Genomic DNA, 57,150 nt, shown 5'->3' with positions numbered 1-57,150 from the left:
CGGCCGACGACCTGGTCGGCGGGCAGAGCACGTTCATGGTCGAGATGAAGGACATCCAGGTCATGACCGAGCAGGCGACCGCCCGCAGCCTCGTCATCATCGACGAGCTGGGACGCGGGACGTCGACGGACGAAGGGATGGCGATCGCCCAGGCGGTCATCGAATACGTGCACGACGCCATCGGCTGCAAGGCGCTCGTCTCGACGCACTTCCACGAGCTGGCCCATCTGGAGCAATCGCTGGCCAAGCTTCGCAACGGCTGCATGGCGGTGAAGGAGAGCGCGGACGGCGTCACGTTCCTCCGCAAGCTCGTCGCGGGCGCCGCGGATTCGAGCTACGGCATCTACTGCGCGCAGCTGGCCGGGTTGCCGGAATCGATCGTCTCCCGGGCGTACGGCTTGCTGGAGTCGACGGCCGCGGCGACGCGCGAGGCGGCGGCATCCGCCGATTCCGGGGGAGGCGGCCTGACGGTCCGGGAACGGCCGTCGGCCTATGACGCCGCCGAGCCGGCTTCGGGCGCTGCCGCTCCGGCCGCTCAAGCCGGACCGGCGCCAGCGGAGCAAGCCGCCCCGGGGGGCGTCGTCCAGCTCGCCATGTTCGCCGAGCCGGTCGCTTCCTCGCATCCGGAGAAGGGCCGCAAGCCCGCCTCCGCCCAGGCGGACCGGCTCGCGGACAAGCTGCGGAAGCTCGACGTCATGCGGATGACGCCGCTGCAGGCGCTGGAATGGCTGAACGACGCCCGCAATCAATTGATGGAGAGCGGTGATCCCCTGTGATCCGATATCGGACGCTGCGGCGGCTTCTCGCTTCGCTGCTTCTGGCGTCCTCGCTGATGGGCGCGGCTCCGGCCGCGTTCGCGGCGAACGCCGAGCAGACCGAAGACGTGAAGAAGCTGCTGGAGCAGTACCACTTAAGCAAGCCGTCGGACGACAGCCTGAACGAAGGAGCCATTCAAGGAATGGTCCAATCGCTCGGCGATCCGTATACGGAATACTTCTCGGACGACCAGTGGAAGCAGTTCCAGAATTACCTGGAACAGACGTACGTCGGGGTCGGCATCGTCTCCGTCCGGGACGAGGGCCGGCTGTACGTGCAGGACGTCGTCCCGAACGGACCGGCGGCGAAGGCCGGCATCCTCCCCGGCGACGCGATCGCATCGGTCGACGGCCAGGACGTCCGGACCGCGACGCTCGACAAGCTGAACGGATTGATCTCCGGCAAGGAGGGGACGACGGTCCGAATCGTCGTCGTGCGGGGAGGCAAGACCCATGCGTTCGCGCTGACCCGCCATTCCGTGCAGCTGCCCGCGGCTTCGTCGAGGCTGCTGCGCGGAGGAGTCGGCTACCTGTCCTTGACCGCCTTCCGCTCGGATGCCGCGGACAAGTTCAAGGCCGAGCTCGACAAGCTGGACGCGAAGGGGATTCGGTCCCTCATCGTCGATCTGCGGGACAACGGAGGCGGCTACGTCGAGCAGGCGCGCCTCATCGCGGAGAACTTCGTCTCGGACGGCGTTCTCGCCCATATGACCGACCGCGACGGCAAGGACAACCCGATCGAGCTCCGCGGGACGACGAAGCCGTATCCGGTCTACCTGCTCGTGAACGGCAATACCGCCAGCGCTTCGGAGCTGCTGTCCGGCGCCCTTCAGGATTACGGGGTCGCGAAGCTGATCGGCGCTCCGACCTACGGCAAGGGAGTCGTGCAGCAGATCGTCGAGGTGCCGTCGGGAGGCGTCCTCAAAGTGACGATCGAGGAGTATTACACCCCGAGCGGGCACAAGGTCGATCACAAGGGACTGATGCCCGACTATCCCGTGGAGGGCGAGGCGATGCAACTGCTCGCGGCGATCCGCCAAGCGGGCGGCAAGCCGGCCGCGATGACCGCGGGCAAGGGCTCCGTCGTCATCGACGGCATCCGGACGGCCTCGGCGTCGTCCTTCGTCGTCCGCAACGGCGTTCCGTTCGTCGATCTGAAGCTGGCCGCCGCGTTCGCCGGCGGTTCCGTCCGGTACGAAGCGGCGACGAAGACGATCGCGGTCGACGTCGGCGGCAGGACGAACCGGATTCCGGCCTCGGACGCCGGCCTGTACGTCAGGAACGGCGTCAGCGCCGTCGACGTCCGGCTGCTGGCCAAGTGGACGCCGGGACTGACCTGGTCGACGTCGGACGGTCTGCTGAGGCTGAACGCGGCCTGATCTATCTAGTAGCATTTAATGGAAGGGGGAGAGGAGCATGGGCGTCATCCGATTGCTGGACGAGCATCTGGCGAACCAGATCGCCGCGGGCGAAGTCGTGGAGCGGCCGGCTTCCGTCCTGAAGGAGCTGATCGAGAACGCGGTCGACGCGGGAGCCACGACGATCGACGTCACGGCGGAGGACGGCGGCCTCTCGTCGCTGCGCATCGTCGACAACGGCTCCGGCATCCAGCCGGACGACCTTCGGACCGCGTTCCAACGCCACGCGACGAGCAAGATCGCGACCGGCAAGGACCTGTTCCAGATCGTCACGCTCGGCTTCCGCGGCGAAGCGCTGCCCAGCATCGCGGCCGTCGCCAAGGTTCGCTGCATAAGCGCCTCGGATACCGGCGGCCTCGGAAGGCTGATCGAGATCGAAGGCGGCCAGATCAAGCGCGAGGAAGACGCGGGAGCTCCGCGGGGGACGGACATGACCGTCAAGGAGCTGTTCTACAACACGCCCGCCCGTCTCAAATACATGAGAACGGTGCAGACGGAACTCGGCCACCTGTCCGACGTCGTCTACCGCCAAGCGCTGTCGCGGCCCGACATCGCCTTCACGTTCGCCCACAACGGCACGACGCTGCTGAGGACGCAAGGCAACGGCGACTTGCGGCAGGTGGTGGCGGCCATCTACGGAACGGCGGCCGCGAAGGCGATGATCGAGGTGTCGGCCGAGCATCCCGACTACGCGATCGAAGGGCTCACGGCGCTGCCCGTCGAGACGCGCTCGAACCGCAACGCGGTCACCGTGCTCGTCAACGGCCGGTACGTCCGCAGCCCCGCCGTCGTGCAGCCGCTGCTTCAGGCGTACCATACGCTGCTGCCGATCAACCGCTATCCGCTGTCGGTGCTGAGCCTCCGCATGCACCCGTCGCTCGTCGACGTCAACGTGCATCCGGCGAAGCTGGAGGTGCGCTTCAGCAAGGAGACGGAGCTTCGCGCGTTCGTCGAAGGAGCGGTGCGCAAGGCGCTCGGCGGACAGGCGTACATCCCGTCCGGTTCGGCCGTCCGCGCCCCGAAGGCGCAGTCCTGGGTGCAGGAGCAAATCCGCTTCCAGATGCCGCCGGTCTCCGCAGCCGAACCTGCGCCCGGATCGGCGTCCGAGCCGGGAACGTCGGCCAAGACGGCCGCGGCGGCATCTTCCGGCTCGATAGCGGCGGAAGGGGGCGTACCCCGCGTGCGTCCGCAAGACGGCGCGCCGGCAGCGGAGACCGTCCGCGCGCCCGGAGCGGTCCCGCAGGAAGCGCCGTCCTTCGATGAAGCCGCCGCCGCTTACGAAGCGGCCGCCTTCGACAGCTTGATCCGGGAGAGCGCGGGAGCGGGCTACCGGACGGACGAAGGAAGCGGACGTCCGCGGACGGAAGGGGAAGACCCGTTCGCCGGCGCAAGCTCCGGTAGCGGCCTCGGCGAGAGGGCCGGCTACGGCCGGTCCGGCCCGCAAGCGGAATCCGGCGCCGGCGCTTATTCGCGCCCGGCGCGTTCCGGGCCGTCCGCCGGCGGCGGCTCCTATCCGGCGGGCAAATCTTCGGCGAGCCCCGGCGCAGCCGGCTCGTCCTCGTCCGCCGCGGGCCGCGACTGGCCGCCGCAGCGTCCCGTCCCGCCGGGAGCCCGGATCCCGGAGAAGGTGTGGCAGGCGGCCTACGCGGCCCCGGAGAACGCGGCCGAGCCGGCGGGGTTCCCCGAGCTGCATTGGATCGGCCAGCTGCACGGCACCTATCTCGTCGCCCAGAACGAGACGGGACTGTTCCTGATCGACCAGCACGCCGCCCACGAGCGCATCCATTACGAATATTACTTCGACAAGTTCGGCCGGCCCGAGGAAGCGAGCCAGGAGCTGCTGCTCCCGGTTACCCTTAGCTTCTCTCCGGACGAATGCGTCGCCCTAAGGGACCGATTGCCGTTATTCGAGCAGGTCGGCGTATATCTGGAGGATTTCGGTGGCAATACCTTTATCGTACGGGCAGTGCCCCACTGGCTTCCGAAGGGGGAAGAAGCGGACATCGTGCGGGAGATGGCCGAATGGGTGCTCGCCGAGAAGGGGGTCGACCTTCGCAAGGTTCGCGAGAAGGCTTCCATCCTCTGCTCATGCAAGGCTTCCATCAAGGCGAACCAGTCGCTGACGCGGGAGGCGGGAGAGACTCTTCTCCGAAGGCTCTCTCAATGCCGCCAGCCCTACACGTGTCCGCACGGCCGGCCGATCGTCGTCAGCTTCACCACGTACGAGCTGGAGAAAATGTTCAAGCGGGTGATGAATTGATCGTCACGACGATTGAGAAGCCGGGGGCGGACGCGATCGAGCGGGCGCGGCGGATCGCGGAGGAGCTCGATTGCGCCTGCGTGCGGCGGGAGCGCCACACGCTTAGGGGACTCGCCCGCCGCAGGAAGGACGCGGCGGACGGCGTGCTCGTCGTCGGTCCGGATTCGCTGAAGCTGGCGACCGAAGACGGGCCTCCGCTGTTTTTCCACCCCAGCATGGCGCTCGTCAGGGTTAAGCGGCTGCGGGACGGCGAACCCGACGCGATGATCCGGGCCGCCGGCGCGGCTGACGGCGATACGGTGCTCGACTGCACCGCGGGCCTCGGCTCGGACGCGCTCGTCTTCTCCTATGCCGTCGGCCCGGAGGGGAACGTGACGGCGCTGGAGGCTTCCCGCGTGCTGCATGCGATCGTGCGGGAAGGGATGCGGACGTACGAGTCCGGGCTGCCCGACATCGACGGCGCGATGAGGCGCATCCATCACGTGCGGTCGGATCACGCCGAATACCTGCGCGGGCTGCCGGACCGGAGCGCCGACATCGTCTACTTCGATCCGATGTTCTCGAAGCCGGTGCTCGCCTCGGCGTCCCTGCTGCCGCTCCGGTCCGTCGCCGAAGGCGCGCCGCTCGCCCCCGAGACGGTCGAGGAGGCGAAGCGGGTCGCCCGCAAGTCGGTCGTGCTCAAAGAACACCGCGACGGCACCGAGTTCGAGAGGCTCGGCTTCGAGCGGATCCGGATGACGGCGCATTCCGTCGCATATGGAGTGATACGAATTTGATGACAGCAACGACGGACGCGGCTCTCGGAGCCGAATCGTCCGGAGCCGGCGGCGAGCTTGACGGCCGTCCGCCGCTGCTCGCTCTCGTCGGCCCGACCGCCGTCGGCAAGACCGAGCTGAGCCTGAGAATCGCCGAGGCCCTCTCGTGCGAGATCATCAGCGGCGATTCGATGCAAGTGTACCGGGGGATGGATATCGGAACGGCGAAGCTTCCTCTCGAGGAGAGAAGGGGCGTCCCGCACCATATGATCGACATCCTCGATCCGGCGGAGCCGTTCTCCGCCGCCGACTTCCAGGCCCGCTGCGAGGAGACGATCCGCGACATCCACTCGAGGGGACGCATCCCGTTCATCGTCGGCGGCACCGGGCTGTACGTGGAATCCGTCTGCTACGGCTACCGGTTCCAGGAATACGGGAGCGACGAGGCGTTCCGGGAGCGGATGAGCGCGTTCGCCCGGGAGCGCGGAGCGGAGGCGCTGCACCGCCGGCTCGCCGAGGTCGATCCCGAGTCGGCGCGGAAGCTCCATCCGAACGACGAGAGAAGAGTGATCCGGGCGCTGGAGATCTACGAGGTGACGGGCCGTCCGATGTCCGAGCTGCAGAACCAGTCGCGCGGCGACGACAAGCGTTCTCCGTACCGGCTGTGCCTGATCGGGCTGACGATGGACCGCGCCGAGCTGTACCGGCGGATCGACGCGCGCGTCGATCTCATGCTGGAGCAGGGGCTTGTCGGCGAAGTGGCCCGGTTGCTGGAGAGCGGGGTTCCCCGCCAGGCCGTCTCCATGCAGGCGCTCGGGTACAAGGAGATCGCCGCCTACCTGGCCGGAGAGCTCGATTACGAGGCGGCGGTGACGCTGCTGAAGCGGGATACGCGCCATTTCGCCAAACGCCAGCTCTCCTGGTTCCGGCATATGAAGGAGCTGCAATGGGTGGATGTGGGCGAACGTCCAAAAAACAACGAACTTTTCAAGGAGATTTGTGCTATAATAGCAGGAAAGTTTCCTTTCGATCTTGAATATATTTGTTCATAATCTATATGGCGATGGGGGTTACCGGTAATGAACAAGTCCATTAACATCCAGGATACGTTCCTGAATCAGCTGCGCAAAGACAGCATCCCGGTCACGGTGTATTTGACCAACGGGTTCCAGATTCGCGGCGTCGTGCGCGCGTTCGACAACTTCACGATCGTCATCGACAGCGAAGGGCGCCAGCAGATGGTATACAAGCATGCCATCAGCACGTTTATGCCGCAGCGCAATGTATCCCTTCAGCAGCAGGACGCCGGCTCGGACGCCTGAGGCGATCTCCGGGGCGGGCGCTTTTTTGAAACTTTTCACCCCCACTTTGCGTCTAACAGAATAGACCGGCCAATCGAGCAACCCTTAGACGGGTTGTTCTTCTTTTGACGGGACATAACAGAGAGACATAGGGCATTCTGGCAGGAAAAGGGGAGATTCCATGAAATCGGCAGAACACACGAAGAAGAGACGAGGCGGCAAAGCGCCGCGCGGCAGAAGGAAAGGCAGAGCCTGGCTGTGGCTGTCGTTCGTCGTTCTGTTCGCGGTCGTCTGCGCGGTTGTCGGCTACCTGCTCGTCATCCTGAACGGCGAGAGAATTCTCAGCAACAATATCGACAAGCTTAACGATATGGAACAGTCGTCCCGGGTCGTCGATGCGCAGGGGAACGAATTGGCGAAGCTCTCCGTCCTGGGAGGCAACCGGGAATATATCATGATCAAGGACATTCCGAAGAAGGTGCAGCAGGCGTTCGTCGCCGTGGAGGACAAGCGGTTCTACGAGCACGGCGGCGTCGACATCTGGGGCATCGGCCGGGCGCTCGTGAAGGACGTTATCGCCCGCAGCGCGGTCGAAGGCGCCAGCACGATCACGCAGCAGGTGGCGCGGAATATATTCCTGAACGCGGACAAGACCATTTTCCGGAAGGGGACGGAGGCATCCATCGCCCTCGCCCTGGAGAATCATAAATCGAAGGACGAGATTCTGGAGCTGTACCTGAACCGGATCTACTTCGGCAAGGGGAACTGGGGCATCAAGACGGCGGCGAAGTATTACTTCGGGGTCGACGATCTGAACAAGCTGACGACGGCGCAGATCGCCATCCTGGCCGGGATTCCGAAGGCGCCGAGCTACTACAATCCGATCTCCAATCCCGACAGGTCGCTGGAGCGCCGCGGCGTCGTCCTGTCGCTCATGGAAGACCAAGGGCTCATCGACGAAGCGGAAAAGCAGAAGGCGATGGCGGAGCCTTACGAAGCTCCGGCTTCCACGAAGAAGAGCTCGCAGTATACGACTTTTATCGACTACGTGGTCGACGAAGCGCAGGAGGTTACCGGCAAGACGGAGGAAGAGCTCCTCACCGGCGGCTACACGATCCAGGCGACGATCGACACCGGCGCCCAGAAGGCGATGGAGAGCGCGTTCGAGAACGACGCCAACTTTGAGAAGAGCAAGGACGAGATCCCGATCCAGGGCGCGATGGTCATCATGGACCAGCACGACGGCTCTCTCAAGGCGATGGTCGGCGGCCGCGATTACGCGAAGAAGGGCTGGAACCGCGTCACCAAGGGGCGGCAGCCGGGCTCGTCGTTCAAGCCGATCGTCAGCTACGGCCCGGCGCTCGAGACGGGCGACTACTTCCCGTGGTCGATTCTGCGGGACGACAAGATCTGCTACAATAACGGCAAGTACTGCCCGACGGATTCGAACAAGGTCAAGTATATCGGGCCCGTCAGCATGGCGGACGCGATCCGGGAGTCGCGCAACCAGCCGGCCGTCTGGCTGCTCAACGAGATCGGGGTCAAGAAGGGCGTCGACTTCGCCGCCAAGCTCGGCATCGAGCTCGGCCCGGACGACCGCAACCTGGCGATCGCTCTCGGCGGCTTGACGAACGGGGTGTCGCCGCTCCAGATGGCGAGGGCGTACGGCGCGTTCGCCAACGGAGGCACGCTGCAGGATCCGCACAGCATCGAGAAGATCACGGATTCGGCCGGCAAGACGGTCTATCAGTTCAAGTCGAAGGCGAAGCAAGTGATGGATCCGAAGACGGCGTATTACGTGACGGAGATCATGAAGGGCGTCGTGGCGAACGGCACCGGCGTCAAGGCGAAGATCAGCGGACGAACGGTGGCGGGCAAGACGGGCACGACGCAGCTCGGCCTCAAGAACGTCTCGGGCGGCATTCGCGACATCTGGTTCGTCGGCTATACGCCGGAATGGACGGCGGCGGTATGGATGGGCTACGACGTGACCGACGAGAACCACTACGTCAAGAGCGGCAGCAGCCAAGCGGCGGCGCTGTTCTCCAAGGTGATGGCGGCCGGGCTCAAGGGGCACGAGAAGCTGTCGTTTCCGAAGCCGGAATCCGTCCAGGACGAGGAGCAGGTCAAGGCGCCGGACGCGGTGTCGGGCTTGATGGCCAACTACGATCCCGACCAGCCGGCCGTCGAGCTGAATTGGACGGCGGTGGACGGGGAAGGAATCACCTACAACATTTATCGCAAGTCGAACGAGGAAGCCGAATTCAAGCTGCTCGCTCAGGCGGCAGATCCCGCGCATACGGACTTCGCGATCTTGCCGGACATGACGTATACGTATTACGTCACCGCCTACGATCCGCAGACGAAGACGGAGGGCACGCCGTCGCCGCAGGTGTCGGTCACGATCTCGACCGGCGAGAGTCCGCCGCCGGATGAAGGCACGGACGGCGGCGTGTTGCCGGGCGAGCCTTCCGGAGAACCCGGCGGCGAAGAGACGGTGCCGCCGGAAGACGGTCAAGGCCAACTTCCGGAAGACGGCCAAGGCCAAGGCGAAGGCGACGGTCAAGGTTCGGGCGCCGGAGACGGCCAGAACCAAGGGCAGGAGCCGGGTCAAGGACAGGGACAAGGCCAAGGGCAGGGTTCGGGCCAAGGCCAAGGGCAAGGACAAGGTCAGGGATCGGGGCAAGGCGGCACGCTCGAGAGCGGCGGTTCGCCTTCCCCGAGCCAGACGCCGCCGGGCTCCGCCGATACGGGAGTCATCGTAAAACCGGCGAACGAATAACTTCGTGCCCGCCGACCGGCGCGGCCGGATCATACGGTTTTCCCATCGAAGCGGCAGCGCCAAGAGGCCGTCCCGAGTCCGGACGAGGGCTACGGGACGGCCTCTCTCTCTGTTGAATCCAATCGGAATAGAAGGAGCGAAAAATACGATGCAATGCATACGCGTCACGACTTCCGAACAGCTCGCCGAAGCCAGGAGGGTTCGCAAATCCGTATTCGTCGAAGAACAAGGGGTGGACGAGTCGCTCGAGTGGGACGAATACGACGTCTCCCCCGAAGCGTGCCGCCACTTCGTCGTCGTGGACGACGGCAGGACGATCGCGACCGGAAGGTGGAAGGAATACGAGCCGGGCATCGCCAAGTTCCAGAGAATCGCGGTGCTGTCCGAATACCGGGGACGGTCGGTCGGCCGCCTGCTGATGGAGGGGATGGAAGCGGACGCTCGCGCCCGCGGCTGCAAGGGAGTCGTTCTCGACGCCCAGGTGACGGCGGAGCCTTTTTATCTCCGGCTCGGGTATGCGACTCATTCCCCCGATACGTTCCTGGACGCGGGAATTCCCCACGTGCGCATGGGCAAGAATTGGGATTGAGGCGAGGACGGCGCCTCCGGCGGTCGGCCGTTCGCTGGTGACGGACGGTAAGTTGTGGTAAGCTTTGTGTAAATCGATTACCGGAGACGAATTCAGTCATGAAACGTAAATTTTCCGACCGGGCCAATTGGCGCCGGATTCTTAAGAAGAGCTATGCCTGCTTCCCGATGGACGAACCCGGCTTCCGCGGATTCGTGACCCTGTACCGGATTCACGAGCTTCGGGACCCGCTGTGGAAGGAATATAACGGCCGCCGGATGTGTCTGGCGGACCGGGGCTATTTATGGATGCAGCACTTTCCGAGAGGCGAGCACTTCGTCGTCACGACGATGTTCGACGACAAGGGCAAGGTCGTGCAGTGGTACATCGACATCTGCAAGACGCAGGGATTGACCGACCAGCAAGTGCCTTGGTTCGACGATCTGTACTTGGACATCGTCGTGCTGCCGACGGGAGAGACGCTGCTGCTGGACGAAGACGAGCTGGAGGAGGCGTTGGACGACGGCCATATCTCGCAGCGAGACTCCGCCATGGCGCAGAAGACCGCCGGCCGGCTGCTCTCGATGATCCGCCAGAAGAAGTTCCCTTACTTCGACATGAGCCTGCATCACAGGAAGGTGCTGCTCGATCAATTGGGATGGGAGAAGGATGCCAAATGACCTCTAGTCCGAGGCAGGCCGAAGCCGCCCGCGACGGAGCGTATCCGCCCGTCGGGGAGCCGCGCGGGCGCCCGCGCTCCCGCCGGTCCCCGGCCGGCAGGCTGCTGAGGCTGATCGCCTGGTGCGCCGCGGCCGGAGCGACGGTCCTCGCCGTCTGGTGCGCGACCCTGTTCTTCGTCAGCCTGAGTTACGAGGATCACCCGTCCGTCGGCCGGATGAAGCACGCCGACGTCGGCATCGTCCTCGGCGCGAAGCTGTGGGACGACAAGCCGAGCCCGGGATTGCGGGAACGGCTGGACCACGCGCTCGCGCTGTACAAGGCGGACAAGTTCGACCGGTTCCTTCTGTCGGGAGGCTTGGACGCGGGCGGAGCGAAGCTGACGGAGGCCGAAGGAATGCGAGATTATCTGATCGGACAAGGCGTCCCGCCCGAGGACATCGTCCTGGAGCCGAACTCGCACAGCACGTACGAGAATTTGCAATTCTCCCGCGACATCATGCGGGAGAACGGCTGGAACGTCGCGCTGATCGTGACGCATCAATTCCACGGTTCCCGGGCGGGCGACATCGCCGGGACGCTCGGCTACGACCCGGTTCAGGTCAGCGTCGTGGACAGCCGGGTGCTGAACATGGCTTACAACAGGACCCGCGAAGTTCTAGCCTGCACGAAGTGGTTGGCCGAGAAGTGGTTGTTGCATGCAGGCTAATTCGCCGGAATAGATTGGTATAGCGGCGATTCGCCGACTGATGCGGCAGCGGGGTGGTACGCGTTGAACGGAAGAACGGGAACTTCGGACAGCCGGAATTCGGCCGCGGCGACGGCAAGGCCTTCGCGGCAGATTAACGTGATCTTGAGATCCGGCGACGCTTCGGGCGCGGCGCCGGCCGCTGCGGCCGCTTCGAACGAAGCGGCGAAGGCGATCCCCGCGAGCGGGCCCTGGCTCGAATGGCAGCGGGAATTGGATCGGATGGTGGGGCTGGAGAGCGTCAAGGAGCTGGTGTTCGAGATCTACGCGCTCCTTCAGATCGCCCACCTGCGGGGCGAGGCCGGGCTTCATAGCGAAGCGCACGTGTATCACATGATTTTCAAAGGGAACCCCGGAACGGGGAAGACGACGGTCGCCCGTCTGCTCGCCAAGCTGTTCCAAGGCATGGGGCTGCTGACCAAGGGGCATCTGGTCGAGGTGGAACGAGCCGATCTCGTCGGGGAATATATCGGGCATACCGCCCAGAAGACGAGGGACCTGGTGAAGAAGTCGCTCGGCGGGGTATTATTCATCGACGAGGCCTACAGCCTCGCCCGAGGCGGGGAGAAGGACTTCGGCAAGGAAGCGATCGATACTCTGGTCAAGGCGATGGAAGACTATAAGAACCAGTTCGTTCTGATTCTGGCGGGCTACACGATGGAGATCGACTTCTTCCTGATGACGAACCCCGGTCTTCCTTCGCGGTTCCCGATCCAGATCGAGTTCCCCGACTATTCGCTGGACCAGCTCGTTCAGATCGCCGAAGGGATGGCGAAGGAGCGGGACTATACGCTTCAGCCCCAGACGCTGGTGAAGCTGAGGCAGCTGATTCTGCAGGAGAAGGGCGCCTCCCCGTACCATTTCAGCAACGCGCGCTTCGTCCGGAACGCGCTCGAGAGAGCGATCCGCAACCAGGCGGTCCGGCTTCTGTCCCAGCATCCGGAGGGTTCGCCGGGACGCCAGGAGCTGATGAGCCTTCGTCCGGAAGATCTGCGCGCCGCGCCTCCGGCTTCCCCGGCGTCCTCCGGGACTTCGACGATGTTCGGGGGATAGCCCCGGGACGGATTTAACGGGCGGGCGTTACAACGCGACTTACGATACGACGTTTAATGGAGGAACGATTCGCCGCATGAGACCTAGTACATACGAGACGGGGGCGGGGGCGAGCGAACGCGCGCTGCTCGTCAGTCTCGTGACCGATGAAGTCCGGCGTTCGGGCGCGGATCCGCAGCTGTCGCTAGACGAGCTCGTCCAGCTCGCGGAGACCGCCGGCGTCGAAGTGGTGGACACGAGGATGCAGAACCGGGACGTGCCGGATTCGAAGTGGTTCGTCGGCAAGGGCAAGGCGATGGAGCTGAAGGAGCTGATCGCGGAGCGCGGCATTGCGACCGTCATCTTCGATCAGGAGCTGTCCGGCGCGCAGGTGCGGAACCTGGAAGAAGCGCTGGACGCCAAGATCATCGACCGCACCCAGCTTATTCTCGATATTTTCGCCGGGAGAGCCAAGACCCGGGAGGGCATCCTCCAGGTCGAGCTCGCCCAGCTGACTTACCTGCTCCCCCGGTTGTCGGGCCAAGGGAAGAACTTGTCCCGGCTCGGCGGCGGCATCGGCACGAGAGGTCCCGGCGAGACGAAGCTGGAGACGGACCGGCGGCATATCCGGAACCGGATCGGCGAGCTGAAGCGCCAGCTCGAGGGCGTCCTCGCGCACCGCAGCCTGCACCGGGAACGGCGCCGGAAGACCGGCGTCGTCCAAGTCGCGCTCGTCGGCTACACGAACGCGGGCAAGTCGACGCTGCTCCGGCAGCTGACCGCCGCCGACGTGCTGGCGGAGAACAAGCTGTTCGCCACGCTCGACCCGACGACGAGAACGCTGAAGCTGCCAAGCGGCAAGGAAGTGCTGCTGACCGACACGGTCGGCTTCATTCAGAATTTGCCCCACGATCTCGTGGCCGCGTTCCGCGCGACGCTCGAGGAAGCGAACGAGGCGGATTTGCTTCTGCACGTCATGGACGCCTCGTCGCCGATGCGGGACCGCCAGCGGGAGGTCGTGGAGGAAGTGCTCGCCGAACTCGGCGCGGGCGGCAAGCCGAAGCTTCTCGTCTACAACAAGATCGACGCTTGTTCGGACAAGGAGGCTTCGTTGCTGGCGGGAGGGCCGGATACGGTTCTCGTCAGCGCGTTCGACGAGAAGGATATGGACGCCCTGGTGCGCAGAATCGAGGACAAGCTTCTCGGCGGCATGGCGCGGCTGCGCATTCCGGCGTCGCGCGGCGACCTGGCCGCGCTCGCGCACCGGGTCGGCGACGTGACGGAGCGGGAGACCGAGGACGATTGGCTTGTGCTCACGGTGCGGCTGAATCCCGCGGACATGGAGAAGTACGGCCGGCCGCTGGAGGAGTACCGGATGCAGCCGTACGGCGAATAGAGAGACGAAGCAGGAATCGAACGCCTACGTACGTTATCGGTGCGGGATGGCGGATTCGGATAGAATGGAGACGGAGAAGACGGCAATGAGTATGTGGGACGGCAATTGGGCAAGCTTGGCGGGAACGGCGGAGAGCAAGGCGTCCGCCCGCCTCGCGGAGACGGACGACATCGCGGAACGCAACCAGTGGAAGGTCATTCGGGCGTTCCAGAAGCATAAAGTGAGCGACTTCCACTTCGAGGGGTCGACCGGTTACGGCTACAACGACAGAGGCCGCGAAGTGCTGGACGAAGTGTACGCCGACGTCTTCGGGGCGGAGGCGGCCATCGTCCGGCCTCATCTCGTCTCGGGGACGCACACGATCGGGGCGGCCCTGTTCGGCGTGCTCCGGCCCGGCGACGAGATCGTGTTCGCGACGGGCAGACCCTACGATACGCTGCATAAGGTCATCGGCTTCGAAGGCGACGGAACGGGCTCTCTCGCCGATTGGGGCGTGAAGGCCAAGATCGTGCCGCTTGCCGCCGGAGGCGCGGTCGATTGGGACGGCGTCGAGGCGGCCGTGACGGAGAAGACCCGCGTATTCGCCTTGCAGCGCTCGCGGGGCTACGATTGGCGGCCGTCGTTCACGGTCGCTCAGCTCGGGGAGATGGCGGAGCGGCTCAAGCGGCTGAAGCCGGACGCGGTCGTCTTCGCGGACAACTGCTACGGAGAATTCACCGAAGACCGCGAGCCGACGGAGGTCGGAGTCGATCTGATCGCGGGCTCGCTGATCAAGAACCCGGGCGGGGGCCTCGCCGCGAGCGGAGGCTATATCGCCGGGCGCAGAGATTTGGTGGAGCTGGCCGCCTATCGGGTGACGGTACCGGGGATCGGCGGGGAAGTCGGGGCGATGCTCGGGACGACCCGGGCTATTTACCAGGGACTGTTCCTCGCTCCGCTGCTTGTCGGACAAGCGGTCAAAGGGAGCATCTTCGCCGCGTCCGTCTTCGAGGAGCTCGGCTTCGAGACGCATCCGCGGCGGGGAGACGAACGCACGGACCTGATTCAGGCCGTCCGGTTCGCTTCGGCCGAGCAGCTGATCGCGTTCGTCCAGGCGATCCAGAAGGCGGCGGCGGTCGATTCGCACGTCGTCCCCGAGCCTTGGGACATGCCGGGCTACGAGCATCCCGTCATCATGGCGGCGGGCACGTTCATCCAAGGCGGCAGCCTGGAGCTGTCCGCGGACGCGCCCATTCGCGAACCTTACATCGCGTTCATGCAGGGCGGACTCACCTATGCGCATGTCAAATTCGCGGTACGCCAGGTGTTAGAGGACTTCCATCGTCTCGGCTTGCTCTAGCGGGACGGACCGAAGGCTTCGACTTTTTGCGCCAAAAGAATTCGTTATCAAACCTTACATTCCTTGACACCTTTGTGGGATGAAGTTACAATGGAAGTGGTTACACAAATCAAGCGTCAAGATGGAAGGTTGATACGATATGGCTGCTGGCGACGAGATACGCAGGAATATGGCGTTGTTCCCGATCGGGATCGTCATGAAGCTGACGGACCTGACGGCCAGGCAAATTCGTTATTATGAACAACATGAGCTTATTCAACCGGCCCGTACGGCAGGGAATCAGAGGTTGTTCTCGTTCAACGACGTCGAGCGTCTGCTCGAGATCAAGTCGTTGATCGAGAAAGGCGTGAATATCGCCGGAATCAAGCAAGTGATGAACCCGGTCGGCGAAGGCGAGGACACCGGGACGATCATCAACGAGCAATCGGAGGTCAAGCGCCGCGAGCTGTCCGATACGCAGCTTCACCGGATGCTGAAGCAGCAGCTGATGGGCGCCAAGCGGCCGGGCCAGGTCTCCCTGATCCAAGGGGAGCTCTCGCGCTTCTTCAAGAACAAGTAATCCGAGTCAAGACCATTCAAGGAGGTTGCCATGAGCACGAATTATACGCGCGAAGACATCCTGCGGATCGCGAAGGAAGAGAACGTACGCTTCATCCGCCTGCAATTCACCGACCTGATGGGCATCATCAAGAACGTCGAGATTCCGGTCAGCCAGCTCGAGAAGGCGCTCGACAACAAGATGATGTTCGACGGCTCTTCGATCGAAGGCTACGTGCGGATCGAGGAATCCGACATGTATCTGTACCCGGACCTGAGCACCTGGGTCGTCTTCCCGTGGGTCACCCAGGACCGCGTCGCCCGCTTGATCTGCGACGTCTACATGCCGGACGGCACGCCGTTCGCCGGCGACCCGCGCGGCATTCTGAAGCGCGTGCTCGAGGAAGCCGAAGAGATGGGCTTCACCGCGATGAACGTCGGCCCGGAGCCTGAATTCTTCCTGTTCCAGACGGACGAGAAGGGCAATCCGACGACCGAACTGAACGACCAAGGCGGCTACTTCGACCTGGCTCCGACCGATCTCGGCGAGAACTGCCGCCGCGACATCGTGCTTATGCTCGAAGAGATGGGCTTCGAGATCGAAGCTTCCCACCACGAGGTCGCTCCCGGCCAGCACGAGATCGACTTCAAGTACGCGGACGCCATTCGCGCCGCCGACCAGATCCAGACGTTCAAGCTCGTCGTCAAGACGATCGCGCGCCAGCACGGCCTGCACGCGACGTTCATGCCGAAGCCGCTGTTCGGAATGAACGGCTCCGGCATGCACTGCCACCAGTCGCTGTTCCGCGGCGGGGAGAACGCGTTCTACGACGCGAACGACAAGCTGGGCCTCAGCCAGACGGCCCGCCAATACATGGCCGGCATTCTGAAGCACGCCCGCGGCATGGCGGCCATCACGAACCCGACCGTCAACTCGTACAAGCGTCTCGTTCCCGGCTACGAAGCTCCGTGCTACGTCGCCTGGTCGGCCAGCAACCGCAGCCCGATGATCCGGATCCCGGCTTCCCGCGGCCTCAGCACCCGCGTCGAAGTGCGCAACCCGGATCCGGCGGCCAACCCGTACCTGGCTCTCGCGGTCATGCTGAAGGCCGGCTTGGACGGCATCCGCAACAAGACGCCGCTTCCGGCTCCGGTCGACCGCAATATCTATGTCATGACCGAGGAAGAGCGCATCGACGCCAACATCCCGAGCTTGCCGCTTAACCTGCGCGAGGCTCTCGCGGAGATGCTCCGCGACGAAGTCGTCTGCGAAGCGCTCGGAGATCACGCTCTGACTCACTTCTACGAGATGAAGGAGATCGAGTACGATATGTACCGCACCCAGGTTCACCAATGGGAGCGGGATCAGTACTTGACGATGTATTGATTGGCGACGAACGAAGAAGCGAGACGCCTCCGAAGAAGGTCCGATGGAACAGCCGTTCTATCGGGCCCTCGGACGGGGCGTTTTTTTATTTAAACTTTATTGGATGTTAGATCGTTTTAATATTAGGCATCCTGTAGAGTAGTCATAAAATACGATTGAGTATTCAATTGAAGCAACTCAATTTTAGGTATTTAGTTGCAAAAAAATAAAATTTAATAACTATAGGAAAAAAGTAAAATAATTGTATAATAATCATGTTCTTGGGACAATAAAATTGAAATGGAGGATGAGTAATGTTAGAAAAGAAGAATTTTTTATTAAGTAAAGAAAAAGTAACAAAGTCAATTGTTGCCTTTTCGGTGTTTTCCATTATTTGCATCAATCAATCTGCATCTGCTTATGTAACCCCGTCTCGATCTATTTTCATAGATTCAACATGTCCTGTTGGGAGCGCTAGTTATGTCTTAGGGGTTGACCGAGGCAGCGAAAATGGCTTTTTTCCAGAAGCGGAACTAGGGCGAGTTTACTTCAACTGGTATACAAATGGTGTGTTTTCTGGAAGTAAGCAGTCTGAAGATAGCACTCAACCCATCAATGTAGAAGCTAAAACAGCTTCTTGTACACACAAATCGTCGAATGATTATGAAATGAGATGGAGTGAACATTGGGAATATGAGGATGGTAATGACTACGATTTTGCTGGAACGGAATATTGGGAGGGTGACTAAATGAAAAAAGCACTTGTAAAAACGTTGTTTTCTTGTGTGGTTGCAGGTGGCTCCATCTTTGGAATCGCGCAGTTAACGAATGCTGATCAACCTGAGACTTTTCAAGAAGCATTCAAAAATGGAACCGCACATATCAATCATCATCGGCCTTTTCTTGAAACAAAGAAACCAGAGTTGGCTTCTTTTTTACAGAACAGTTGGAAACGCGGCGAAGCGGCTGTACTGAAGAGTATCGGCGAAGAATCCAAATCGGAATGGAAATTGGTCAATGCCGGCGATGTTGATTTGGAATTTACAAACAAAATGACGATAAAAGAAGCCTCTTCCTTCAATCGAGTCTTGATGGGTAAAGAAACGAACGGCGCATTAGAAATCGGCGATGTGTTCCCTGCGGTATTGATTCACTCCGATCTTCAACGGGTTATCCAGTTTTGGGAACGAAAAAATGGTGATGTCGTTTACTTTGATTTGCAAAAAGATGATTCCAATGAATGGCGATTAGTGAAAGGGCCGATCGAGATTCCAAAATAATACGGCTCTGCGGGAAAGACGGAAGAACGGTTCCCTAACTTAATCATAAACCAAACAGGCCGCTTCGGTTCCGAAGCGGTTTATTTGTCGTTCGCCCACAATGGAAGCCATGTTTTCGGAACCGCTCTCTCCGTCACTTCGGGACCAACGATTAAATGCTGCGACTCTCGGGGTTGTTTGGCCAGTCCGCAAACCGTTGACATGCAACGTATCTTGCCGACCGCGGCGGGTCATACTTTAACGAATTCCATGTTCAAGGAGGGTGAGAATCGCATGAACACGCAGCGGGCGTCCGAGATCGCCGCATCGCCGGTCATGGCGAACGTGACGTTGAACGGGACTCCGGTGTACATTCAGCACGTCGACGAGGATACGGAGACGGCGCGGGTTTATCCGCTCGACAGCCCGGAGCGGGAGACCAACGTTCCGGTCGGCGAGCTGAAGGAGCATGCAGCCGACGGGTTGGAGACGGACGGGCCGATCGGCGGGCTAATGGGTTGCCCCACGGGAAGAGAATAGCATGCGGCAAAAGGTAAAAAAGGATCGTTCGACGGGGGATCCCCGAAGAACGATCCTTCTTCGATTCCATGGCGATTACTTGATGCTGCGAATCAGCCCGATAACCTTCCCGAGAATGCTCACCTTGTTCAGGCGAAGCGGCTCCATGGCGCTGTTCTGCGGCTGCAAGCGAATGTGGTCCCGTTCCTTGTAGAACGTCTTGACGGTCGCTTCGTCGTCTTCCGTCATGGCCACGACGATGTCGCCGTTATTGGCGGATTGCTGCTGGCGCACGATGACGAAGTCGCCGCTATGGATGCCGGCTTCGATCATGCTGTCCCCGACGACGGTGAGCATGAACACCTGCTGGTCGCCTACCATGGCTTCGGGAAGAGGGTAGTAATCCTCGATATTCTCCGTGGCGGTAATCGGGACGCCGGCCGTGACCTTGCCGACGAGAGGCACCTTGCGCACCGCGAAGGCGTAATGGGTGCTGGACTCCCCGTCTTCGTCCAGAATCTCGATCGCGCGGGGCTTCGTCGGGTCCCGGCGGATCAGGCCCTTCTTCTCGAGGCGGTCCAGATGGCCATGAACGGTGGAGCTCGAAGCGAGGCCGACGGCTTCGCCGATCTCGCGGACGGAAGGGGGATACCCCTTGTCCTTCACTTCGTTCTTAATGAATTCCAATATCGCCGTCTGGCGGTTAGACATCTTCGACACGCCCGTTACCTCCTGAATGGAAGAGTTCATATGACAAATTATAACACAGAACCGAAGTTCGCACAAACATTCGTTCTCTCGGAACAAATGTTCTAAATTATGGTTGATTCAAACGTATGTTCGTGTTATTATGAAACCAGAACAAATGTTTGGGGAGCGGTGAGTCGATATGGTACATGCATGGGTTATCGGATCCGGATCCAACGAAGGGAATCGCGGAACGTTCGCGAGCTCGAACCCGGGCTCGAATCGATATAAGAAGGTAGAAGGGGAACGCGGCGGAAGGCGTTCGGGCGTCGCCAAGAGAGAAGCAGGTTGGAAGCTGGCCCGGTTGTCGTTCTTGTTCGCGGCGTTCGTCATCCTGTTCGCGGGATTCTCGTTCATGCGTTCGTTCGCGGACGAATCCGCGGCCAAGCCGGTTTCCGCGGAGGAACGGGTCGTCTTGGTAGACAGCGGAGACACGCTGTGGTCGATCGCGGAGAGCGTGAAGCAGGAAGGGATGGATACGCGCGCCGTCATCCATCAGATCAAGAAGCGCAACGACTTGACCTCGTCTTCCTTGCGGAGCGGCGACCGGCTGATTATCCCTGCTACGGTTCTCAAGACATAGGATCATATGTTCGCATATTTGTGTCAGCTTGTTCGGGTTGAGATACTATTAATGAAGCGAGAGAGATCGGAGGCGTCCCGCAGACGTCCCGGTCTCTTTTTTGTCGTCCGGACGATTTGGCCGGCAGGGGGCGGGAGCGCTTGGGCGCCTTGACACGTCTAGTGGAAAATGTCAAAGTAGAAGAGGGTTTTCACGCACGGAACACGGGAAGGAGAGTGAACGAATCATGGAGGAATTGGTAGCGAGAATTAACGAGCTCGCCCGTAAACATAAAACGATCGGCCTGACGGAAGAGGAATTGGCCGAACGCGACTCGCTTCGCAAGAAGTACCTGGCGAACTTCCGCAAGTCATTCCGTTATCAACTCGACGGCATCGAGTTTACGGACGAACCGCCGAAGTCGGGTATCCGCCATTAACGTATCGCAGAGCAACAGCCGCGGCCGCAGCCGCCATGACCGAGGGGGATTCATCGCAATGTCACGTTCCTGGGAACGCATGGTAGAACGCAATTCGAAGCAAATCAACAAGCGGCGCAAGAAGGAAGGCAAGGGCGCCATCGCCGCGCCGGCCCAACAGATCGACCGCTTCCAGGGGCGCAGCTATATCGTGCCGACGCTGCTCGTTCTGCTGGCGGTTCTGATCGTTCTGATCTCGCAGCCTTGGTCGGAAGCGTTCCAGCAGACCGCCAGCATGTTCTGGGTAACCGTAGGCTTATATTTGCTGCTGGCCGTGTTCTACTATCTTCGCCGGCCGTATCTGGCCGTCGGCAAGGACTTCCTGGAGACGCGCCGCTTCTCCGGCTACAAGCGGCTGAAGCCGACCGAGATCCGCAAGCTCGTCCAACAGCCGGGCTATATTATCGTAGAGACGGTGAAGGGCGGCAATTGGGTTTTCTCGCGGTTCATGAACCGGTTTCCGATCGAGAAGATGGGGGAGAGACTTCACGCGTTCGCGACGCTGCATCATATCGAATGGGAATTGAAGAGCAAATAGAGACAGCCGTACATCGGGGAGAGGGACCGCATTCATGACGATCAGAGCCGTATTGTTTGATTTGGACGACACTCTGCTGTGGGACGAGCGCAGCATCAAGGAAGCCTTCGAATCGACCTGCCGGGTCGGAGCGGAAGCCGCCGGCTTGGACGCCGACGCTCTGGAAGCTTCCGTCCGCAAGGAAGCGAGAGCCTTGTACGAGAGCTACGAGACGTTCTCTTTCACCCAGATGATCGGCATCAACCCGTTCGAGGGTCTGTGGGGGAACTTCACGCACGGAGATCATCCGATGTTCCGCAAGCTGGAGCAGATCGCGCCGGGTTATCGCCGCGACGCGTGGACGCGCGGGCTGGCCGCCCTCGGAGTCGACGATCCCGAGCTCGGAGCGAAGCTGGCCGAGCTGTTCCCGGCGCAGCGGCGCGGATTGCCTCACGTCTACGAAGAGACGTTCGAGGTGCTCGACATCCTGCGCGAGTCTTACAAGCTGCTGCTGCTCACGAACGGCTCGCCCGATCTTCAGCAGGAGAAGCTGGACGGCGTGCCGGCCATCGCCCCGTACTTCGACGCGATCGTCATCTCCGGCCACTTCGGCGAAGGCAAGCCGTCGCCCCGCCTGTTCCGGCATGCGATGGACAAGCTCGGCATCTCGGCCGAAGAGGGCGTCATGGTCGGCGACAAGCTGACGACCGACATTCAGGGTGCCAACGGAGTGGGCATGACGTCCGTCTGGATCAACCGCCACGGGATCGAGCGGACCGGAGACATCGTGCCGAGCCACGAGATCGCGAGCCTAAGGGATCTGATTCCTTTGCTCAACCGATTGAACGGCTAAAGACAAAAATCCCCTGCCGGAGGAACGGACGTTCCGGGGCAGGGGATTTGTCTTGAAGCGAAGAGTCACTTAACGAACGCGGGATCTTCGAACGGATGGGCGATCCAGCCTTCGGTCTCGATGAACAGGCGAACGGCCACGACCTTGCGGAGGTCGGTCAGCGTGAAGAAGTGCGGGTTGCCTTCCGGTACGGAGATGACGTCGCCGGGCGAGAGGATGACGTCGAAGTAGCCGACCGAATCGTCGCCCTTGATGATGAAGATGCCTTCGCCAGCCGTAATGGCGCGGACTTCGTCTTCGGTGTGGGTGTGAACCTGCTCGAACTTCTTCAGCAGATCCTCGATGTTCGGCGTGTTCTCGCTCAGGACGACGATGTCCCAAGTCTTGTAGCCGCGGCGGGCGGCCAAGTCTTCGATCTCCGTCTTGAACGTGGAGAGAATCTCATCCTTGTCTTCCGCGCTAAGGTTGAAGTTCTCCTGAAGGCGCTCCGGCAGCTTCTTCGGATCCCAGTGTTCGTACAGAACGGATTGCTTCTCCAGGAAGGAACGCACGTTCTCTTCGCCTTGAATCAGTTCGCCGGTATTGCGGACCTTAATCTTGGCCATGGATTATTCCTTCTTTCCCAATATGAATTAGTGACTTGATTATAACCCAATTTCCGTCCGGTGTCGACTAAGCGGCTATACACATCTTTCCGGGATCATCCGATTCTGGTAGTATAGAGCTTAATGATTTTGCAGACGAAGGAAGAGGCATCTAACATGACTTTAACGTATACCAAACCGACATTGCAAGAGGCGCTCGAGAAGCGAATTCTCATTCTCGACGGCGCGATGGGCACGATGATCCAGCAAGCCGGGTTGACGGCCGAGGACTTCGGCGGGGAAGAGCTGGAAGGCTGCAACGAGATGCTCGTCCTGACCCGGCCGGACGTCATCTTCGGCATCCACTCCGCTTATCTGGAGGCCGGAGCGGATATTATCGAGACGAACACGTTCGGCGCGACCGCCGTCGTGCTCGCGGAATACGACATCCCCGGGAAGGCGCGGGAGATTAACCTCGCGGCGGCCAAGCTCGCCCGCGAAGCCTGCGACAAATATTCGACGCCGGAGAAGCCCCGCTATGCGGCCGGAGCGCTCGGACCGACGACGAAGACGCTGTCGGTCACGGGCGGCGTAACGTTCGACCAGCTGGTCGACGATTATCGCGAGCAGACGGTCGCCCTTATCGAAGGCGGCGTCGACGCGATCCTGATCGAGACGTGCCAGGATACGCTAAACGTCAAGGCGGCCGGCATCGGCGTCCGCCAAGCGTTCGAGAAGACGGGACGCGACCTTCCCGTCATGATCAGCGGCACGATCGAACCGATGGGAACGACGCTCGCGGGTCAGAATATCGAATCCTTCTATATTTCCCTCGAACACTTGAACCCGGTCTCGGTCGGCTTAAACTGCGCGACCGGTCCGGAATTTATGCGCGACCATATCCGCACGCTGTCCTCGCTCGCGCATACGGCGATCAGCTGCTATCCGAACGCGGGGCTGCCGGACGAGAACGGGCATTACCACGAATCCCCGGAATCGCTCGCGAAGAAGCTGCGCGCGTTCGCCGAGCAGGGCTGGCTGAACGTGGCTGGCGGCTGCTGCGGCACGACGCCGGCGCATATCGCCGCGATCGCCGCCGCCATGGAGGGCGTCGCTCCCCGCAAGCGCGAAGGCGACCATCCGCCGGCCGTCTCCGGCATCGAGACGGTGTACATCGAGAACGAGAGCCGTCCGTACATGGTCGGCGAACGGACGAACGTGCTCGGCTCCCGCAAGTTCAAGCGGCTGATCGCGGAGGGCAAGTACGAGGAAGCGTCCGAGATCGCCCGCGCCCAGGTGAAGAACGGGGCTCACGTCATCGACGTGTGCGTGCAGGATCCGGACCGCGACGAAGCGTCGGATATGAAGAAGTTCCTCGAATTCGTCACGAAGAAGGTCAAGGCTCCGCTTATGATCGACACGACCGACCCGGCCGTCATCGAGCTGTCCTTCAAATACATTCAAGGCAAGTCGATCATCAACTCGATCAACCTCGAGGACGGGGAAGAGAAGTTCGAGAAGGTCGTGCCGATCGTGCACCGTTACGGCGCCGCCGTCGTCGTCGGAACGATCGACGAACGGGGGCAGGCGATCAAGCGGGAAGACAAGCTGGACGTCGCGGTCCGCTCGCACGATCTTCTCGTGAACAAGTACGGGCTGGCGAGCGAGGATATTATTTTCGACCCTCTCGTCTTCCCCGTCGGCACCGGCGACGAGCAATACATCGGCTCCGCGAAGGAGACGATCGAAGGCATTCGCCTCATCAAGCAGGCGCTGCCCAAGTGCCAGACGATCCTCGGCATCAGCAACATCTCGTTCGGCTTGCCGGACGCGGGCCGGGAAGTGCTGAACTCGGTGTTCCTGTACGAGTGCACGAAGGCCGGGCTCGACTACGCGATCGTCAACACCGAGAAGCTGGAGCGCTACGCGTCCATTCCGGAGCACGAGCGCCACTTGGCGGAGAAGCTGCTCTACGAGACGAACGACGAGACGCTGGCTGCGTTCGTGGCCGCGTTCCGCGACAAGAAGGTCGAGAAGAAGGTCAAGGCCGACAATCTGTCGCTCGAGGAGAGACTCGCCAATTACGTCGTGGAAGGCAGCAAGGAAGGGCTATTCGCCGATCTGGACGAAGCCCTGAAGAAGTACGCGCCGCTCGACATCATCAACGGACCTCTTATGGACGGGATGTCGGAGGTCGGCCGGCTGTTCAACAACAACGAACTGATCGTCGCCGAGGTGCTGCAGAGCGCGGAAGTGATGAAGGCGTCCGTCGCCCATCTCGAGCCGCACATGGAGAAGGCCGATTCCGCCGTGAAGGGGAAAATCATGCTCGCCACCGTCAAGGGAGACGTGCATGACATCGGCAAAAACCTCGTCGAGATCATTCTCGCCAACAACGGCTACAAGATCGTCAACCTCGGCATCAAGGTGCCGCCGGAGCAGTTGATCGAAGCGTACCGCGCCGAGAAGCCGGACGCGATCGGCCTGTCGGGGCTGCTCGTCAAGTCCGCGCAGCAGATGGTGCTGACCGCGCAGGACCTGCGCAACGCGGGCATCGACGCGCCGATTCTCGTCGGCGGGGCGGCGCTGACGCGCAAGTTCACGAAGACGCGGATCGCGCCCGAATACGACGGGGTCGTGCTCTACGCGAAGGACGCGATGGACGGGCTCGATCTGGCGAACAAGCTGAGCGATCCCGCGCAGCGTACCCGGATCGAAGAGGAGCATCGGGCGGCGCTCGCGCTTCTGTCGGAAGAAGGGGAGACGAAGAAGGAGCTTCCGGAGCTCACGCGGGCGCGCCGCTCGAACATCTCCCAGGACGCGCCGCTGTTCACGCCGCCGGACTACGAGCGTCACGTGCTTCGCGATTACCCGCTGAGCCACGTGCTGCCGTACGTCAACTTCCAGATGCTGCTCGGCCACCATCTCGGCGTCAAGGGCAAGGTGGAAGAGCTGCTCGCGGCCGGCGACGAGAAGACGGTGCAGCTCAAGGCGACGGTCGACGAGCTGATGGCGGAGGCCCAGCGGCACGGCTGGCTGAAGCCGCAGGGGATGTACCGCTTCTTCCCGGCCCAATCGGACGGCAACGATATTCTGATCTACGACCCGCAGGATAAGACGAAGGTGCTGAAGCGGTTCTCGTTCCCGCGCCAGGCGGTCGAGCCGTTCCTCTGCCTGTCGGACTTCCTGCGTTCGGTGGAGAGCGGAGTCATGGACACGGTCGGCTTCCTCGTCGTTACGGCGGGCCAAGGCGCCCGGGAGCAGGCGGAGTATTGGAAGGAGAAGGGCGATTATCTCCGCTCGCACGCGCTGCTGTCCACGGCGCTCGAAGTCGCCGAGGGGATGGCGGAACGCGTCCACCAGATCATGCGGGACAATTGGGGCTTCCCGGACCCGGTCGAGATGACGATGAAGCAGCGGTTCGGCGCGCGCTACCAAGGCATCCGCGTGTCGTTCGGCTACCCGGCCTGCCCGGATCTGGAGGACCAGGGGCCGCTGTTCGAGCTGATGAAGCCGGAGGATATCGGCGTTCATCTGACCGAAGGCTTCATGATGGAGCCGGAGGCGTCGGTATCGGCCATGGTGTTCGCGCATCCGGAGGCGCAATATTTTAACGTCGATAAAAGTTAATGGCGTTAATTGCGCGAGGGACCGCGTGCGGGAACTTTCCAGGGACTGAGATGGGGACGGGGATTTTTAGCGAGTGTTCGACTAGGCGGAAAAAACGTCTTGTTTAGACGGTTGCCGGCACGAGGTCGCTGAATAAGCGGAAAAAACCGTCTTGTTGGGACGGCTCCCGGCGTAAGGCGTATAACAAGCTATTCTCGAACACTTCTTCAAAATCAAAACGGGTGCGCTTCCTCCTCGGAAGTCGCACCCGTTCCGCGTTAAAGGCATCAGGACTCGTCTTCGATCTCCGATTCCATACCCTCGATCGCGTGACGGCGGCGGGCGTTCTTGTCCGAGATCGCTTCGGCTTCTTCGGAGCCGATCTCGTCCGCGTGCTCGTCCAGGTACTCTTCCGCTTCTTCCAGGTTCCCCTGGGTGTTCTGCACCGCGTTCCGCAGGCGCTCCGCGTTATTGGAACGATCGTCCGGCTTCGCCATGTTCGCATTCTCCTTTGGAGTCGATTGGGATGGGCTCGCAGGCGCGCTCCCGTCCGATAGCATGGCAATCCCGCCGCCGTTCTATCCGCCGGGCCGCCGAATAAGTTTCTTCTTACGAACGGGTAACTTCCGTTTGATACGGAGCGAACAGTTCGCGGCTAATCTGGAGTCGTTAGCGGCATCGTTAGCCGCTACCCATCCGAGAGAAAGGCGGTCATCTCCATGGATACGGGCTCTCACCTGCTATTCGGCGCGACGTTGGCGGGGGCGGCGCACTTAAGTCCTATCGTCCACGGCGACCCGGCCCTGTCGGGGGCCGTGCTGTGCGCGGCGCTGATCGGGTCCCACGCGCCCGACTTCGACGCCGTGTTCCGGCTCAAAGGAACCGACGCCTACGTGAAGCATCACCGCGGCTGGAGCCATTCGCTGCCGGCCCTGCTGCTGTGGCCGCTGCTTATCGCTCCCTTGACGGCGTGGGCGTTCGGGGAGTGGCCGCACGCGGCGATCGTGTTCGGCTGGGCGCTTCTGGCCGTCGTTCTTCACGTCGCGTTCGATCTGACGAACGCGTACGGGGTTCAGTGCCTGCTGCCGGTCCGCCGCGGCTGGCTGCACCTCGACTCGCTGTGCTTAACCGATCCGTTCCTGCTGCTCCTGCACGGAACCGCCTTTATCGTCTGGCTGGCGGGAGGCTGGAGCGCCCCCGGAACGGCGTTCCTCGCCGTCTGGCTGGCGACGGCCGGGTACGCGCTGCTGCGGATCGCGCACCACGGCTTGGCCGTGCGGCTCGTCAAGCGGCGGTTCCCCCGCGCGATCGCCGTGCACGTGCTGCCCGATCTTCTCTGGCATCGCTGGCATTACGTCGTCCAGACGGACGAAGGCTTCCGCATGGGACGCCTCGTCGGCCGGAAGCTGCAGCCGACGGCCCAGCTGCCGAGGGAGGAAGCCGACGCCCACGATTGCGTCCGGGCGTCGCGCCGGGTCTCGCACGTGCAGGCGCTCTTGCACTTCGCCAAGCGGGCGTACGTCCAGTGGCAGGAGCAGCCGGACGGCGGCTACCTGGTCACCTGGACGGACCTGAGGTTCTGGCGGGAGCGGGATTGGCCGTTCCGGGCCGAGGTTCGGCTCGACCGGCAGCTGAACGTGATCGATCAGAAGCTGGGCTGGCACAAGAAGGCTTGGGAACCGCCCTACGTATAAGGAATGCCGCAGCATGACGGAGGCCGTCCCGCCGGGGGCGGCTTTTTCATGCGCGTGGAATCGACCCTCCCCGGGGACCGGAAGTGGGGAGGGGGCGGGGGAAGAGAGAGAATTTTCAGACAGCGGAAATATTCTTTTCCCGGGAAAGCGCAGGACCCGACATTCGTTGTCGACAAGAAGCGGAAACGCGTGAAAACGCAAGAAAACGGAGAGATAATCCCGGATCGCGGCAGGCGGGAGAGTCGAAGGAAGTTGCGCCGGAACGTTGAAGGGCGAACATGTATTCTGTACAATGGAGGAAAACGCATAAAAACATATAAATAGACGTACGAAGGAGATATCGCCGTGAATCCATGGACGGGTAAAGCGGCCACGGTAGAGGAATGGCTCGATCTGCTGAGAGGCCATCCCGAGATCATGGCCAACGTCACGCATTGGCATACCCAGCCCGCCAAGCCGGCGCGCACCGTTCCGATGCCGGCGGGCATGAACGGCAAGCTGGCGGAGGCGCTCGCGAGCAAGGGCATCCGAGAACTGTATACGCATCAAGCCGCTTCCTATCGGGCGGTGAGAGAAGGCAAGAACGTCGTCACGGTAACCCCGACGGCGTCGGGCAAGACGCTCTGCTACAACCTGCCCGTTCTCGAGCATCTGCTCGCCGACGACAGCGTGCGGGCCCTGTACCTGTTCCCGACGAAGGCGCTGGCGCAGGATCAGGTCGCGGAGCTGCAGGAGCTGGCCAACCTGATGGAAGCCGACATCAAGACGCACACCTACGACGGGGACACGCCGCCGACGGTCCGCCAGGCGATTCGCAACGCGGGCCACATTATCGTGACCAATCCGGACATGCTGCATTCCGCCATCCTGCCGCATCATACGAAGTGGGTCAAGCTGTTCGAGAACGTCAAGTACATCGTTATCGACGAGCTGCACGCCTACCGGGGCGTATTCGGCAGCCACGTCGCGAACGTCATCCGGAGGCTGAAGCGGATCTGCCGGTTCTACGGCAGCAACCCGCAGTTCCTGTGCGCCTCCGCGACGATCCGCAACCCTCGGGAGCACGCCGAGAGGCTGCTCGGAGAGCCGGTGGAACTGGTCGACGACAACGGCGCCCCGTCGGGCGAGAAGCACCTCGTTTTCTACAACCCGCCGGTCGTCAACCAGCAGCTCGGCATCCGCAAGTCGAGCGTCCTGGAATCGCAGAAGCTGGCCGGCCTGCTGCTGAAGAGCGGCATCCAGACGATCGTGTTCGCGCGAAGCCGCGTCCGGGTCGAGATTCTGCTCACCTATCTGCAGGATCTCGTCAAGCGCGAGCTCGGGACGAAGTCGATCCGGGGCTATCGCGGGGGCTATCTGCCGAAGCAGCGGCGGGAGATCGAACGGGGGCTCCGAAGCGGGGAGATTCGCGGCGTCGTCAGCACGAACGCGCTCGAGCTCGGCATCGACATCGGCCAGCTGCAGGCGTGCGTCCTGAACGGCTATCCCGGCTCGATCGCCAGCACGTGGCAGCAGTCGGGCCGGGCGGGACGTCGCCACGGGAGCTCGGTGACGTTCCTCGTCGCGAGCAGCAACCCGCTGGATCAGTATCTGATCCAGAATCCGGATTATTTTCTCGGCACGCCGCCGGAGGAAGCCCGCATTCATCCCGACAATCTGCTCATTCTGCTCGACCACGTCAAGTGCGCCGCTTACGAGCTGCCGTTCGAGGAGGGAGACACGTTCGGGGGCGAGAAGCTGAGCGACCTGCTCGAATTTCTGGCGGAGGAGAAGGTGCTCCACCGGGCGGGCGACCGCTGGTACTGGATGGAGCAGGCATTCCCGGCGCATAACGTCTCGCTCCGCTCCGCGGCGCAGGAGAACTTCGTCATCATCGACATGACGGAGGGCCACAAGGTCATCGGCGAGGTCGACCGGTTCGGCGCTCCGACGCTCATCCACGAGGAAGCGATCTACATCCACGAAGGCGTCCAGTACCAGGTCGAGAAGCTCGATTATCCGGAGAAAAAAGCGTACGTCCGCCAGGTGAACGTCGACTACTTCACGGATGCGAGCCTGGCGGTGGAGCTGAAGGTGCTGCATGCGGACCGGGAGACGACGAGCGGGCCGATCGTGCGGCAGTACGGGGAAGTCAGCGTCACGGCGAAGCCGACGATCTTCAAGAAGATCCGCCTGCGCACGCACGAGAACATCGGCTCGGGCCCCATCCATCTGCCCGAGGAGGAGCTGCACACGAGCGCCTACTGGTTCTCGTTCGCCGAGGAAGCGGAAGCCGGGATGAACGCGAACGACATGCAGATGGCTTTGCTCGGCCTCGCGAACGTGCTGATCCATCTGGCGCCGCTGCATCTCATGTGCGACCCGTTCGACATCCGGGTCGTGCCTCAAGTGAAGTCGACGCACGCGAAGAAGCCGACGATCTACTTCTACGACCGGTATCCGGGTGGAATCGGGCTTAGCCAGCGGCTGTACGAGATGCACGACGAGCTGCTGGAGGAAGCGGAGCGGCTCATCGTCGGCTGCGGCTGCCTGAGCGGCTGCCCGGCCTGCGTCGGGCCGATCGAGGAAGTCGGCCTGCTGGGCAAGGAGCTGTCGCTCGGCCTGCTGCGAAGGACGCGTGGTACCGCATGAGCGGCGGGCTGCGCGAGCGGCTGGAGCGGCTAAGGGCGCAAGCGGCGGCGGCGAAGGCCGCGGACGAGGCGTATATCGCCCAAGCGAAGGCGGAGACGGCGGCGGAGGAGCGGGAGGGCGCGGCTGCTCAAGCCCTCGCTCGGCCGGGGGCGGCCGGACTCGATGCGGCCTCGTCGACCGGAGAAGCGGCGGCGGTTGCGGTCGCCCGGGAAGCGGAGAAGGAGAAGGCGCAGTCGGAGCTTCATCCTTCGTTCGCGCGGCTCGGAGTAGAGCAGGCCGACAACGAGTTCGGCAGCTTCCTGCTCCGCCGCCTCGCCTATCCCCTCGCCAGCCGGCACGGACTGTACGAGCTGCGCGAGCTGCTCGACTACGCGCCGTGGCTGGAACCCGTCGCCTCGAGGCAGAATAAGGGGGCGGACGACTTGTCGGGCCTCCCGATCGAAGCCGGACGGCTGCTGTTCCTCGACACGGAGACGACCGGGCTCGGCGTCGGGGCCGGCAACGTGCCGTTCATGATCGGGATCGGCTACGTCGAACCGGCGGAAGGCAAGCTGTACGTGGAGCAGACGCTCATCCGCCATCCCGGGGAAGAGAAGGCGATGCTCCATTACTTGCTCGGCCGGATGGCGAACCGCACGCATCTCGTCACGTACAACGGACGCTCCTTCGACTGGCCGGTGCTGGCCGGCCGCTATATTCTGAACGGCTGGCGCCGCAAGGGCCCCGAGCCCGGCCACCTCGACTTCCTGCACCCGTCGCGCGCGCTGTGGCGCAACACGCTGGAATCGTGCCGGCTGAGCCGGATCGAGCAGGATCGGCTCGGCATCGCGAGAGAGGAGGACGTGCCCGGCTCCCTCGCCCCGGAGCTGTACGTCAAATTCCTGAGCGACGGGGACGCCGCCCACTTGGAGGGCGTCTACCTGCACAACGAACGCGACGTGCTGACGCTCGTGACGCTGGCGACCCACTTCGGAGCGCTGCTGGCGGGAAGCGGGCGGCTCGGCCTCGGCGAAGAAGCCGCCGGCGACGGCATCCCCGAAGCGGCGGAGGAGCTGTTCCGGACGGCCGCCTGGCTAGACGCCCACGGAAGAACGGACCGTTCGGAGCGGCTCTTCGAAGCGCTGGCCGCCCGGCAGGACGAGGCGGCGTCGAGATGGTGGCTCAAGACCGCGCTTCGCTACAAGAAGCTGGGGCGGTTCGAAGCGGCCGTCCCGCTCTGGCTGCGGGCGGCGGACCGGGCGGAGAAGGCGGCGTTCCCGTCGTACGAAGCCCATGTCGAGCTGGCGATGTTCTACGAGCACCGCGCGAAGAACGCCTCCGAGGCGCTCCGGTTCGCCGAGAGGGCGCTCGAGCTGGCGCTCCGGCGGCCGGTCTCGGCCCGGGAGCAGGCCCGAATCCGCGAAGAGCGGGAGGGGCTGCGGCACCGGGTGGAGCGATTGCGCCGCAAATCGCGGGGAAGCCGAACCTGATCTTGCCCCCCGTCGTCAAAAAGGGTATTGTTGGAGAATGGCGACAGCCGACATAATCCGATAGCGAAGGCGAGTGAACCGTCCTCATGAATCCATATCCGCACGAGCCGACGACCCTTCCGCGCGCGCCCAAGGCGCTGCTGTTCGACCTGGACGGCACGCTGTACCGGGGGGATGAACCGGTACCCGGGGCGGATAAGCTTATAGAAGCTTTAACCGCGCGCGGACTGCCCTGCTGGTACCTGACCAACAATTCGACGCGGACGCCGTCGCAAGTGGCGGACCACTTGCATAGAATGGGCATTCCCGCGAAGGCCGAACAAGTGATTACGTCCGCGGAAGCGGCCGCGGCCTACGCGAAGACGAGACATCCCGCAGCGTCCGCCTTCGTCATCGGCGAGCACGGGCTGCAGGAGGCGATGCGCGAAGCGGGGTTCCGCTCTCCCGAAGGGGGCGCCGCCGACATCGTCGTGCAAGGCATCGACCGCTCTCTGACATACGACCGGCTGACGGAAGCGCTCGGCCATCTCTTGAACGGAGCGGAGTATCTGCTGACGAATCCGGACCGCCAGCTCCCTGTCGAGGGCGGCGTGCTGCCGGGCGCCGGCAGCATCGCGGCCGCTCTTCAAGCGGCCAGCGGCGTCGAGCCGACGGTGATCGGCAAGCCTTCGCCGATCCTGATGGACTTCGCGCTCGCGAGGGCGGGAGTCGCGGCTTCCGAAGCTTGGGTCGTCGGCGACAACCCGCTCACCGATATCGCCGCCGGCCTCGCCGCGGGCTGCCCGTCCGTGCTCGTCCTGACCGGACTGTGCGCGGAGGAAGACTGGCGCCGCAAGTGCGAAGCGGCGGGAGCCCTGCCGGACCTCGTCTGCCGGGGACCGGCCGAATTGGGCGCTTATTTGGAACGATACTTACGAACCGAGTGAAGAACCGACGAAGGGATGAACGTCATCATGCCGGAATGGCCGGAAATGGATACTTATCGGCGCCTGCTCTCGCCGCTCGTCTGCGGGCATGCGATCGAAGCGGTCGAAGTGAACCGGGAGAAAACGATCAACGAACCGGTCGGCGAATTCCAAGCCGCCCTGACGGGGCGCAAGGTGCTGTTCGTGGAACGCCGGGGCAAGCATCTGCTGTTCCATCTGGACGACGGCAACCGCCTCCTGCTTCATCTGATGCTCGGGGGCTGGCTCTACTACGGACCCCGGCCGGAGAAGGAAGACAGCACGTACCAGGTCGTTCTGACCTTCGACGACGGCAACCGTCTCTTCTTCGGGGGCCTGCGGCTCGGCTACCTGCATCGCCTCAGCGCGAAGAGCGCGCTCGAGAAGCTGAAGGACCTGGGTCCCGATCCGTTCGACTCCCGCCTGACGCCCGAGGCGTTCGCGAAGCGGCTCGGAGCCCGGCGCGGCAAGCTGAAGCCGACCCTCGTCGACCAGAAGCTCGTGTCCGGCATCGGCAACTGCTATTCGGACGAGATCTGCTTCGACGCGGAGGTGCTGCCGACCGCCTCGATTCCCGATCTGACGGAAGAGACGAAGCTTCGTCTCTATCGCTCGATGCGGAAGGTGCTTGAGGAAGCGACGACGAACGGCGGCTACATGGACCGCAAGTTCACGGAAGATGACACGTACGTAGGCGGGCACGACGACCGCGTCCGCGTGTACGACCGGGAAGGGGAGCCTTGTCCTCGGTGCGGGAGCCCGATCCGGCTCGAGATCGTCTCTTCGCGCAAGATGTTTTTCTGCCCGGCCTGCCAGAAGGATCGCTAGCATGATCGCCGGAAGCCATCTAAGCACCCGCCGAGGCTACCGGGAAGCGGCTCGCGCGGCCGTCCGGATCGGAGGCAGCGCGTTCCAGTATTTTCCGAAGAATCCGAGAAGCATCCAGATCAAGGACTTCGACCGCCAGGAGGCGCTGCGCTGCGCCGAATGGTGCAGGGAGAACGACGTCGCTTCGGTCGCCCACGGCCCGTATCCGGTCAACCCGGCGGCGGAGGGGGCCGTCTCCGAGCAGATGGCCGCCTGCACGCTGAACGACCTCGAGATCGCGGAAGCGTGCGGCTCGGTCGGCGTCGTCGTGCACTTCGGCATCGCCAAAGGGGACGACCCGTTACACGGCTACCAAAATGTTATACAATGGATCAATCGAGTGCTCGCCCGCTGGCAAGGGAACGCGAAGATTCTGCTCGAGAACCAGGCCGGCGACCACGGCCCGTTCGGGACGACGCCGGAGGAGCTCGTTACCGTGCGCTCGCTGTGCGAACGGCCCGAAGGGGTCGGCTTCTGCCTGGACACGTGCCACCTGTTCGCGAGCGGACAGTGGAGCGGCCCGGATTGGGACGAATTCCGGGCGCGCGCGGCGAAGCTCGGGTTCTGGGACCATCTCGCCGTCGTTCATCTGAACGATTCGCGATACCCTTCCGGTTCTCGGCGCGACAGGCACGCGAGGATCGGGGAGGGGCACATCGGGGAAGAACGGCTCCGGCGGCTGGCGTCCAGCCCGGAGCTTAAGAACGTCCCTTTTATTCTGGAGACGCCGGCCGGACCGAGCGGCACCCATGCCGAAGAGATCGGGCTCGTCCGGCGCTGGGAGCGGTTGGAGGAGATTCCGTGATCAACGTTTATCTGGATGATGTACGTCCCTGCCCGCAAGGCTTCGTGGCCGCCCGGTCCGCGGAGGAATGCTTGCTGCTGCTGGCGGAGTGCGAGGTCGACGTGCTGTCGCTCGACTTCGAGCTCGGTCTCGGCCAGCCGAACGGCTTGTCCGTCGTTCACGGCATGATCGCGACGGCGCGTTACCCGAAGAGGGTCTACGTGCATTCGTCGAGCATGATGGGCCGGGCGCAGATGGTGAGGGCGCTGCGGGACGCGGCGCCGCCCGGGCTCGCCGTTCACGACGGCCCGATGCCGGCGGCGGTGCTGGCCGAAGCGGCTGTCTCCATGGTTCGGAAGGACGGCGGCGAATGAAGGAATGGGAAGCGGGCTCCTGGGAGCGGGAGCTGGAAGGGCGAAGCGCGCCCCGCGTCTTGTTCGTCCATACGCCGCTGTGCGGTACGTGCGCGCTTGCGAAGCGCATGCTGGGCATTGTCGAGACGATGAGGCCGGAGCTCGAGATCGCCTCCGCGAACCTGAACGTCATGCCCGGCCTCGCCGAACGCTTCCGGATCGAGAGCGTTCCTTGCCTGCTCGTCCGGGGGGAGGACGGGGCATGGACCAAGACGTACCGGTTCGGTTCCGTCGTGGAGCTGTCCGAACGCCTTGCCGCCGTCCGCAAGGCTGCCCCCGTTGACGGGGAGTCCGGCCTTGCGGACGGCGCCGGGGAGCATTCGGCAGACGGCTCCGGAGAGTCGCGATAGCGATAACGAGAGAATGGCGTCAGAACGAGTGACGAGATAGCGCGATTCGCGGTGTACGAGTCGCGGTGTACGAGTTGCGGTTGTACAAAGGACGCGATAGTTCGAGAGCGCCTCCGCTTCCGCGAAGACGCGAACCGGGGGACGCGCGCAAGAGGACGCGAATGTGGAGAACGCCGGAGAGGAGACGGAAGTATGATCAAGCTGGACCACCTTACGCTGCGACGCGGCCAGAGGGACATTCTGCGCGGCGTCGATCTCGAGGTGAAGGAAGGCGAGCACTGGGTGCTGCTCGGCCGCAATGGCTGCGGCAAGACGACGGTGCTCGAGATGATCAACGGCTACCTGTTCCCGACGACGGGGAAGGTGAGCGTGCTCGGCCACTTGTACGGGACGGTGGACCTGCGCGAGGTGCGCAAGGAGATCGGATACATAGGACCTTCCTTGATCGAGAAATTTACGTTAAGAGACCCGGTATGGGAGATCGTCGTCGGCGGAGCCTACGCGTACCTGCGAGTGTACGAGGAAGTGCCGGAAGAGGTTCGCGAGAGGGCGCAAGCCGAGCTGGAGCGGGTCGGCTTCGGCCACATGGCGGAGCAATCGTTCGGGACGTTGTCGCAGGGGGAACGCAAGAAGGTGCTGCTCGCGCGCACGATGATGGCCGATCCGAAGCTGCTTATCCTGGACGAGCCTTGCGCCGGCTTGGACCTGTACGAGCGGGAGAAATTCCTGGACGCGATGAGCGGACTCGCCCGCCGGAACATGTCCATGCTGTACGTTACGCATCATATCGAAGAGATCATCCCGATGTTCACGCACGTGGCGCTGATGGCGGACGGACGGATCGTGGCGGCGGGGCCGAAGCGAGAAGTGCTGACCCCGGAGCTGCTGCGCTCCGCGTACGACGTTCCCGTGACGGTGGAATGGCACGAAGACCGGCCTTGGATTCGGGTAGGAAAGGAAAACTAACAGAATGACCGATTACATTGCAACCGCCAACCCCGGCTTCGCTCCTTACGCGATGGAAGAGCTGAGGCGGCGGTTCCCCGGCGTCAAGCTGTCGGGTCTCGCCCCGGGAGAGACGTTCAAGCTGAGCTCCGGGGACATCCCGGGAGAGGAACTGATCGCCTCGCTGCGCAAGGACGAGCCGGTCTTCCTGCGGCATCTGTTCCCGGCGGACGAAGAAGCCGGGCTGACTGCGGATCCGGAAGAGACGGCCGGGACGATGATCCGCTTCGCGAAGGGCCTGGCGGCCAAGCTGGCCGGCTCGACGGTGGCGGTGCAAGTCCGCAAGTCGCCGGACAGTCCGTTCCCGTTCTCGTCGGCGGAGGGAAGGGACGCGATCGTTCCGGCGCTGCGGGAGCTCGGCGCGGAGCCGGTCGCGAGAGATTCGAAGCGGATCTTGTCCGTCTATGCCGCCAAAAAATCGCTTTATCTCGGCCTGTCCGCGCCTCGCGACAATCTGTCGGATTGGCCGGGCGGCGCCGTGCGGTTCCGGAGGGAGGAGGGCTTGATCTCCCGCGCCGCCTTCAAGCTGCTCGAAGCCGAGCGGACGTTCGGGCTCCCGCTGGGCGGCTTCGTGAACGCGCTCGACCTCGGAGCGGCGCCGGGCGGTTGGACGTCCGTCCTGCTGGAGCGGGGCGTCAAGGTCACGGCGGTCGACCCGGCGGAGATGCATCCTTCCCTCGAAGGGCATCCGCGCCTGCGCCATATTCGCCGGAACGCCGCGGAGCTGTCGTTCGCTCCCGGATCGTTCGACCTGCTCGTCTGCGACATGAGCTGGGACCCGCACCATACGTGCCGGATCGTGTCCGAGCTCGCTCCGGCCCTGTCGGCCGGCGCTTCGGGGATCGTCACGCTGAAGCTGATGTACCGCAAGCCGCTGCAGACGATCGACGACCTGGTCGGCGAGTACGCCAAGGCGTTCGAGATTTTGCGCGTCAAGCAGTTGTTTCATAACCGCGAAGAGGTTACACTATGGGTGAAACGCAAGCCCTGACGGACGGGAAAGCATCCCGCGCCGGAAGCGCGAAGCCAGCTCGGCTGGTCTCGCTCTTCCGCGCGGGATTTTTTTGTCCCCTGGACGCCCCGATAAGAGACCCGGCTTGCGAATGGTATAGGGATTCGTCCCTATCCGAGGAGGGTAACGGACATGGGAGGAAGAGAAGAGGCCGCGGAGCCCGTCTACCGGACCGAGCCGGGAAGCGTTCTCGCGGGCCGGTACCGGATCATCGGCGCGATCGGCCGCGGAGGCATGGGCAGCGTACATCTGGCGGAAGACGCGAGGCTCGGCGGCAAGCTCCGGGCGATCAAGCTGACGAAGCCGCTGCCCGAGGAGAGGGAAGCGTTCATCGCGGAGGCGAGGCTGCTCGGAAGGCTGCAGCACCCGCATCTGCCGCAGATCGTCGACTACTTCCCGCCGGACCGGAGCGGCGTCGCCTGCATCGTCATGGACTACGTCGCGGGGGAGACGCTCGGCGAGAGGTGGGCCCAGATGGGCGGCCACATCCCGTATCCGACGCTGCTCCGGTATATGCTGCAGCTGTGCGACGTGCTCCGCTATCTGCACGCGCAGGACCCGCCCGTCGTCTTCCGCGACCTGAAGCCGGGCAACGTGCTGATCGACGCCCGGGACCGGGCGATCCTCGTCGACTTCGGCATCGCCCGGCTGTACCGGGCGGGGGCGGATTCGGACACGCTGAGGCTAGGGACTCCGGGCTTCGCCGCGCCCGAGCAGCTGAAGGGCGAGCAGTCCGACGCCAGGACGGACCTGTACGGCCTGGGGGCGGTCGTCTACTACTTGCTCGCCGGCGGTTCGTTCGCCTACGGGCGGAACCCGCGGGCGAAGCTGGACCGGCTCGTGCCTCCCCGGTTCGCCGATCTGCTCGAGCGATTGCTCGCGGAGCGGCCCGAGGACCGTCCGGCGAGCGCCGACGAGCTGTTCCGCGAGCTGGAGGCGCTCGCGGCCGAGATTGGCGAGGAAGCGGAGCCGCAGGCGGGATTCGGATCGGGATTCGGCGATACGGGCGGGACCATGGGCGGCGGTTCGGGATCGGGCCGGGGACCGGGTTGGGGAGCGCAGGTGTATGCCTTCGTCTCCGCATATCCCGGCGCCGGGGCCAGCTTCGTCGCCTCCGCCTTGTCGGCTCGTCTGGCCGGGCTCGAAGCGCCGCACGCGCTCGTCGAATGCCCGGGCGGCGAGCCGGAGCTCTACTACGCGCTGGACGGAGACCGGAACCGTCCCGCCCGCGCCGCGTACGCCGACCCGGCCGGAGAGCTGCCTTCGGCGCCTTCGTGGAAGAAGGGGACCGCCGCCTATTATCCGCTGGATCCAGGTTCCGCCGGCATGCGGCCTCCGGAGAAGGCGTTCGCCTCTTGGCTGCGGAGGCTGGGTCCGGCCATCGTGCTGCTGGACGTGTCCAGCCGGTGGGAGACGCCGGGCGTCGCGGAATGGGTCGGCGCGTACGCCGACCGGCTATACGTCGTCGCCGACTGCTTGCCCGCGAAGTGGAATTCGCGCCGCCAGAGGGCGGTCTTGCGCATGGAGGAAGCGGCGAGAAGACGCGGCGCCGGATTCGGATGGATCGCCAATCGCGACCACGACTTCCCGCGCAGGGAAGATTGGCTCGCGACGTTCCCCGCGAAGCCTCTCCTCGCCATGCCGGCCGTTCCTCTGGACGAGGTCGCCCGGTCTCTCTGGCGGGGCGAACCGGTCCGGCCGGACAAGCGGATGTCGGAGCGAATGGATCGGTTCATCCGCAAGGAGTGGGTGGAGAAGCGGCCGCTGTTCCGTTAACGGCTCCCGCTGGAACGGTTAACCGTCGATCGGATTGGACAGGCATGGTACAATGGGAAGAGCGGGAGACCAAGGAGCGACGGGGAGAGCTTAACCGGATGGAGAAGCGGAAGGCGATTCGTCGCCTGGATTGGATGGAAGTCGGCTGGACCGCCTTGAAGCTCGGATTGACTTCGTTCGGCGGACCGGTCGCGCATATCGGCTATTTCCGGGAGGAATACGTCGTTCGCAAGCGCTGGCTGTCGGAGCGGGCGTTCGCGGATTTGACGGCGCTCTGCCAATTCCTGCCGGGTCCGGCCAGCAGCCAGCTCGGCATTAGCATCGGCATGCAGAGGGCCGGCTGGCTGGGCGGCATCGCCGCATGGCTCGGCTTCACGCTGCCGTCGGCGCTCCTGCTCGTTCTATTCGCGCTCGGCGTCAAGCACGGCGGCTGGACCGACGCCGGATGGCTGCACGGCCTCAAGCTGGTGGCCGTGGCGGTCGTCGCCCAAGCGGTATGGAGCATGGCCCGGACGCTGGCGCCGGACCGGCTGCGGGCGACGCTGGCCGGCATCGCCGCGGCGAGCGCCCTGCTCTTGCCCGGAACGATCGGGCAGTGGCTTCCGCTCGCGCTTGGGGCGCTGGCGGGCTGGCTCTGGCACCGTCCGCCGGCGCAAGACGGGGCAAGCGGCTTCAAGCCGGTCGTTCGGCCGGCTGTGGCCGCCGGGTGCCTCGCGCTGTTCGTCCTGCTGCTGTTCCTGCTGCCGCTGCTCGCTTACCGGCATCCGGCGCCGTGGCTGCAGCTCGCCGCCAGCGGCTACCGGGCGGGTTCGCTCGTCTTCGGCGGCGGGCATGTCATTCTGCCCATGCTGCAGCAGGACCCCGTCGTCAGCTCGATGCTGACGGACGACCGGTTCCTTGCGGGCTACGGCGCGGCCCAAGCGGTGCCCGGCCCGCTGTTCACGTTCGCCGCCTACGTCGGCGCGGCATCCGCCTCGGGGACGGAGAGCTGGCTGCGGGCGGGCTCGATGCTTCTGTCCGTCTTCCTGCCGTCGTTCCTGCTCATTGCCGGGACGATGCCGTTCTGGGCCCGCCTGCGCGCCTATTCGAAGGCGAGGGCCGCTCTCGCGGGCGTCAACGCTTCGGTCGTCGGCCTTCTCTTGGCCGCTTTTTACAACCCCGTATGGACAAGCTCCGTCTATAAACCGATAGATTTCGCGGCCGCGCTTGCCGGCTTCCTGCTGTTAACCGTCTGGCGGTGTCCGCCGTGGGTCGTCGCGGCGGGAGGCGCAGCGTTCGGATTCATTGCATTATGAGAGGTGATCATTGATGAGCGAGAACATTCTGATTATCGAAGACGAGGACGGCATCGCCCGCATTCTTCAGCTCGAACTGGAGCATGAAGGGTACACGGTCGGGCGCGCCAAGGACGGCCGGTCCGGGCTTGAGATGGCGACGGAGGGAGGCTGGGACCTCGTGCTGCTCGACGTCATGCTTCCCGGGCTCAACGGCATCGAGGTGCTGCGGCGCCTTCGCCAGAACGATCACGCGGTTCCGGTCATCCTGCTCACCGCGCGCGATACCGTTCCCGACAAGGTGAGCGGCTTCGAGCACGGAGCCAACGACTACGTCACGAAGCCGTTCGCGATGGAAGAGCTGCTGGCGCGGGTGCGGAACCTGCTGCGGATCTTCAAGGCTTCCCGCGAGGGCGAGGGCGAAGACGTGCTGCGCGTCGGCGACCTGACGATCGAGCTTATGACTCGGAAGGTATTCCGCAAGGACCACGCGATCGATCTGACTCCGCGCGAATTCGAGCTTCTGCTGTACCTCGCCCGGAACAAGAACGAGGAGAAGACGCGCGACGAGATTCTGTCCGACGTCTGGGGCTACGAATACATCGGCGACACGAACGTCGTCGACGTCTATATTCGCTACCTGCGGCAAAAAATGGACAAAGGGTACCGGCACAAGCTTCTGCACACGGTCAGAGGCGTCGGTTATATGGTGAAGGAGCCTGACGCATGACGCTTCGCTCTCGCTACACGCTTTTTACCGTATTCTGGTTAATCTTCATCCTTCTGCTGTACAACATCTTCGTGTACTTCTTCGTCATCCGCGTGACGACGCGCGGGGAGATGCAGCTGATGGCGAGCAAGGTCGATCTCGTCGTCGAGACGCTCCGCAAGAACAAGCTGGAGGGGATCGACGATCCGAAGCTGCTTAGCGACATGTACAACGCGAACGAGATGATGCGGATCGTGGCGAAGGACTCCAGCGTCGTCAACGTGGTCGGCATCGACAAGGAGCTGATGTCCATCACCCCGGTCGTCAGCAACGTGTCCCGTTCGGAGACGGTCCGAATCAACGGCCAGCGCGTCCTCATCTTCTCGGAGCCGATCTACCAGAACGACGATCTGGTCGGGGTGGTGGAAGGGGCGAGACGGCTGACCGTTCTCGACAGCTACTTGCAGATTCTGATCGGGGCGCTAAGCGTCACGAGCATCGGAGCCGTCGTTTTCGCGATCTTCGGCACCTACTGGTTCACGTCGCGCCTCACGGGGCCGATCGGCCAGATGGTCCAGACGATGCGAGAGATCGACCGAAGCGGCGTCTTGCACCGCGTGAAGATGGGCCGCGAAGAGTCCGTGGAGCTTCAGCAGCTCATCCGCGCGTTCAACCAGATGATCGACCGGATCGACCGCAACATCGAGAGGCAGAAGCAGTTCGTGGCCGACGCATCGCACGAGCTGAAGACGCCTCTAACGGTCATCGGTAGCTACGCGGACATGCTGAAGCGCTGGGGACGGGACAACGCCGAGGTGCGCGACGAAGCGGTGGAGGCCATCGTCAAAGAGACGGAGCGGCTGAAGAAGCTGACCCTCTCGATGCTGACCCTCGCGGAAGCGGAGCAGGACGATTGGCTGCACAAGAGCCGCTTCGACGTCGCCGGTCTCGTGAAGGAGCTGGCTTCCGTGCTCGGGACGACGTTCCAGCGGGAGATCCGCGTCCATGCCCCGTCGAGCTCCGTCGCGATGGTCGGGGACAAGGACAAGATCCGCCAGTCCCTGCAGATCGTCATCGACAACGCCATCAAGTACAGCAAGGAGCCGATCGACGTCCGCATCCGGATCGTCAAAGTCAGCGTGAAGATCGAAGTAACCGACTACGGCATCGGCGTGCCCGAGAGCGAAATTCCGTTCCTGTTCGAACGGTTCTACCGGGTGGACGAAGCCAGGCATCGCTCGACGGGGGGCAGCGGGCTCGGCTTGTCGATCGCGAAGCGCATCGTCGACCTGCACGGCGGAAGCGTCGAAGTGTTCAGCAAGTCGGGCAGCGGGACGACGATCGTCTTCCAGTTCCCTCGCAATCTTCATCATTCGTGAAATGCAGGTGCGGATAACCGGCGTCTCCCTCCAGCCGGCGTTCACTCGAATGGTCGCAATGGGCCTCGAAAAGCCGGACGTAAACTCTTCCGGGAGACAAGATGCTGAAGGGCTCGTCCACCAAAGGCCTGCGAAACCTCTTAAATCGGGGTTCCGCAGGCTTTTTTTCTTACGACATCCTATTCACTAACGAAACCTATCTCGGGATGTTTCGATTCATGCTAGAGTATGAAAAATCGTATAGATTTCGCCGTAAGAAGGTGCAAGGTTTGATTTGTGTGAATTACCATACAAATTCTACCTTATTACGGCGAGTTGCTTAGCTTTTATGTGAAAAATCATACATAATTCATTTGTTTGCGATTATTTTGGACGATGCTATTCGAAAAATCACACAAGCGAATCCGCCTGGCTGCGGCGAAGCCTGCCATGTCGGCGTAAATCCCAAATCCTATCTTTTATCGATTGCCATTAGGCTGGCAGATCGGATTTACGGATAGGCGACACCCCATCAGCGGGGATCGCGACGGCACCTACAGCGCGCTGCTTTTCCACCGGGACGAAAACGGCGCGATAACCGGCGGAATCGTTGTCTTGGATGAACGGGATGCTCGCATGGCGGCCTTCGGTCGAATCGGACGACCCGACTTGCTCCGGACGCCGAGGCTTAGGTAAGATGGAGGGGAAAGGATGGAGACGACATGAAAATGAGAGTATCGGCGGTTCAGTTCGAGCTGAAGGACGTCGAGAGATTCGAGTCCTTCCGCGAGCAAGTCGTTCATTACGTTCGCAACGCTTCCGAGTACGGCGCGAAGTTCGTGCTGTTCCCGGAGTTCGTGACGACTCCGCTTCTGGCGATCGGGGATACGACGGGCCGCGGTCAGCCCGTCGCCAAGCTGGCCGAATACACGGAGGAGTATAAAGCGCTGTTCTCCGGACTCGCGCGGGAGTACGGCGTGTACATCATCGGCGGCACGCACGTGACGCAAGCCGGCGACCGCATTCGCAACACCGCGTTCCTGTTCGCGCCGGACGGTCGGGTATGGACGCAGGACAAGCTGCACATCACGCCGACGGAACGGGAAGAATGGAACGTCTCGCCGGGCGAAGGCGTCGAAGTGTTCGAGACCGAGTACGGCAAGATCGGCCTCTTGACCTGCTACGATATCGAGTTCCCGGAGATCGTCCGCATCGTCCGGGCGAAGGGAGCCGACGTCATCTTCTGTCCGTCGTGCACCGACGACCGGCACGGCTTCTACCGCGTCCGCTACTGCTGCCATGCCCGCGCCGTGGAGAATCAGGTGTACATCGTGACGACCGGCACGGTCGGTTCGCTCCGACGGGTCGACTTCATGCGCGCCAATTACGGCCAAGCCGCCGTCATCGCCCCGAACGACATTCCGTTCCCGCCGCGCGGCATCTTGGCGGAGGGAGAGATCAACGAGGACATGCTGATTACGGCCGACCTGGATCTGTCGCTTCTGGAGGACGTCCGCAAGGCCGGTTCCGTCACGACTTGGAGGGACCGCCGAACCGACCTGTACACGGATTGGCCCTAAGGCAGGCCGAACGGAAGAATGCCAGGTTGATAGCAACGGAACAACGTTAGGATGGACAAGGATGGAATAACCGAACCAAGGAAGGAGGCGTTCGTCCATGTACAAGAGCTGGATCGCGACGGACGGGGAGCGCATGGTTCCCGCCATAATCCGCAACTACGGACCGGACGACTTCGAAGGGCTGATCCGCGTGCAGGAGGCATGCTTCCCGCCTCCGTATCCGTCCGAGCTCTGGTGGAACGAGGAGCAGCTGAGCGAACACGTCGCCCGCTTCCCGGAAGGAGCCCTGTGCGTCGAGATGGACGGGAAGGTCGTCGGTTCGATGACCGCGCTCCGACGGAGCCTGGACAACGAGGAGCGTCACGATTGGGCTTCCGTCACGGACGGCGGCTACATCCGCAACCACGAGCCGGCCGGCGACACGCTGTACATCGTCGACATCTGCGTCATGCCGGAATACCGCCGCTTCGGACTCGGCAAGTGGCTTATGCAGTCGATGTACGAGACGGTTGTCTACCTCGGCTGCCGCCGGCTGCTCGGAGCCGGCCGGATGCCGGGCTATAGCCGGGTCGCGGACCGGCTCACCCCGGAGCAGTACGTGGAGCAGGTGAAGGCGGGGGAGAGGAAGGACCCGGTTCTGACGTTCCTTCTCAAGTGCGGCCGAATGCCGGTCGGCGTCGTCCGCGATTACCTGGACGACGAAGAATCCGGCCATAACGCGGCCCTTATGGAATGGAAGAACCCGTTCCTGCCTTGATGCCCCTAGCTCTACGAGAACAATTTGATGACGAAGCCGATAACGCCTAGCGACAGATTGATCCATCCTGTCAGCTGGGCGGTTTTTTTCTCGCGCTTCATGCCGGATTCGCTATATTTCTTGGTGTCCAGCCACAGAAGATAGACGCCGCTCGCCAGGAAGAGGGCGATGGCATACCCATGGTAATTGATCGTTAAGTTGCCGTATAGCATTCGCTGGCCTTCCTCCCGTCCCCGTTCGGTAACCCGCCGCCTTATTTCCCCTTCATCCCGATTCGCCTGATTTTGATGGAAGTGCTTACTTCGAATTCGACTTCCTTGTACATCTCTTGCCAACGTTCCTTGCTCTTGACGTGCCGGTTCCAGAAGGCCGGCTGCTTGGAGCGGACGATCTCTCCGAAGCCGAATATATCCGACCCGAGCTTCTGCGTCATCTCCAGAAAGTCCTTGTAGGATTTATCGCTTCCTTCCTCCTGCAGGAGCTCGATTCGCCGAAGCGTCTTCGGGTCGTTGATGTGGATTTTGTCGCCCATCTTCTCCTCGAGATTCACGTCGATGGCGATTTGGATGGAGAAGACGGGGATGCCGTTCCGGATCCGGAGGCCGATCTTGGAGCTTCGATGGGCGGCGGCGGTCATCACCGTGCTCGGAGCTCCGTCGAGCTTGACGAAGACCCGGTATCCGGCCGGATTGATGCCTTTGACGCCCAGATACCCGGCGATTTGGAGAGGGTTCGACTTGCCTACCATCTTCGAGCCCCGGAAGAAAGCGAGCCCTTTGACTTCAACGTTCTGCTCCTTCTTGATCTCCACGTAGGGAAGGAACCCTTCCTGGCCCTTCTTGGACGAATTGCTCCAGAAGATGCCGATGTAATCCTTCGGGAATTTGCCCATCCGAATGCCCTCGTCCAGCGTCGACATCAAATAGAGCGTCGGAACCCGTTCCAGCTTCGGGGCGGCGACCATCAAATCCTTCGCGCTTCCCTTGGAGACCATCATCCAAGCCATTCGCCGGACTTCCGAATTGCGCCGGAAGTAATCGTTGACGTTCTCCAGCCCTTTTTTGGCCAGCTGCTCGGAGACGACGATCACCCGCAGATGGCCGAAAAACAGTCTGGATGATATTTGCTGCTGCAAGTTCATGATCGCGTCGTCCACCGAGTGTCCGACGACGTCGACGACCCATACCGTCTGCCCGGCACTGCCCTTGCCGCCCCCGCCGCTCTCGCCGGGACCGAGGGGAATTCGGCCGGGGAGGGCGATCTGAACGGCGACCCGAACCATATCCTTGCTCGGGACGGGCTGGGATCCTTGCAGATGGCTGACCTCGTCTTCTTCCGCTTCCGCTTCCGGGCTCGCCGTGTCGATCGATACTCCCAGCACGACGGCCCGCTCCTCGATCTCGAGCCGGTCCCAGCAGCCGGTCAGCGCGATAACGAAGAAGGAGGCGACGATCAGCCGCCTGCCTAATTTAAGGATTCGATCGGTCGTCAACGCGCTCCCCTCTTTTCTTGCGAAGAATGGAGACGACAAGCAGCATAGCGGGATAGGCGATCGTAATGAACAGCCCGATTCGGCCGACCAGTTCGATAATTTGGTACATCTGGACGATGTTCTGAGGCTGCATGGCCATGACGAAGACGAACGGCAGCAGAAAAAACGAGAACATCCGGTGGTCTTTGAGCTTCAGAAGCTGGCTGGCCGACTGGATTGTAAGAAAATAGCTCGACAGGAGGGTGGTGAAGACCGCGGTGACCCACACGGCGAGGAAGGCGGCATCGAGCCGTTCCAGGACGTTCGCCGGAAGCGAGGTCGCCTTGGCCAGTTCGAGCGTCGGCCATAGCAGCTTCTTGGTCTCTTCCGCGCCGAAGACGCTCACCGTGGCGGCCACAATAATGACGTACAGACCGCCGGCGACGAGCATGCCGACCATGCTGGCCCTCATCGCGTATTCCGGTCTGCGCATATGCGGAATGACGGACGTCAGGATGAACGAGCCTTGGAACAGCGCCGTGATCGTGATGATGCCTCTTGTAACCCCGACCGGCCGGTTGCCCCAGATCGGGAGGATATTCTGGACGTCCGCGTTCTTGAGCGACAGCGCCACGATGAACAAGGCCGGGAACAGCAGCAGCGGAAAATAAAAGTAGTGAATGTACGAGAACGTCGTCAAGTTGTTGCGTACCGACAGCGCGGCGAGAAGCAGCATGACGATAACCGTCACTTCGACCGGCGTCTTCTTCAAGACCGCCGTGACGACGACTTCCCCGAATTCCCGGGCGGTCAGGGAAGTGAGCACCGCGAAGAAGCCGATGACGAGCAAGCTTCCGAGCCGCCCCGGCCACTTGCCGATGATCGTCTCTCCGTATTGGACGATCGTCTGCTCGGGGAATCGCATGCCGAGGACGGCGATGAGAACCACGCCGACCGTCGCGAACAGAACGGCGACGAACGTAATGAGCGGGGCGCCCGAATCCCCGGCGTTCACGGCGAAGAGAGGAAGAGGGAGCACGCCGACTCCGATGATCGTGCTGACGAGAATAGAAGCGGTCTCGATTACGGTAATATGCCTCTTGGGCTCCATGGGGCTAACGCTCCTGCTTGTTTTTGATCTTCTGCGGATCCAATACGTTTCTCGCCTCGCGTTCGGGAGGAGTGTTGGAGCCAAGTCGATCCCGGTCGATCGTCTGAAGGAACGCCGGCCTCTTCTTCATCCACCATAGCGGACCGCGAATGAGCAAATCCTTGAGACCTTGGAAGTTGCCCGGGATCAGCGGACTCAAATAAGGGATGCCGAACGACTTCAGGGACAGCATGTGGTTCGCGATCAGGATGAGACCGATCATGACGCCGTACAAGCCGAAGATGCCAGCCATGATCACGAGCGGGAACCGCAGCAGGCGAAGCGCGAGCGCTGCGTTATAAGCCGGCGTGGCGAACGATCCGATCGTCGTCAGCGCGATGATGACGACCGTGATCGGGCTGGCGAAGCCGGCCGATACGGCCGCCTGGCCGATGACGAGCACCCCGACGATGGAGAGCGCGCCGCCGACCTGCTGAGGCAGGCGGATCGTCGCTTCCCGCAGCACCTCCATCGAGATCTCCATGATCAGTACTTCGACGACGGCGGGGAAGGGCACGCCCGCTCTTCCGCCGGCGACCGCGACCGCGAATTCCGTCGGGATCAGCTCGGGATTGAAGGAGATGATGGAGACGTACAGGGACGGGAAAACGAGCGAGAACATAAGCGCGACGAGCCGGGCCATCCGGATCGCGCTCATAAGCAGGAATCGTTCGGTATAATCCTCGACGGTCTGGTAGAATTGGCTGAACACCGTCGGCACGATCAGCGCCAGCGGGGATCCGTCGACGAGAATCGCGACCCGCCCTTCGAGAAGGTTGGCGACCACTTTGTCCGGCCGTTCCGTATACTGGACCTGGGGGAACGGGGTAATGTGGTTATCCTCGATATATTGTTCGAGATATCCGGAATCGAGCACCCCGTCGACGTCGATCTTGGACAACCGGCGTTTGACTTCGTTCACCAGCTCCGGGTTCGTGATCCCGTCGATATGGCAGATGGCGACCGACGAGTGCGTCCGGCGGCCGATCTCCATGGTATGCACGCGGAACTCCGGCGTTTGAAGCCGGTAGCGAATGAGGGAGAGGTTCGTCCCAAGCATCTCGATGAAGCCTTCCCGGGGACCGCGGATCACTTGTTCGGTGAGCGGCTGCTCGATCCCCCGCTTCTCGATGTGGCGCGTCTCGACGACGATCGCGCCTTCCAGTCCGTCGATCACGACGACGGACTGGCCATGGACGAGACCGGAGATCCATCGGTCGGGCGCCTCTTCGATTTTCGCCTGGCTGAAGAAGAGGGAGTCGTTAATCAGAACGTCGCGCAGCCTCTCCGGAGGGAGATCGTCCACATCGTCCAGCTGCAAGGGCCGGTACATGAGGGGCCTTAAGACGTTCGTATTCAGCATCTCGGGGTTGATCATATTGGAGAAGCCGAACAGCGCGGCCGGGTAACGGCCGAACACCTGGAACCTTCGCGCCGAGAAGTCTCCGTTGTCTCCGCATTTCCCTTCGATATAAGCGATTTTGTCTTCGAATGTGCCAAGCGAAGCCGATGTGGACATGACGCAACCCCCCGAACCGTTCGACTTGGAGCTTGACTACCAGCTTTGACATCCGAGGGTTCGTTTAAACGACGGGAGAAGGAGATTGCTCTTGGGCCGCAAGCTATATTAAAGTAAGGGATGTACCGACAACCGACCTTATCGATTCGGATTCCAAGGACCAAGGAGAGGACTTAACCGATGCTGCAATACCGGAAAATCTCGTCGATCGACGATCCTTATTTCGCCAAGATGCATCGCTTGATGGGAGAAGTGTTCCCGCCGGAGGAGGTGCTCGCCTTCGAGCTGTGGAGAGAGCCGCTGCAGGATCCGACGATCCAGGTGTACGTCGCGGTTCTGGACGGCGAGGTCGTCGGAGCGACGGAATACCGCTACCGTCCCGAACTCGCGGTCGCGATGACCGACTTCACGATTATCGGGCGCGCCGGCCTCGGCATCGGACGGTTCCTGCTGACGGAGCGGGAGAAGCATCTGCGCGAGCTCGAGAAGGAATCCGGCGTTCCGTCGCTCGGCATGTTCGCCGAGATTTACGATCCCGGGACCGAAGCGGCGTCTTCGCTGGCCTTCGGAAGCGTGTCGCCGATGAACCCGCTCGTCCGCCGCGAAGTGCTGTCCCATCTCGGCTTCAAGAAGCTGGACGTCGAATACGTGCATCCGTCCTGGGACCACGAAGGCAAGGCGGTCCGCGGGCTCGACTTCTGCTTCCGCCCGGCGGACGAATCGGCCGATTCGCTGCCTTCGTCGCTGCCGGGCCGATTCCTGAGGTGGTACTATTCGGCCCTGCCGAACAAGCCGCGGGAGTGGGAAGAGATGATGGAAGCGATCGAAGCGCGGGACCGCATCGCCCTTCTGCCGATATAACCGTCCGGAAGAGAGCATCCTAAGCAGATGAAAATCACGTTTCTAGGCAACGGGGATTCGCTCGGAACTCCAAGGGTGTATTGCGATTGCGAGGTCTGCGCGGAAGCGCGGAAGACGGGGGAGAACGTCCGGCTTCGGCCGTCGGTCTGGCTGGAGGCGGAGGGAGAAGAGCCGCTGCTCGTCGATTGCGGGCCGGATTGGCGGACGCAGATGGAACGGCTGGGCGTCCGGAAGGTCGGGCGGTGCCTGCTCACGCACGCGCACTTCGACCATATCGGGGGACTCGTGGAATGGGCGGACGCTTGCCGCTGGCGCGAGGAGACGGCCGACCTGTACGCGCCCGGGGAAGTGCTCGAAGAGGTGATGGGGCGCTTCCCTTGGCTGGGCGGACGTCTGACGATGAAGGCCGTCGACGGCGGGCTCAGCTACGGCGGGTGGACCGTCCGGACGTGGAAGGTGAACCACGGCAAGAACGGGTTCGCGTACGCCTACCGGTTCGACCGTCCGGACGGACGCGCCCAGCCTTGGGCGTATTGCCCGGACTCGTTCGACCTGTCCGAAGAGGAGAAGCGGCCCCTGCGCGGTCTCGGCTTGCTCGTTCTCGGCACGAGCTTCTACGAGGAGCCGTATCCGCGGGAGACCCGCTCCCTGTACGACGTGAAGGAAGGGCTGCGCCTCGTCGAGGAAGTCGGGGCCGAGAGGGCGATCTTCACCCATCTGTCCCATGACATCGACCTGAGGCGCGATTACGGGCTGCCGCCGTCCGTCGAGTTCGCTCGCGAAGGGATGATCGCTCGGCCGTAAGACGGCATTCGTCGTCCCCGTCGCGCCGCGCGCCCGGGAGGGAGTTCCTGTCGAAGGAGACCGGAGCTTCAGTCCCGGCTGCGGATGACTAGCAGCTCGCCGGAGCCGAGGACGATCGTTCCCTCCGGTTCGGCCAGAAGATTGCTGATGCCGAGCGACATGCCGATCCGCAAGACGGCTTCGCGAAGCGGGTAGGCGAAGCCGACCAGCGTCACCCCCGCCGCCTCCGGCGTGAGGGGAAGCAAGGATACGTTCGGATAGCGGGAATCCGCTTCCAGCCGGCAGTCGATCGGGCCGGCGAGGAAGCGGATTTCGTTATGTTCGTCGGCCAGCATCGCCCGGCTGCCCAACTCGTGGGCCAGCCGAAGCAGATGGACGTTCGCCAGGCTGTGGTCGAATCTCGTGCCGAGCCCGCCGACGATGACGATGTCGCGGAAGCCTCTTGAGATCGCTTCGCGCAGGGCGAGCTCGGTGTCGGTCCAATCTTTGTCGACGGCGTCGAAGGCGAGGCATTCGCCCGCCGCTTCCCGGACGGCGGCGAGCTGGCGTTCGTCGATCGAGTCGAAGTCCCCGACGGCGAGGCGGGGCGGATGCCCCCGTTCCGTCAGGAACAAGGCGCCCCGGTCCGCGCCGATCAAGTAGTCGTCCTCGCGGATGAGGGGAAGGGCCCAGTCGCCCAGCCGGCCCCCCGTGAAGATTAAGGCGCGCGGCCGCGCCGCGTTCGTCGTCATTTCTCGCGTTCCTCCTTAAGATAAGCGGCCCGTCCAGCCGCCGCTCTCCCCATTATAATGCGGAAGGGGCGCGCGTGGCGAACCAGAAAAAGGTTGCGCGCCCGGAAAGGCTGCCGATAAAATAGGTCTATTGGCGTAACTCGACAAGAATCGCAGGAATCGACGGAGGCGGCATCATTTTGGATTGGGACGTCTTTCATTTATTCAGTCTGATCGGCACGATCGCGTTCGCGGCCAGCGGGGCGATCGTGGCGATGGAAGAGGAATACGATATTCTCGGCGTGATCGTGCTGGGGTTCGTCACGGCGTTCGGCGGCGGAGTCGTGCGCAATCTGTTGATCGGCGCGCCGGTGACGACGCTCTGGAGCCAGAGCCTCTTCCTCAACACGGCGATCGTGACCGTTCTTATCGTGTTTTTCCTGCCGGTGACGTGGATTCATCATTGGAAAAGGGCGGAGGCGTTCTTCGACGCCATCGGGCTGTCCGCGTTCGCCATCCAGGGGGCGTTGTACGCCGTGGACGCGCGGCTCCCGATCAACGCCGTCATGGTAGCCGCCATGCTGACGGGCATCGGGGGCGGGATGATCCGCGATATCATGGCGGGCCGCAAGCCGCTCGTTCTGCGCGACGAGATCTATGCGGTATGGGCCCTCGCCGCGGGGTTCGCGGTCGGACTCGGCCGGATCGACGGCACCTGGGAACTGCTCGTGCTGTTTATTCTCATCGTCGTATTCCGAATGCTGTCCGTTCATTACAAATGGAAGCTTCCGCGCCGCTCCCTGCGGTCGGCGGGAGGAAGAGAAAGGGAAGGTTCATGATGGCTTACCGCGTATTGTTCGTATGTCTGGGCAACATCTGCCGCTCGCCGATGGCGGAAGCGGTGTTCCGCGACCGGATCCGCGCCGCGGGTCTGGCGAACCAGGTGGAAGTCTCGTCGGCGGGAACGGGGGATTGGCACGTCGGCCGTCCTCCTCACGAGGGAACCCGCAAGCTGCTGGACCGTCACGGCATCTCTTACGAGGGGATGAGAGCCAGCCAGCTGAAGCGGGAGGACGGAGAAGCCTACGATTTGATCGTCGCCATGGATTCCCGCAACGAAGAGGACATTCGCTCGATGATTGGCCCCGGAGCGAAGGCCGAAGTCATCCGGTTCCTGACCCTCGCTCCCGAGCTCGGCCTCGAGGACGTTCCGGATCCGTACTACACCGGCAACTTCGACGAAGTGTACGAGATGGTGCGCGCCGGCTGCGACCGTCTCGTCGGGAGAATCGAAGCGAAGGGGAGTAACCGGGATTGAGCGAAGACGCCAAGAGGACGGAGGAAGCGCCGCTCCTGCCGCTGACGGCCATGAGAAGCGCGAGCGGGGAAGCGCTGAACGCCAGGCTGACCGAGATCAAGGAGCTGTCCCGCGGCGATCTCGAGGCTTACCGGCTCGTACAGGATCCGGCATTCGGCGATTATTACTTGCATTACGCCGTTCGTCATTTAAATCTCGCGGCGGGAGGCGCGGAAGAAGAGTATCATCATCTGCTTCCGCTCGAGCATGACGAAGTCATCGCCGCGGCCCTCGGGTCGCCTCCGCCCGCGTATCCGGACGAATGGAACAAGCCGTATCTGCGGAACGGCCCGGACGGCTCGTTCGTCTGGTACGATCCCGAAGGGGCGCATTCGACGGCCGCTTACGAGGCGGCGGCGGAAGCGCTGCGGGAGAAGCTGCTCGCGTTCCGGCGGGAGGGGCGCGCCGGCGAGGAAGAGGTGCGGCGTCTGCTCGAGGAGTCGGAACGGCTGCTTCCGCCGCGAGAGGAATAGCTCGCGTCTTCCGGGTTCGATAGAGAGTCCGTTATGTTCAAAAAGCCTGCGCGGCCGGGAACGATTCCCGGATGTGCGCAGGCTTTGCCTTGCATCGGAGCGGCAGGCGGCTATCCTGCTGTCCCGGCTGCGGCGATTTGTTATTACATATGCGCGGAAGGCCCGAGGAACGCGGCGAGCGCTTCGGGGAGCTCCGATTGCCAGAAGCCCCACTTGTGCTCTCCGTTTTTCTCCCGGTAATCGATGTAGGCTCCCCGAAGCTCCAGCATGCGCCGCGCCGAACGGTTCAAGTCGACGAAGTCGAACGTCCCGTGATCGGTCTCGTAGGCGTTCTCCTGAAGCCCGACCGTCATCCAGACGGAGAGCTCCGACAGGTCGGGCGCCGTCAGCAGCTGTTCGATGGAGCCTTCGTAATAGGCGCCCGACAGCGAGAGAATGCGGGTGAACAGATCCGGCCGCGCCAGCGCGATCGACAGGCTCGCGGCCGCGCCCAGCGAGTCGCCGGCGAGCAGCCGCCGCTCCGGCGTCCGGGCGACGGAGGTCCGGGCTTCGACGAAGGGGACGAGTTCGTCGACGAAGAAGCGCACGTACGCTTCGTGGCGCTCGCCGCCCGGCATGTATTCGGAGGTGCGCACCTTCTTGTCGACGTCGACGCCGACGATGACGAACGGCTCCCAGTTCCGTTCGAGAATAAGAGCGTGGGAGATCGTGGCGATCCGCCCGAAGTTGAAGAAGTCTTCGCCGTCCTGGCAATAGACGACGGGATATTCGAGATCCTCCCGGTACCCGGGAGGCAAATACAGGCGGAGGGTTCTTCGGCCCTCGGCCAAGTAGGCGCTCGTCACCTCGTGACGAACGATCGTGCGTCTGGTCTGGCGGTCTTCGCTCATGTTCAACATCCTCTCGTCGGGTAAGCTTGGGCATGGCTGGGATAGGGCTGGAATAGGGCCGGGTATGGCCGGCGTCCGGCATGGGCACACCATAATGGAAGAGCGGGGACCTTCGCGCGCCCGCTGGGGCGAACAGCGTCTAGCGCCGGAGAACGGCCCCGCATCCGCGCGAGAGAACCGTGAAATCGTTGTCATCTGGCGGATAAGGACTCGTCGCGGCCCCGCTTTGTATTACTGTGTTACAGCCATAACATGATCCTGTACTACAAACATTCGCGTCAATAAAACAAAGTAAAATCGGGAAAAATGGCTTTTTTGCTTTGACCAAATGAGTCATACAGAGCTATAATAATTCTATAACAGAAAGCCCTCTTCCACAATTCTAGACGAGGTGAGCGATAATGAGTAAAGGTTCCCTGGACGCTCCGGCAATGCCGGTTCATTCTCTTGCGCACGAAGTGCGCTCGGAAGATGTCGCGCCGCTGCGCGTATTGTCTCCCGAAGGCGAAGTCATCAACCCCGAACGGATGCCCGACCTGACCGACGAACAGCTGAAGGAAGTTATGTACCGCATGGTGTTCACCCGCACGTGGGACGACCGCGCCGTCAATCTCGGCCGCCAAGGCCGTCTCGGCTTCTACGCGCCGGTATCCGGCCAGGAGGGCACGATGGTCGGCAGCGAATACGCGCTGACCAAGGACGACTTCGTCTGCCCGGGCTACCGCGACATGCCGCAGCTCGTCTGGCACGGCCTTCCGCTGTACCAGGCGTTCCTGTATTCCCGCGGCCACCAGCATGGCGGGCAGATTCCGGAAGGCGTCAACGTGCTGATGCCGCAGATCATCATCGGCGCGCAGATCCTGCATGCCACGGGCATCGCGATGGGCTTCAAGCTGAAGGGCGAGAAGCGGGTAGCCATCACGTACACCGGCGACGGCGGCTCTTCGGAAGGCGACTTCTACGAAGGGCTCAACTTCGCGGGCGCGTTCAAGCTTCCGGTCATCTACTTCGTGCAGAATAACGGCTATGCGATCACGACGCCGTTCGCGAAGCAGACGGGCGCCCAATCGATCGCCCACAAGGCGCTGGCCGCCGGCATCCGCGGCGTTCAAGTCGACGGCATGGACGTGCTCGCCGTCATCTCCGCCGTTCAGGAAGCGGCCGCGATCGCCCGCGACGGCGGCGGCGCGACGCTGATCGAAGGCCTTACCTACCGGTTCCGCCCGCACTCGATGTCCGACGACGCGACCAAGTACCGCACGAAGGAAGAAGAGCAGGAGTGGAGCCTGAAGGATCCGATCGTCCGCTTCGGCAAGTTCCTGGAAGCGAAGGGGCTGTGGACGGAAGAAGACACGGCGCGCGTGAAGGAAGAAGCGAAGAACGCGGTGAACGAGCACATCAAGAAGGCCGAGCAGACCGAGAAGATGACGGTTCCGGGCCTGATCGACAGCATGTTCGAGAATACGCCGCCGCACCTGGAAGAGCAGAAGGCAGAATTCCAATAAAGCAAGCGATACGGCTGATAAACCATAGATGGGAGAGTTAGCACCATGGCGCAAATGAATATGATCGAAGCCATTAAAGACGCGATGCGGGTCGAGCTGAAGCGCGACCCGAGCGTGCTCATCTTCGGCGAAGACGTCGGCCACGTCGGCGGCGTATTCCGGGCGACGGAAGGCCTGCAGGCCGAATTCGGGGAGAACCGCGTGTTCGACACGCCGCTCGCCGAATCCGCCATCGGCGGCCTGGCGGTCGGCCTCGGCACCCAAGGCTTCCGCCCGATCGCGGAGATTCAATTCGTCGGCTTCATCTTCGAAGCCCTCGACCAGATGTTCGTCCAAGCGGCGCGCATGCGCTACCGTTCCGGCGGCCGCTACAACGCGCCGATCGTCTTCCGCACTCCGTTCGGAGGCGGCGTCAAGGCGGCCGAGCTGCACACCGACTCCCTCGAAGGCTTGGCGATCCAGACGCCGGGCATCAAGGTCGTCGTTCCTTCGAACCCGTACGACGCGAAGGGACTGCTCATCTCCGCGATCCGCGACAACGATCCGGTCTTCTTCATGGAGCATTTGAACTTATACCGCGCGTTCCGCGACGAAGTTCCCGAAGGCGAATACACGGTGCCGATCGGCAAAGCCAACGTCGTCCGCGAAGGCACGGACGTGACGATTATCGCATACGGCCTCATGGTTCATACGGCGAAGAAGGCGGCCGACGAGCTCGCCAAGAACGGCGTCAACGCCGAGGTTATCGACCTCCGCACGCTGATGCCGCTCGACATCGACACGATCGTCGCTTCCATCCAGAAGACGAACCGCGCCATCGTGGTGCAGGAAGCGCAGAAGACGTCCGGCGCCGCCGCCGAGATCATCGCCCAGATCAACGAGAAGGCGATCCTGCACCTGGAAGCTCCGGTTCTGCGCTGCGCGGGCCCGGATACGGTGTATCCGTTCGCCCAGATCGAGGACGCCTGGCTTCCGACGCCGGCGCGCATCGTGAAGACCGTCAACCAAGTGCTGCAGTTCTAATAGGACAGGGGGATTCGACGTGGCTCGATTCGAATATCGGTTCCCGGAGCTCGGCGAAGGCTTGCATGAAGGCGAAATCGTCAAGATGCACATCGCGCCGGGCCAGACGGTGACAGACGAAGACATTATCATGGAAGTACAGAACGACAAGGCGATCGTCGAAGTTCCTTGCCCGGTCAACGGCAAGGTGCTCGAAGTGTTCGGCAAGGACGGCCAAGTGATGCACGTCGGCGACGTCGTCGCGGTCATCGAAGCCGAAGGGGAGCTGCCGGAATCGATCCACGCGTCGGACGCGCAGTCCAAGGACGGCAACGCTTCGACCGGCGGCGCCGACACGAAGGGACAGCCGGCGCAAGCGCCGGCCGCCGAAGCGGCTCCGGCTCCCGCCGCCGCTCAAGCTCAAGCTCAAGCTCAAGCCGCTCCGGCCGCGAAGCGCGATAGCGCGCTCGTGCTCGCCACCCCGAGCGTGCGCAAGCTCGCCCGCGAGAAGGGCGTCGCCATCGCCGAAGTGAACGGCACCGGCAAGAACGGCCGCATCACGCGCGACGACGTGCTCGCGTTCGCCGGCGGCGGCGCAGCGGCGGCGGCCGCGCCTGCGCAAGCCGCGGAAGCCCCGGCAGCCGCCGGACAAGCCGCGGCGG

The 57,150-nt window shown here is 62.7% G+C and carries 55 protein-coding genes and 1 pseudogene (1 of these 56 only partly in view); 47 read left to right on the top strand and 9 right to left on the bottom strand.

Going from position 1 to position 57,150, the window contains the following annotated elements; all coding sequences use genetic code 11:
- The 18 genes and pseudogenes from mutS to H7B90_RS07030 form a co-directional block, all read left to right on the top strand.
- Window positions 1-776: the 3' end of a DNA mismatch repair protein MutS gene (gene mutS, locus H7B90_RS07115; RefSeq protein ID WP_185135172.1), read on the top strand. The gene continues 1,969 nt to the left of window position 1, outside the view; 776 of the gene's 2,745 nt are visible here — the last part of the coding sequence; the start codon falls outside the window, past its left edge; it ends in the stop codon at window positions 774-776.
- Entirely contained in the window at window positions 773-2,194 is a 1,422-nt protein-coding gene (locus H7B90_RS07110; protein WP_185135171.1) for a S41 family peptidase, read from the top strand. Before mutS ends, H7B90_RS07110 begins: the two co-directional genes overlap by 4 nt.
- A gap of 37 nt (window positions 2,195-2,231) precedes the next feature.
- Window positions 2,232-4,493 (top strand): DNA mismatch repair endonuclease MutL, encoded by a 2,262-nt coding sequence (gene mutL / locus H7B90_RS07105; RefSeq protein ID WP_185135170.1) that lies wholly within the window; start codon window positions 2,232-2,234, stop codon window positions 4,491-4,493.
- Window positions 4,490-5,269 (top strand): class I SAM-dependent methyltransferase, encoded by a 780-nt coding sequence (locus H7B90_RS07100; RefSeq protein WP_185135169.1) that lies wholly within the window; start codon window positions 4,490-4,492, stop codon window positions 5,267-5,269. The genes mutL and H7B90_RS07100 overlap by 4 nt, the downstream gene beginning before the upstream one ends.
- Window positions 5,269-6,300 carry a tRNA (adenosine(37)-N6)-dimethylallyltransferase MiaA gene (gene miaA / locus H7B90_RS07095; RefSeq protein ID WP_185135168.1) on the top strand — a complete coding sequence of 344 codons (1,032 nt, stop codon included), beginning with the start codon at window positions 5,269-5,271 and terminating at the stop codon, window positions 6,298-6,300. Before H7B90_RS07100 ends, miaA begins: the two co-directional genes overlap by 1 nt.
- 27 nt (window positions 6,301-6,327) lie before the next feature.
- On the top strand, window positions 6,328-6,570 hold the full coding sequence (gene hfq, locus H7B90_RS07090) for an RNA chaperone Hfq (RefSeq protein ID WP_185135167.1): 243 nt from the start codon (window positions 6,328-6,330) through the stop codon (window positions 6,568-6,570).
- A gap of 160 nt (window positions 6,571-6,730) precedes the next feature.
- Window positions 6,731-9,331 carry a PBP1A family penicillin-binding protein gene (locus tag H7B90_RS07085; protein ID WP_185135166.1) on the top strand — a complete coding sequence of 867 codons (2,601 nt, stop codon included), beginning with the start codon at window positions 6,731-6,733 and terminating at the stop codon, window positions 9,329-9,331.
- A gap of 148 nt (window positions 9,332-9,479) precedes the next feature.
- A complete protein-coding gene (locus tag H7B90_RS07080) occupies window positions 9,480-9,920 on the top strand; it encodes a GNAT family N-acetyltransferase (protein ID WP_185135165.1) in 441 nt (146 codons plus the stop codon).
- A 98-nt stretch (window positions 9,921-10,018) separates the two neighbouring features.
- Window positions 10,019-10,579: a ribonuclease FAU-1 family protein gene (locus tag H7B90_RS07075; protein ID WP_185135164.1), complete on the top strand. Its 561-nt coding sequence runs from the start codon at window positions 10,019-10,021 to the stop codon at window positions 10,577-10,579.
- Window positions 10,576-11,286 (top strand): SanA/YdcF family protein, encoded by a 711-nt coding sequence (locus tag H7B90_RS07070; protein WP_185135163.1) that lies wholly within the window; start codon window positions 10,576-10,578, stop codon window positions 11,284-11,286. The genes H7B90_RS07075 and H7B90_RS07070 overlap by 4 nt, the downstream gene beginning before the upstream one ends.
- Window positions 11,287-11,349: 63 nt before the next feature.
- Window positions 11,350-12,378, top strand: coding sequence for an AAA family ATPase (locus H7B90_RS07065; protein WP_185135162.1), 1,029 nt, complete (start codon window positions 11,350-11,352; stop codon window positions 12,376-12,378).
- 76 nt (window positions 12,379-12,454) lie between these two features.
- The gene (gene hflX, locus H7B90_RS07060) at window positions 12,455-13,753 is read left to right on the top strand and encodes a GTPase HflX (protein WP_185135161.1); all 1,299 of its coding nucleotides are present in this window, start codon (window positions 12,455-12,457) and stop codon (window positions 13,751-13,753) included.
- A gap of 91 nt (window positions 13,754-13,844) precedes the next feature.
- A complete protein-coding gene (locus H7B90_RS07055) occupies window positions 13,845-15,092 on the top strand; it encodes a methionine gamma-lyase family protein (RefSeq protein WP_185135175.1) in 1,248 nt (415 codons plus the stop codon).
- Between the two features lie 139 nt (window positions 15,093-15,231).
- Window positions 15,232-15,651 (top strand): MerR family transcriptional regulator, encoded by a 420-nt coding sequence (locus H7B90_RS07050; RefSeq protein WP_185135160.1) that lies wholly within the window; start codon window positions 15,232-15,234, stop codon window positions 15,649-15,651.
- Between the two features lie 30 nt (window positions 15,652-15,681).
- Window positions 15,682-17,016 carry a type I glutamate--ammonia ligase gene (gene glnA, locus H7B90_RS07045; protein ID WP_185135159.1) on the top strand — a complete coding sequence of 445 codons (1,335 nt, stop codon included), beginning with the start codon at window positions 15,682-15,684 and terminating at the stop codon, window positions 17,014-17,016.
- Window positions 17,017-17,309: 293 nt separating this feature from the next.
- A complete protein-coding gene (locus tag H7B90_RS07040) occupies window positions 17,310-17,744 on the top strand; it encodes a hypothetical protein (RefSeq protein WP_185135158.1) in 435 nt (144 codons plus the stop codon).
- Window positions 17,745-18,275 (top strand): hypothetical protein, encoded by a 531-nt coding sequence (locus tag H7B90_RS07035; RefSeq protein ID WP_185135157.1) that lies wholly within the window; start codon window positions 17,745-17,747, stop codon window positions 18,273-18,275.
- Between the two features lie 273 nt (window positions 18,276-18,548).
- Window positions 18,549-18,725 (top strand): annotated as a pseudogene (locus H7B90_RS07030) (small acid-soluble spore protein H); the annotation flags it as partial.
- A gap of 144 nt (window positions 18,726-18,869) precedes the next feature.
- Here the strand turns inward: H7B90_RS07030 and lexA are convergent.
- Window positions 18,870-19,493, bottom strand: a complete 624-nt coding sequence (gene lexA / locus H7B90_RS07025; protein WP_185135155.1) for a transcriptional repressor LexA — start codon at window positions 19,491-19,493, stop codon at window positions 18,870-18,872.
- A gap of 169 nt (window positions 19,494-19,662) precedes the next feature.
- On the opposite strand from lexA, the gene yneA reads away from it, so the two are divergent.
- The 4 genes from yneA (at window position 19,663) to H7B90_RS07005 (ending at window position 21,930) form a co-directional block, all read left to right on the top strand.
- Window positions 19,663-20,103 (top strand): cell division suppressor protein YneA, encoded by a 441-nt coding sequence (yneA, locus tag H7B90_RS07020; protein ID WP_185135154.1) that lies wholly within the window; start codon window positions 19,663-19,665, stop codon window positions 20,101-20,103.
- 226 nt (window positions 20,104-20,329) lie between these two features.
- Window positions 20,330-20,521, top strand: a complete 192-nt coding sequence (locus H7B90_RS07015) for a DUF896 domain-containing protein (protein ID WP_185135153.1) — start codon at window positions 20,330-20,332, stop codon at window positions 20,519-20,521.
- Between the two features lie 58 nt (window positions 20,522-20,579).
- Window positions 20,580-21,098 carry a hypothetical protein gene (locus H7B90_RS07010; RefSeq protein ID WP_185135152.1) on the top strand — a complete coding sequence of 173 codons (519 nt, stop codon included), beginning with the start codon at window positions 20,580-20,582 and terminating at the stop codon, window positions 21,096-21,098.
- 34 nt (window positions 21,099-21,132) lie between these two features.
- Window positions 21,133-21,930 (top strand): HAD family hydrolase, encoded by a 798-nt coding sequence (locus tag H7B90_RS07005; RefSeq protein ID WP_185135151.1) that lies wholly within the window; start codon window positions 21,133-21,135, stop codon window positions 21,928-21,930.
- A gap of 65 nt (window positions 21,931-21,995) precedes the next feature.
- Here the strand turns inward: H7B90_RS07005 and mtnD are convergent, their stop codons facing one another.
- Window positions 21,996-22,535 (bottom strand): acireductone dioxygenase, encoded by a 540-nt coding sequence (gene mtnD, locus H7B90_RS07000; RefSeq protein WP_185135150.1) that lies wholly within the window; start codon window positions 22,533-22,535, stop codon window positions 21,996-21,998.
- A 156-nt stretch (window positions 22,536-22,691) separates the two neighbouring features.
- On the opposite strand from mtnD, the gene metH reads away from it, so the two are divergent.
- Complete coding sequence (gene metH / locus H7B90_RS06995; protein ID WP_185135149.1) at window positions 22,692-26,144, top strand: methionine synthase; 3,453 nt, start codon at window positions 22,692-22,694, stop codon at window positions 26,142-26,144.
- 266 nt (window positions 26,145-26,410) lie between these two features.
- On the opposite strand, the gene tlp is transcribed toward metH, so the two are convergent.
- Window positions 26,411-26,620, bottom strand: coding sequence for a small acid-soluble spore protein Tlp (gene tlp, locus H7B90_RS06990; RefSeq protein WP_185135148.1), 210 nt, complete (start codon window positions 26,618-26,620; stop codon window positions 26,411-26,413).
- A 222-nt stretch (window positions 26,621-26,842) separates the two neighbouring features.
- Between tlp and H7B90_RS06985 the strand changes: the two genes are divergently transcribed.
- The 16 genes from H7B90_RS06985 (at window position 26,843) to H7B90_RS06910 (ending at window position 44,746) form a co-directional block, all read left to right on the top strand.
- The gene (locus H7B90_RS06985; protein ID WP_185135147.1) at window positions 26,843-27,817 is read left to right on the top strand and encodes a metal-dependent hydrolase; all 975 of its coding nucleotides are present in this window, start codon (window positions 26,843-26,845) and stop codon (window positions 27,815-27,817) included.
- A 345-nt stretch (window positions 27,818-28,162) separates the two neighbouring features.
- The gene (locus tag H7B90_RS06980; RefSeq protein ID WP_185135146.1) at window positions 28,163-30,448 is read left to right on the top strand and encodes a DEAD/DEAH box helicase; all 2,286 of its coding nucleotides are present in this window, start codon (window positions 28,163-28,165) and stop codon (window positions 30,446-30,448) included.
- A complete protein-coding gene (locus H7B90_RS06975; RefSeq protein WP_185135145.1) occupies window positions 30,445-31,917 on the top strand; it encodes a ribonuclease H-like domain-containing protein in 1,473 nt (490 codons plus the stop codon). Before H7B90_RS06980 ends, H7B90_RS06975 begins: the two co-directional genes overlap by 4 nt.
- A gap of 86 nt (window positions 31,918-32,003) precedes the next feature.
- Window positions 32,004-32,843 carry an HAD-IIA family hydrolase gene (locus H7B90_RS06970; RefSeq protein ID WP_185135144.1) on the top strand — a complete coding sequence of 280 codons (840 nt, stop codon included), beginning with the start codon at window positions 32,004-32,006 and terminating at the stop codon, window positions 32,841-32,843.
- Window positions 32,844-32,870: 27 nt separating this feature from the next.
- On the top strand, window positions 32,871-33,689 hold the full coding sequence (gene mutM, locus H7B90_RS06965; RefSeq protein ID WP_185135143.1) for a bifunctional DNA-formamidopyrimidine glycosylase/DNA-(apurinic or apyrimidinic site) lyase: 819 nt from the start codon (window positions 32,871-32,873) through the stop codon (window positions 33,687-33,689).
- A gap of 1 nt (window position 33,690) precedes the next feature.
- Window positions 33,691-34,533: a deoxyribonuclease IV gene (locus H7B90_RS06960; RefSeq protein ID WP_185135142.1), complete on the top strand. Its 843-nt coding sequence runs from the start codon at window positions 33,691-33,693 to the stop codon at window positions 34,531-34,533.
- A complete protein-coding gene (locus H7B90_RS06955; protein WP_185135141.1) occupies window positions 34,530-34,886 on the top strand; it encodes a cyclic-phosphate processing receiver domain-containing protein in 357 nt (118 codons plus the stop codon). Before H7B90_RS06960 ends, H7B90_RS06955 begins: the two co-directional genes overlap by 4 nt.
- Window positions 34,883-35,275: a thioredoxin family protein gene (locus tag H7B90_RS06950; protein WP_185135140.1), complete on the top strand. Its 393-nt coding sequence runs from the start codon at window positions 34,883-34,885 to the stop codon at window positions 35,273-35,275. The genes H7B90_RS06955 and H7B90_RS06950 overlap by 4 nt, the downstream gene beginning before the upstream one ends.
- Window positions 35,276-35,467: 192 nt before the next feature.
- Window positions 35,468-36,241 carry an ABC transporter ATP-binding protein gene (locus tag H7B90_RS06945; RefSeq protein WP_185135139.1) on the top strand — a complete coding sequence of 258 codons (774 nt, stop codon included), beginning with the start codon at window positions 35,468-35,470 and terminating at the stop codon, window positions 36,239-36,241.
- A gap of 4 nt (window positions 36,242-36,245) precedes the next feature.
- Window positions 36,246-37,271: a 23S rRNA (cytidine(2498)-2'-O)-methyltransferase RlmM gene (locus H7B90_RS06940; protein WP_185135138.1), complete on the top strand. Its 1,026-nt coding sequence runs from the start codon at window positions 36,246-36,248 to the stop codon at window positions 37,269-37,271.
- A 153-nt stretch (window positions 37,272-37,424) separates the two neighbouring features.
- On the top strand, window positions 37,425-39,068 hold the full coding sequence (locus H7B90_RS06935) for a serine/threonine-protein kinase (protein ID WP_185135137.1): 1,644 nt from the start codon (window positions 37,425-37,427) through the stop codon (window positions 39,066-39,068).
- A gap of 44 nt (window positions 39,069-39,112) precedes the next feature.
- Window positions 39,113-40,363, top strand: coding sequence for a chromate efflux transporter (gene chrA, locus H7B90_RS06930; RefSeq protein WP_212959614.1), 1,251 nt, complete (start codon window positions 39,113-39,115; stop codon window positions 40,361-40,363).
- 13 nt (window positions 40,364-40,376) lie between these two features.
- Window positions 40,377-41,072, top strand: a complete 696-nt coding sequence (locus tag H7B90_RS06925; RefSeq protein ID WP_281421290.1) for a response regulator transcription factor — start codon at window positions 40,377-40,379, stop codon at window positions 41,070-41,072.
- Window positions 41,069-42,430, top strand: coding sequence for a sensor histidine kinase (locus H7B90_RS06920; RefSeq protein ID WP_185135135.1), 1,362 nt, complete (start codon window positions 41,069-41,071; stop codon window positions 42,428-42,430). Before H7B90_RS06925 ends, H7B90_RS06920 begins: the two co-directional genes overlap by 4 nt.
- Before the next feature lie 701 nt (window positions 42,431-43,131).
- Entirely contained in the window at window positions 43,132-43,989 is an 858-nt protein-coding gene (locus H7B90_RS06915; protein WP_185135134.1) for a carbon-nitrogen hydrolase family protein, read from the top strand.
- Between the two features lie 97 nt (window positions 43,990-44,086).
- Window positions 44,087-44,746: a GNAT family N-acetyltransferase gene (locus H7B90_RS06910; RefSeq protein ID WP_185135133.1), complete on the top strand. Its 660-nt coding sequence runs from the start codon at window positions 44,087-44,089 to the stop codon at window positions 44,744-44,746.
- An 11-nt stretch (window positions 44,747-44,757) separates the two neighbouring features.
- Here H7B90_RS06910 and H7B90_RS06905 read toward each other — a convergent pair whose 3' ends face one another.
- The 4 genes from H7B90_RS06905 to H7B90_RS06890 are packed head-to-tail and all read right to left on the bottom strand — an operon-like array spanning window position 44,758 to window position 48,886.
- On the bottom strand, window positions 44,758-44,958 hold the full coding sequence (locus H7B90_RS06905; RefSeq protein WP_185135132.1) for a CLC_0170 family protein: 201 nt from the start codon (window positions 44,956-44,958) through the stop codon (window positions 44,758-44,760).
- A 41-nt stretch (window positions 44,959-44,999) separates the two neighbouring features.
- Entirely contained in the window at window positions 45,000-46,238 is a 1,239-nt protein-coding gene (locus H7B90_RS06900) for a Ger(x)C family spore germination protein (protein WP_185135131.1), read from the bottom strand.
- Entirely contained in the window at window positions 46,216-47,328 is a 1,113-nt protein-coding gene (locus H7B90_RS06895; protein WP_185135130.1) for a GerAB/ArcD/ProY family transporter, read from the bottom strand. Before H7B90_RS06895 ends, H7B90_RS06900 begins: the two co-directional genes overlap by 23 nt.
- A 4-nt stretch (window positions 47,329-47,332) precedes the next feature.
- Entirely contained in the window at window positions 47,333-48,886 is a 1,554-nt protein-coding gene (locus H7B90_RS06890) for a spore germination protein (RefSeq protein WP_185135129.1), read from the bottom strand.
- 180 nt (window positions 48,887-49,066) lie between these two features.
- Here H7B90_RS06890 and H7B90_RS06885 point away from each other — a divergent pair, with 180 nt between their 5' ends.
- Window positions 49,067-49,747 (top strand): GNAT family N-acetyltransferase, encoded by a 681-nt coding sequence (locus H7B90_RS06885; RefSeq protein ID WP_185135128.1) that lies wholly within the window; start codon window positions 49,067-49,069, stop codon window positions 49,745-49,747.
- 27 nt (window positions 49,748-49,774) lie between these two features.
- Window positions 49,775-50,551, top strand: coding sequence for an MBL fold metallo-hydrolase (locus H7B90_RS06880; protein WP_185135127.1), 777 nt, complete (start codon window positions 49,775-49,777; stop codon window positions 50,549-50,551).
- A gap of 68 nt (window positions 50,552-50,619) precedes the next feature.
- Here the strand turns inward: H7B90_RS06880 and H7B90_RS06875 are convergent, their stop codons facing one another.
- On the bottom strand, window positions 50,620-51,282 hold the full coding sequence (locus H7B90_RS06875) for a thiamine diphosphokinase (RefSeq protein ID WP_185135126.1): 663 nt from the start codon (window positions 51,280-51,282) through the stop codon (window positions 50,620-50,622).
- A 179-nt stretch (window positions 51,283-51,461) separates the two neighbouring features.
- Here H7B90_RS06875 and H7B90_RS06870 point away from each other — a divergent pair, with 179 nt between their 5' ends.
- From H7B90_RS06870 to H7B90_RS06860, 3 genes are read left to right on the top strand one after another with little or no spacing between them, the layout of a single operon-like run.
- Window positions 51,462-52,100, top strand: a complete 639-nt coding sequence (locus tag H7B90_RS06870; RefSeq protein ID WP_185135125.1) for a trimeric intracellular cation channel family protein — start codon at window positions 51,462-51,464, stop codon at window positions 52,098-52,100.
- Window positions 52,097-52,579 (top strand): low molecular weight protein-tyrosine-phosphatase, encoded by a 483-nt coding sequence (locus H7B90_RS06865; protein WP_185135124.1) that lies wholly within the window; start codon window positions 52,097-52,099, stop codon window positions 52,577-52,579. Before H7B90_RS06870 ends, H7B90_RS06865 begins: the two co-directional genes overlap by 4 nt.
- Window positions 52,576-53,091, top strand: a complete 516-nt coding sequence (locus H7B90_RS06860; RefSeq protein WP_185135123.1) for a hypothetical protein — start codon at window positions 52,576-52,578, stop codon at window positions 53,089-53,091. The genes H7B90_RS06865 and H7B90_RS06860 overlap by 4 nt, the downstream gene beginning before the upstream one ends.
- Before the next feature lie 143 nt (window positions 53,092-53,234).
- On the opposite strand, the gene H7B90_RS06855 is transcribed toward H7B90_RS06860, so the two are convergent.
- Window positions 53,235-53,981, bottom strand: coding sequence for an alpha/beta hydrolase (locus H7B90_RS06855; RefSeq protein WP_185135122.1), 747 nt, complete (start codon window positions 53,979-53,981; stop codon window positions 53,235-53,237).
- Between the two features lie 431 nt (window positions 53,982-54,412).
- On the opposite strand from H7B90_RS06855, the gene pdhA reads away from it, so the two are divergent.
- The 3 genes from pdhA to H7B90_RS06840 all read left to right on the top strand — a co-directional run.
- A complete protein-coding gene (gene pdhA, locus H7B90_RS06850) occupies window positions 54,413-55,486 on the top strand; it encodes a pyruvate dehydrogenase (acetyl-transferring) E1 component subunit alpha (protein ID WP_373315892.1) in 1,074 nt (357 codons plus the stop codon).
- A 45-nt stretch (window positions 55,487-55,531) separates the two neighbouring features.
- Complete coding sequence (locus tag H7B90_RS06845; RefSeq protein WP_185135120.1) at window positions 55,532-56,509, top strand: alpha-ketoacid dehydrogenase subunit beta; 978 nt, start codon at window positions 55,532-55,534, stop codon at window positions 56,507-56,509.
- 19 nt (window positions 56,510-56,528) lie between these two features.
- The coding region (locus tag H7B90_RS06840; RefSeq protein WP_185135119.1) for an E3 binding domain-containing protein at window positions 56,529-57,150 on the top strand (622 nt) is incomplete at its 3' end.

It is taken from the genome of Cohnella xylanilytica, from assembly GCF_014212175.1.
GTDB lineage: Bacteria > Bacillota > Bacilli > Paenibacillales > Paenibacillaceae > Cohnella > Cohnella xylanilytica.
The sequence above is the reverse complement of the archived record's forward strand: the minus strand, read 5'-3'. Positions and strand labels throughout refer to the sequence as shown.

Coding starts and splice junctions, on each gene's coding strand:
- H7B90_RS06845 (WP_185135120.1), top strand. CDS start 55,532: ATGGCGCAAATGAATATGATCGAAGCCATTAAAGACGCGATGCGGGTC.
- tlp (WP_185135148.1), bottom strand. CDS start 26,620: ATGGCGAAGCCGGACGATCGTTCCAATAACGCGGAGCGCCTGCGGAAC.
- chrA (WP_212959614.1), top strand. CDS start 39,113: ATGGTACAATGGGAAGAGCGGGAGACCAAGGAGCGACGGGGAGAGCTT.
- H7B90_RS07070 (WP_185135163.1), top strand. CDS start 10,576: ATGACCTCTAGTCCGAGGCAGGCCGAAGCCGCCCGCGACGGAGCGTAT.
- H7B90_RS06970 (WP_185135144.1), top strand. CDS start 32,004: ATGAATCCATATCCGCACGAGCCGACGACCCTTCCGCGCGCGCCCAAG.
- H7B90_RS06855 (WP_185135122.1), bottom strand. CDS start 53,981: ATGAGCGAAGACCGCCAGACCAGACGCACGATCGTTCGTCACGAGGTG.
- H7B90_RS07085 (WP_185135166.1), top strand. CDS start 6,731: ATGAAATCGGCAGAACACACGAAGAAGAGACGAGGCGGCAAAGCGCCG.
- H7B90_RS06875 (WP_185135126.1), bottom strand. CDS start 51,282: ATGACGACGAACGCGGCGCGGCCGCGCGCCTTAATCTTCACGGGGGGC.
- H7B90_RS06865 (WP_185135124.1), top strand. CDS start 52,097: ATGATGGCTTACCGCGTATTGTTCGTATGTCTGGGCAACATCTGCCGC.
- H7B90_RS07035 (WP_185135157.1), top strand. CDS start 17,745: ATGAAAAAAGCACTTGTAAAAACGTTGTTTTCTTGTGTGGTTGCAGGT.
- hfq (WP_185135167.1), top strand. CDS start 6,328: ATGAACAAGTCCATTAACATCCAGGATACGTTCCTGAATCAGCTGCGC.
- H7B90_RS06880 (WP_185135127.1), top strand. CDS start 49,775: ATGAAAATCACGTTTCTAGGCAACGGGGATTCGCTCGGAACTCCAAGG.
- H7B90_RS06890 (WP_185135129.1), bottom strand. CDS start 48,886: ATGTCCACATCGGCTTCGCTTGGCACATTCGAAGACAAAATCGCTTAT.
- pdhA (WP_373315892.1), top strand. CDS start 54,413: ATGCCGGTTCATTCTCTTGCGCACGAAGTGCGCTCGGAAGATGTCGCG.
- hflX (WP_185135161.1), top strand. CDS start 12,455: ATGAGACCTAGTACATACGAGACGGGGGCGGGGGCGAGCGAACGCGCG.
- H7B90_RS06950 (WP_185135140.1), top strand. CDS start 34,883: ATGAAGGAATGGGAAGCGGGCTCCTGGGAGCGGGAGCTGGAAGGGCGA.
- miaA (WP_185135168.1), top strand. CDS start 5,269: ATGACAGCAACGACGGACGCGGCTCTCGGAGCCGAATCGTCCGGAGCC.
- H7B90_RS07010 (WP_185135152.1), top strand. CDS start 20,580: ATGTCACGTTCCTGGGAACGCATGGTAGAACGCAATTCGAAGCAAATC.
- H7B90_RS06985 (WP_185135147.1), top strand. CDS start 26,843: ATGGATACGGGCTCTCACCTGCTATTCGGCGCGACGTTGGCGGGGGCG.
- H7B90_RS06885 (WP_185135128.1), top strand. CDS start 49,067: ATGCTGCAATACCGGAAAATCTCGTCGATCGACGATCCTTATTTCGCC.
- H7B90_RS06915 (WP_185135134.1), top strand. CDS start 43,132: ATGAAAATGAGAGTATCGGCGGTTCAGTTCGAGCTGAAGGACGTCGAG.
- mutM (WP_185135143.1), top strand. CDS start 32,871: ATGCCGGAATGGCCGGAAATGGATACTTATCGGCGCCTGCTCTCGCCG.
- H7B90_RS07005 (WP_185135151.1), top strand. CDS start 21,133: ATGACGATCAGAGCCGTATTGTTTGATTTGGACGACACTCTGCTGTGG.
- H7B90_RS06940 (WP_185135138.1), top strand. CDS start 36,246: ATGACCGATTACATTGCAACCGCCAACCCCGGCTTCGCTCCTTACGCG.
- H7B90_RS07015 (WP_185135153.1), top strand. CDS start 20,330: ATGGAGGAATTGGTAGCGAGAATTAACGAGCTCGCCCGTAAACATAAA.
- H7B90_RS07050 (WP_185135160.1), top strand. CDS start 15,232: ATGGCTGCTGGCGACGAGATACGCAGGAATATGGCGTTGTTCCCGATC.
- H7B90_RS06925 (WP_281421290.1), top strand. CDS start 40,377: ATGAGCGAGAACATTCTGATTATCGAAGACGAGGACGGCATCGCCCGC.
- H7B90_RS06960 (WP_185135142.1), top strand. CDS start 33,691: ATGATCGCCGGAAGCCATCTAAGCACCCGCCGAGGCTACCGGGAAGCG.
- H7B90_RS07055 (WP_185135175.1), top strand. CDS start 13,845: ATGTGGGACGGCAATTGGGCAAGCTTGGCGGGAACGGCGGAGAGCAAG.
- H7B90_RS07075 (WP_185135164.1), top strand. CDS start 10,019: ATGAAACGTAAATTTTCCGACCGGGCCAATTGGCGCCGGATTCTTAAG.
- H7B90_RS06935 (WP_185135137.1), top strand. CDS start 37,425: ATGGGAGGAAGAGAAGAGGCCGCGGAGCCCGTCTACCGGACCGAGCCG.
- H7B90_RS06905 (WP_185135132.1), bottom strand. CDS start 44,958: ATGCTATACGGCAACTTAACGATCAATTACCATGGGTATGCCATCGCC.
- H7B90_RS06910 (WP_185135133.1), top strand. CDS start 44,087: ATGTACAAGAGCTGGATCGCGACGGACGGGGAGCGCATGGTTCCCGCC.
- metH (WP_185135149.1), top strand. CDS start 22,692: ATGACTTTAACGTATACCAAACCGACATTGCAAGAGGCGCTCGAGAAG.
- glnA (WP_185135159.1), top strand. CDS start 15,682: ATGAGCACGAATTATACGCGCGAAGACATCCTGCGGATCGCGAAGGAA.
- yneA (WP_185135154.1), top strand. CDS start 19,663: ATGGTACATGCATGGGTTATCGGATCCGGATCCAACGAAGGGAATCGC.
- H7B90_RS07080 (WP_185135165.1), top strand. CDS start 9,480: ATGCAATGCATACGCGTCACGACTTCCGAACAGCTCGCCGAAGCCAGG.
- H7B90_RS06920 (WP_185135135.1), top strand. CDS start 41,069: ATGACGCTTCGCTCTCGCTACACGCTTTTTACCGTATTCTGGTTAATC.
- mutL (WP_185135170.1), top strand. CDS start 2,232: ATGGGCGTCATCCGATTGCTGGACGAGCATCTGGCGAACCAGATCGCC.
- mtnD (WP_185135150.1), bottom strand. CDS start 22,535: ATGGCCAAGATTAAGGTCCGCAATACCGGCGAACTGATTCAAGGCGAA.
- H7B90_RS06975 (WP_185135145.1), top strand. CDS start 30,445: ATGAGCGGCGGGCTGCGCGAGCGGCTGGAGCGGCTAAGGGCGCAAGCG.
- H7B90_RS07040 (WP_185135158.1), top strand. CDS start 17,310: ATGTTAGAAAAGAAGAATTTTTTATTAAGTAAAGAAAAAGTAACAAAG.
- H7B90_RS06945 (WP_185135139.1), top strand. CDS start 35,468: ATGATCAAGCTGGACCACCTTACGCTGCGACGCGGCCAGAGGGACATT.
- H7B90_RS06895 (WP_185135130.1), bottom strand. CDS start 47,328: ATGGAGCCCAAGAGGCATATTACCGTAATCGAGACCGCTTCTATTCTC.